General features: G+C 71.4%; 50 protein-coding genes, 1 tRNA gene and 1 pseudogene (1 of these 52 cut by a window edge). 25 read left to right on the top strand and 27 right to left on the bottom strand.

The window, feature by feature from the left end:
- Positions 1-346 carry the start of a lysine--tRNA ligase gene (locus DLJ49_RS15090; protein ID WP_115394386.1) on the bottom strand. 1,235 nt of this gene lie to the left of the window's left edge, so only the first 346 of its 1,581 coding nucleotides appear in the window; the start codon lies at positions 344-346; the stop codon falls past the left edge of the window.
- A gap of 276 nt (positions 347-622) precedes the next feature.
- Entirely contained in the window at positions 623-1,309 is a 687-nt protein-coding gene (locus tag DLJ49_RS15085; RefSeq protein WP_115394385.1) for a response regulator transcription factor, read from the bottom strand.
- 159 nt (positions 1,310-1,468) lie between these two features.
- Between DLJ49_RS15085 and ribA the strand changes: the two genes are divergently transcribed.
- Both ribA and DLJ49_RS15075 read left to right on the top strand, forming a co-directional pair.
- Positions 1,469-2,575, top strand: coding sequence for a GTP cyclohydrolase II (ribA, locus tag DLJ49_RS15080; protein WP_115394384.1), 1,107 nt, complete (start codon positions 1,469-1,471; stop codon positions 2,573-2,575).
- Positions 2,576-2,598: 23 nt separating this feature from the next.
- Positions 2,599-3,078 carry a L,D-transpeptidase family protein gene (locus DLJ49_RS15075; protein WP_115394428.1) on the top strand — a complete coding sequence of 160 codons (480 nt, stop codon included), beginning with the start codon at positions 2,599-2,601 and terminating at the stop codon, positions 3,076-3,078.
- Between the two features lie 67 nt (positions 3,079-3,145).
- On the opposite strand, the gene DLJ49_RS15070 is transcribed toward DLJ49_RS15075, so the two are convergent.
- The 3 genes from DLJ49_RS15070 to DLJ49_RS15060 all read right to left on the bottom strand — a co-directional run bounded on the left by DLJ49_RS15070 (position 3,146) and on the right by DLJ49_RS15060 (position 6,507).
- Entirely contained in the window at positions 3,146-3,799 is a 654-nt protein-coding gene (locus tag DLJ49_RS15070) for a YggS family pyridoxal phosphate-dependent enzyme (protein WP_115394383.1), read from the bottom strand.
- Complete coding sequence (locus DLJ49_RS15065) at positions 3,796-5,298, bottom strand: tetratricopeptide repeat-containing sulfotransferase family protein (protein ID WP_115394382.1); 1,503 nt, start codon at positions 5,296-5,298, stop codon at positions 3,796-3,798. Before DLJ49_RS15065 ends, DLJ49_RS15070 begins: the two co-directional genes overlap by 4 nt.
- A gap of 153 nt (positions 5,299-5,451) precedes the next feature.
- Positions 5,452-6,507: a porin gene (locus DLJ49_RS15060; protein WP_115394381.1), complete on the bottom strand. Its 1,056-nt coding sequence runs from the start codon at positions 6,505-6,507 to the stop codon at positions 5,452-5,454.
- A 257-nt stretch (positions 6,508-6,764) separates the two neighbouring features.
- On the opposite strand from DLJ49_RS15060, the gene DLJ49_RS15055 reads away from it, so the two are divergent.
- From DLJ49_RS15055 to holA, 4 genes are all read left to right on the top strand, one after another.
- On the top strand, positions 6,765-7,283 hold the full coding sequence (locus tag DLJ49_RS15055; RefSeq protein ID WP_115394380.1) for a DUF3576 domain-containing protein: 519 nt from the start codon (positions 6,765-6,767) through the stop codon (positions 7,281-7,283).
- Between the two features lie 108 nt (positions 7,284-7,391).
- Positions 7,392-9,995, top strand: coding sequence for a leucine--tRNA ligase (leuS, locus tag DLJ49_RS15050; RefSeq protein ID WP_115394379.1), 2,604 nt, complete (start codon positions 7,392-7,394; stop codon positions 9,993-9,995).
- A 2-nt stretch (positions 9,996-9,997) separates the two neighbouring features.
- The gene (lptE, locus tag DLJ49_RS15045) at positions 9,998-10,513 is read left to right on the top strand and encodes an LPS assembly lipoprotein LptE (protein ID WP_115394378.1); all 516 of its coding nucleotides are present in this window, start codon (positions 9,998-10,000) and stop codon (positions 10,511-10,513) included.
- Between the two features lie 13 nt (positions 10,514-10,526).
- The gene (holA, locus tag DLJ49_RS15040; RefSeq protein WP_115394377.1) at positions 10,527-11,549 is read left to right on the top strand and encodes a DNA polymerase III subunit delta; all 1,023 of its coding nucleotides are present in this window, start codon (positions 10,527-10,529) and stop codon (positions 11,547-11,549) included.
- 94 nt (positions 11,550-11,643) lie between these two features.
- On the opposite strand, the gene DLJ49_RS15035 is transcribed toward holA, so the two are convergent.
- The 8 genes from DLJ49_RS15035 to DLJ49_RS15000 form a co-directional block, all read right to left on the bottom strand.
- Entirely contained in the window at positions 11,644-12,351 is a 708-nt protein-coding gene (locus tag DLJ49_RS15035; RefSeq protein ID WP_115394376.1) for a hypothetical protein, read from the bottom strand.
- Positions 12,352-12,410: 59 nt separating this feature from the next.
- Positions 12,411-12,608: a hypothetical protein gene (locus tag DLJ49_RS15030; protein ID WP_115394375.1), complete on the bottom strand. Its 198-nt coding sequence runs from the start codon at positions 12,606-12,608 to the stop codon at positions 12,411-12,413.
- Positions 12,609-12,822: 214 nt separating this feature from the next.
- Positions 12,823-14,127 (bottom strand): UDP-glucose dehydrogenase family protein, encoded by a 1,305-nt coding sequence (locus DLJ49_RS15025; protein WP_115394374.1) that lies wholly within the window; start codon positions 14,125-14,127, stop codon positions 12,823-12,825.
- A 96-nt stretch (positions 14,128-14,223) separates the two neighbouring features.
- On the bottom strand, positions 14,224-15,291 hold the full coding sequence (locus DLJ49_RS15020) for an NAD-dependent epimerase/dehydratase family protein (RefSeq protein WP_115394373.1): 1,068 nt from the start codon (positions 15,289-15,291) through the stop codon (positions 14,224-14,226).
- 65 nt (positions 15,292-15,356) lie between these two features.
- Positions 15,357-16,835 (bottom strand): ArnT family glycosyltransferase, encoded by a 1,479-nt coding sequence (locus DLJ49_RS15015; protein ID WP_115394372.1) that lies wholly within the window; start codon positions 16,833-16,835, stop codon positions 15,357-15,359.
- The gene (locus DLJ49_RS15010) at positions 16,807-17,121 is read right to left on the bottom strand and encodes a lipid-A-disaccharide synthase N-terminal domain-containing protein (RefSeq protein ID WP_115394371.1); all 315 of its coding nucleotides are present in this window, start codon (positions 17,119-17,121) and stop codon (positions 16,807-16,809) included. Before DLJ49_RS15010 ends, DLJ49_RS15015 begins: the two co-directional genes overlap by 29 nt.
- The gene (locus DLJ49_RS15005) at positions 17,118-17,945 is read right to left on the bottom strand and encodes a glycosyltransferase family 2 protein (RefSeq protein WP_115394370.1); all 828 of its coding nucleotides are present in this window, start codon (positions 17,943-17,945) and stop codon (positions 17,118-17,120) included. The genes DLJ49_RS15010 and DLJ49_RS15005 overlap by 4 nt, the downstream gene beginning before the upstream one ends.
- 76 nt (positions 17,946-18,021) lie before the next feature.
- Complete coding sequence (locus tag DLJ49_RS15000; RefSeq protein WP_115394369.1) at positions 18,022-19,074, bottom strand: LacI family DNA-binding transcriptional regulator; 1,053 nt, start codon at positions 19,072-19,074, stop codon at positions 18,022-18,024.
- Positions 19,075-19,477: 403 nt separating this feature from the next.
- On the opposite strand from DLJ49_RS15000, the gene DLJ49_RS14995 reads away from it, so the two are divergent.
- The 3 genes and pseudogenes from DLJ49_RS14995 to DLJ49_RS22485 form a co-directional block, all read left to right on the top strand.
- Complete coding sequence (locus DLJ49_RS14995) at positions 19,478-20,218, top strand: hypothetical protein (protein ID WP_147277320.1); 741 nt, start codon at positions 19,478-19,480, stop codon at positions 20,216-20,218.
- A gap of 59 nt (positions 20,219-20,277) precedes the next feature.
- A tRNA-Arg gene (locus tag DLJ49_RS14990) sits at positions 20,278-20,354 on the top strand.
- 92 nt (positions 20,355-20,446) lie between these two features.
- Positions 20,447-20,674 (top strand): annotated as a pseudogene (locus DLJ49_RS22485) (IS256 family transposase); the annotation flags it as partial.
- A 34-nt stretch (positions 20,675-20,708) separates the two neighbouring features.
- Here DLJ49_RS22485 and DLJ49_RS14985 read toward each other — a convergent pair.
- The 8 genes from DLJ49_RS14985 to DLJ49_RS14950 are packed head-to-tail and all read right to left on the bottom strand — an operon-like array spanning position 20,709 to position 27,597.
- Positions 20,709-22,340 carry a complex I subunit 5 family protein gene (locus tag DLJ49_RS14985; RefSeq protein WP_115394367.1) on the bottom strand — a complete coding sequence of 544 codons (1,632 nt, stop codon included), beginning with the start codon at positions 22,338-22,340 and terminating at the stop codon, positions 20,709-20,711.
- Positions 22,337-23,800, bottom strand: coding sequence for a complex I subunit 5 family protein (locus tag DLJ49_RS14980; protein ID WP_115394366.1), 1,464 nt, complete (start codon positions 23,798-23,800; stop codon positions 22,337-22,339). Before DLJ49_RS14980 ends, DLJ49_RS14985 begins: the two co-directional genes overlap by 4 nt.
- The gene (locus DLJ49_RS14975; protein WP_115394365.1) at positions 23,797-25,266 is read right to left on the bottom strand and encodes a complex I subunit 5 family protein; all 1,470 of its coding nucleotides are present in this window, start codon (positions 25,264-25,266) and stop codon (positions 23,797-23,799) included. Before DLJ49_RS14975 ends, DLJ49_RS14980 begins: the two co-directional genes overlap by 4 nt.
- Complete coding sequence (locus DLJ49_RS14970; protein WP_115394364.1) at positions 25,263-25,568, bottom strand: NADH-quinone oxidoreductase subunit K; 306 nt, start codon at positions 25,566-25,568, stop codon at positions 25,263-25,265. Before DLJ49_RS14970 ends, DLJ49_RS14975 begins: the two co-directional genes overlap by 4 nt.
- Positions 25,565-26,497 carry a hydrogenase subunit MbhD domain-containing protein gene (locus DLJ49_RS14965; protein WP_115394363.1) on the bottom strand — a complete coding sequence of 311 codons (933 nt, stop codon included), beginning with the start codon at positions 26,495-26,497 and terminating at the stop codon, positions 25,565-25,567. Before DLJ49_RS14965 ends, DLJ49_RS14970 begins: the two co-directional genes overlap by 4 nt.
- Positions 26,494-26,778: a cation:proton antiporter gene (locus DLJ49_RS14960; RefSeq protein ID WP_115394362.1), complete on the bottom strand. Its 285-nt coding sequence runs from the start codon at positions 26,776-26,778 to the stop codon at positions 26,494-26,496. The genes DLJ49_RS14965 and DLJ49_RS14960 overlap by 4 nt, the downstream gene beginning before the upstream one ends.
- Positions 26,771-27,094, bottom strand: a complete 324-nt coding sequence (locus DLJ49_RS14955; protein ID WP_115394361.1) for an MrpF/PhaF family protein — start codon at positions 27,092-27,094, stop codon at positions 26,771-26,773. The genes DLJ49_RS14960 and DLJ49_RS14955 overlap by 8 nt, the downstream gene beginning before the upstream one ends.
- Positions 27,091-27,597, bottom strand: a complete 507-nt coding sequence (locus tag DLJ49_RS14950; RefSeq protein WP_158547480.1) for a Na+/H+ antiporter subunit E — start codon at positions 27,595-27,597, stop codon at positions 27,091-27,093. The genes DLJ49_RS14955 and DLJ49_RS14950 overlap by 4 nt, the downstream gene beginning before the upstream one ends.
- A gap of 545 nt (positions 27,598-28,142) precedes the next feature.
- Between DLJ49_RS14950 and DLJ49_RS14945 the strand changes: the two genes are divergently transcribed.
- The 4 genes from DLJ49_RS14945 (at position 28,143) to DLJ49_RS14930 (ending at position 35,004) form a co-directional block, all read left to right on the top strand.
- Complete coding sequence (locus DLJ49_RS14945) at positions 28,143-30,068, top strand: glycoside hydrolase family 15 protein (protein WP_115394359.1); 1,926 nt, start codon at positions 28,143-28,145, stop codon at positions 30,066-30,068.
- A 210-nt stretch (positions 30,069-30,278) separates the two neighbouring features.
- On the top strand, positions 30,279-30,569 hold the full coding sequence (locus tag DLJ49_RS14940; RefSeq protein ID WP_115394358.1) for a hypothetical protein: 291 nt from the start codon (positions 30,279-30,281) through the stop codon (positions 30,567-30,569).
- A gap of 459 nt (positions 30,570-31,028) precedes the next feature.
- Entirely contained in the window at positions 31,029-33,734 is a 2,706-nt protein-coding gene (locus tag DLJ49_RS14935) for an AMP-binding protein (RefSeq protein WP_199533383.1), read from the top strand.
- Positions 33,721-35,004: an MFS transporter gene (locus DLJ49_RS14930; RefSeq protein ID WP_199533382.1), complete on the top strand. Its 1,284-nt coding sequence runs from the start codon at positions 33,721-33,723 to the stop codon at positions 35,002-35,004. The genes DLJ49_RS14935 and DLJ49_RS14930 overlap by 14 nt, the downstream gene beginning before the upstream one ends.
- Before the next feature lie 10 nt (positions 35,005-35,014).
- Here the strand turns inward: DLJ49_RS14930 and DLJ49_RS14925 are convergent, their stop codons facing one another.
- Complete coding sequence (locus DLJ49_RS14925; RefSeq protein WP_115394356.1) at positions 35,015-35,902, bottom strand: complex I NDUFA9 subunit family protein; 888 nt, start codon at positions 35,900-35,902, stop codon at positions 35,015-35,017.
- 551 nt (positions 35,903-36,453) lie between these two features.
- Here DLJ49_RS14925 and DLJ49_RS14920 point away from each other — a divergent pair.
- Positions 36,454-37,833 carry an MBL fold metallo-hydrolase gene (locus tag DLJ49_RS14920; protein ID WP_115394355.1) on the top strand — a complete coding sequence of 460 codons (1,380 nt, stop codon included), beginning with the start codon at positions 36,454-36,456 and terminating at the stop codon, positions 37,831-37,833.
- 266 nt (positions 37,834-38,099) lie between these two features.
- Complete coding sequence (locus DLJ49_RS22890) at positions 38,100-38,480, top strand: TRAP transporter large permease subunit (RefSeq protein ID WP_115394354.1); 381 nt, start codon at positions 38,100-38,102, stop codon at positions 38,478-38,480.
- 197 nt (positions 38,481-38,677) lie between these two features.
- Here the strand turns inward: DLJ49_RS22890 and DLJ49_RS14910 are convergent, their stop codons facing one another.
- The 3 genes from DLJ49_RS14910 to DLJ49_RS14900 all read right to left on the bottom strand — a co-directional run bounded on the left by DLJ49_RS14910 (position 38,678) and on the right by DLJ49_RS14900 (position 43,115).
- Entirely contained in the window at positions 38,678-40,714 is a 2,037-nt protein-coding gene (locus DLJ49_RS14910) for an NADH:flavin oxidoreductase (protein WP_115394353.1), read from the bottom strand.
- A gap of 69 nt (positions 40,715-40,783) precedes the next feature.
- The gene (locus DLJ49_RS14905) at positions 40,784-41,803 is read right to left on the bottom strand and encodes an FAD-binding oxidoreductase (RefSeq protein WP_115394426.1); all 1,020 of its coding nucleotides are present in this window, start codon (positions 41,801-41,803) and stop codon (positions 40,784-40,786) included.
- A gap of 70 nt (positions 41,804-41,873) precedes the next feature.
- On the bottom strand, positions 41,874-43,115 hold the full coding sequence (locus DLJ49_RS14900) for an aromatic ring-hydroxylating oxygenase subunit alpha (protein ID WP_115394352.1): 1,242 nt from the start codon (positions 43,113-43,115) through the stop codon (positions 41,874-41,876).
- A 411-nt stretch (positions 43,116-43,526) separates the two neighbouring features.
- Between DLJ49_RS14900 and DLJ49_RS14895 the strand changes: the two genes are divergently transcribed.
- The 10 genes from DLJ49_RS14895 to DLJ49_RS14850 all read left to right on the top strand — a co-directional run bounded on the left by DLJ49_RS14895 (position 43,527) and on the right by DLJ49_RS14850 (position 54,871).
- Entirely contained in the window at positions 43,527-44,846 is a 1,320-nt protein-coding gene (locus tag DLJ49_RS14895) for a KamA family radical SAM protein (RefSeq protein WP_147277319.1), read from the top strand.
- Positions 44,847-45,296: 450 nt separating this feature from the next.
- Positions 45,297-45,764: an NAD(P)H-dependent oxidoreductase subunit E gene (locus tag DLJ49_RS14890; protein ID WP_115394350.1), complete on the top strand. Its 468-nt coding sequence runs from the start codon at positions 45,297-45,299 to the stop codon at positions 45,762-45,764.
- Entirely contained in the window at positions 45,764-47,272 is a 1,509-nt protein-coding gene (locus tag DLJ49_RS14885; RefSeq protein ID WP_115394349.1) for an NADH-ubiquinone oxidoreductase-F iron-sulfur binding region domain-containing protein, read from the top strand. Before DLJ49_RS14890 ends, DLJ49_RS14885 begins: the two co-directional genes overlap by 1 nt.
- Before the next feature lie 123 nt (positions 47,273-47,395).
- Positions 47,396-50,278, top strand: a complete 2,883-nt coding sequence (gene fdhF / locus DLJ49_RS14880) for a formate dehydrogenase subunit alpha (protein ID WP_115394348.1) — start codon at positions 47,396-47,398, stop codon at positions 50,276-50,278.
- A complete protein-coding gene (gene fdhD, locus DLJ49_RS14875; RefSeq protein ID WP_115394347.1) occupies positions 50,278-51,048 on the top strand; it encodes a formate dehydrogenase accessory sulfurtransferase FdhD in 771 nt (256 codons plus the stop codon). The genes fdhF and fdhD overlap by 1 nt, the downstream gene beginning before the upstream one ends.
- Before the next feature lies 1 nt (position 51,049).
- On the top strand, positions 51,050-51,277 hold the full coding sequence (locus DLJ49_RS14870; RefSeq protein WP_115394346.1) for a formate dehydrogenase subunit delta: 228 nt from the start codon (positions 51,050-51,052) through the stop codon (positions 51,275-51,277).
- 221 nt (positions 51,278-51,498) lie between these two features.
- Positions 51,499-52,425, top strand: a complete 927-nt coding sequence (gene argF / locus DLJ49_RS14865; RefSeq protein WP_115394345.1) for an ornithine carbamoyltransferase — start codon at positions 51,499-51,501, stop codon at positions 52,423-52,425.
- A gap of 212 nt (positions 52,426-52,637) precedes the next feature.
- On the top strand, positions 52,638-52,886 hold the full coding sequence (locus tag DLJ49_RS22480) for a thiamine pyrophosphate-binding protein (RefSeq protein WP_233489047.1): 249 nt from the start codon (positions 52,638-52,640) through the stop codon (positions 52,884-52,886).
- A complete protein-coding gene (locus tag DLJ49_RS14855) occupies positions 52,883-53,614 on the top strand; it encodes a tetratricopeptide repeat protein (protein ID WP_158547478.1) in 732 nt (243 codons plus the stop codon). The genes DLJ49_RS22480 and DLJ49_RS14855 overlap by 4 nt, the downstream gene beginning before the upstream one ends.
- Positions 53,615-53,644: 30 nt before the next feature.
- On the top strand, positions 53,645-54,871 hold the full coding sequence (locus DLJ49_RS14850) for an OpgC family protein (RefSeq protein WP_115394342.1): 1,227 nt from the start codon (positions 53,645-53,647) through the stop codon (positions 54,869-54,871).
- 52 nt (positions 54,872-54,923) lie between these two features.
- On the opposite strand, the gene DLJ49_RS14845 is transcribed toward DLJ49_RS14850, so the two are convergent.
- Together DLJ49_RS14845 and DLJ49_RS14840 are read right to left on the bottom strand one after the other, a co-directional pair.
- A complete protein-coding gene (locus tag DLJ49_RS14845) occupies positions 54,924-55,493 on the bottom strand; it encodes a carboxymuconolactone decarboxylase family protein (protein ID WP_115394341.1) in 570 nt (189 codons plus the stop codon).
- A gap of 213 nt (positions 55,494-55,706) precedes the next feature.
- The gene (locus tag DLJ49_RS14840; protein ID WP_115394340.1) at positions 55,707-55,976 is read right to left on the bottom strand and encodes a hypothetical protein; all 270 of its coding nucleotides are present in this window, start codon (positions 55,974-55,976) and stop codon (positions 55,707-55,709) included.
- Positions 55,977-56,164 lie beyond the last annotated feature (188 nt).

Raw genomic sequence — 56,164 nt, 5'->3', positions numbered from 1 at the left:
TGCCGAACGGATCGGGCACGCTGGTCAGCGGCTTCTGAAGGTGCGCGCGCAGCGCATCCGGGTCCGGCACGTTGTCGGGCACCTTCCGCATGCCGTCGAGGTCGTCGGAGAAGCAGATCAGCCGCGTGGGGATGTCGCTGATCGTCTCGAAGGCGCGGCGCACCATCGTCGTGCGCAGCACCTCGCCGAAGGTGCCGATATGTGGCAGGCCGGAGGGGCCGTAGCCCGTCTCGAACAGGACATGCCCCTTCTCGGGCGGGCCGGCTTCGTAGCGTTTGGCCACCGCCCGCGCCACCTCGAAGGGCCAGGCCTTGGACGAGAGCGCGGCGTCGCGGAGATCGGACATCTTGGACTTCCGGAATGGGGGGAGGCAATCAGGCCGCGTATATCGCCCCTCGGCCCGCCTGCGTCAACAAGGCCGCCATGGGCGCAAGCACGCCACGCGCCCGAAAAGAAAATGGCCGGGGCACGCAGGCCCCGGCCCAGTCCAACAGGGAGGGTGCCGCACCATTGCCCCGGCGCGGCGAGGGGATCCAATGTCATCTAGGTAACCCAGACCGGTTAATTTAGAATTGATCCAGATCACCACGCGATGTCGCAGGCCCGGCCGGCGATGCGCCCGTCAGGCCACCAGCCGGTAGCCCCCGCTCTCGGTCACCAGCAGGCGGGCGTTCGAGGGGTCGGGCTCGATCTTCTGTCGCAGGCGGTAGATGTGGGTCTCGAGCGTATGGGTCGTCACGCCGGCATTGTAGCCCCAGACCTCGTGCAGAAGCACGTCGCGCGCCACAACCCCTTCCGTCGCCCGGTAGAGGAACTTGAGGATGTTCGTCTCCTTCTCGGTCAGGCGGATCTTGCGCTCGTTCTCGTCGATCAGCATCTTCATCGCCGGCTTGAACGTGTAGGGCCCGAGCTGGAACACCGCGTCCTCGCTCTGTTCGTGCTGGCGCAGCTGGGCACGGATACGCGCGAGCAGGACCGGAAACTTGAACGGCTTGGTCACGTAGTCGTTGGCACCCGCGTCGAGGCCCAGGATCGTGTCGGCATCGCTGTCGTGGCCGGTAAGGATGAGGATGGGGCACTTCACCCCCTGCTTGCGCATCACCCGGCACAATTCGCGCCCGTCGGTGTCGGGCAGGCCCACGTCGAGGATGACGAGGTCGAAAAAGCCCTCCTTCACCTTCGTCATGGCCTCGTGCCCATCGCCCGCCTCGAACACGTCGAAATCCTCGGTCATCACGAGTTGTTCCGACAGCGCCTCGCGCAGGTCTTCGTCGTCGTCGACGAGCAGGATCTTCTTGAGGTTGGGCATGTTTCGCGTTCCCTTCCTGGTATCCTCACGCAGATGGGAGGGGCTGCGGGGCGGGCAAGGCTTGCTACAGCCTCTCACGGCCATGTGTCGCAGAGGCGGGATATGTTTCAATTCGGCCCGCGCGCGGCTACATCTCGCAGGTCCGCCCGAGGCCCGCCCATGACCGACGCCCCCGCCCCCCCTGCGCTCCACCCCCTCGGCCTGCGTCCCGCCGAGCGGCGGGCCCGTGCCCGCGCCGACCTGCGGCTCGGCCTGCCCGTCGCGATGGTCGCGGGCGGCGAGGCGGCGCTGGTCGCGGCGATCGAGACGGTCTCGCCCGACCGCTTCGCCGCGCTCGCCCCCGGCGCGGCGCTGGCGGTAACCGGGCGGCGGGCCGAGACGCTGAAGGCCCGCGCCTACGATGGCGACATCGCCCGCATCCTGCTGCCGGGCGATGCGAGCCTCGGCTGGGCGCGGGCGGTGGCCGACCCGGCGGGCGATCTCGACACGCCGATGAAGGGGCCGTTTTCGACCCGGCGGGGCGGCGACGCGACGCTCGCGCGCGCCGCGATCCAGCTCGCAAAGGAAGCACAGGTGCTGCCCGCCGTTCTCGTCGCGCCCCTGCCGCGACCGGAGGCGGCGCGCGCCGCCGGCTTCACCGTGCTCGACCTCGCCACCGACGGGCCGCCGAGCGACGGTGCCGCCTATGCCCATGTCGTCGACGCCCGCCTGCCGATGGAGGCCGCGGGCGCTGGCCGCCTGCACGTCTACCGCCCCGACGACGGGGGCGCCGAGCATTACGCCGTGGAAGTGGGCCGGCCCGACCGTGCCGCGCCGGTGCTGACGCGCCTGCATTCGGCCTGTTTCACCGGCGACATCCTCGGCTCGCTGAAATGCGATTGCGGCCCGCAGTTGCGCGGCGCGCTTGCCGCGATGGCCGAGGCGGGCGGCGGCGTGCTGCTCTACCTCAACCAGGAGGGCCGCGGTATCGGGCTGGCCAACAAGATGCGCGCCTATGCGCTGCAGGACCAGGGCTTCGACACGGTCGAGGCCAACCACCGCCTCGGCTTCGAGGACGACGAGCGCGACTTCCGCATCGGCGCGGCCCTGCTGCGGCGGCTCGGCATCGGGCGGGTGCGGCTGATGACGAACAACCCCGCCAAGATCGCGATGATGGAGGCGCAGGGCATCGCCGTCACCGAGCGCGTGCCGCTCAAGGTCGGCCAGACCGCGGAGAATGCCGCCTACATCGCCGCCAAGGTCGCGAAGTCGGGGCACCTGCCGTGACGGCCCCTGTCTCGCCGGCCGACATGGTGCTGACACGCGGCGGCCTGCGCTTCGCCGGCCGGCGCTTCCCCGTGGCGATCGGGCGCGGCGGGCTGACGGCGGACAAGGTCGAGGGCGACGGCGCGACACCGCGCGGGCTGCACCGCGTCACCGGATTGCTCTACCGGGCCGACCGTCTCGCCCCGCCCGCCCCGTGGGCCGTGCCCTTCGGGCCGGGCGACCTCTGGTCGGACGACCCCGCCGACCCCGCCTACAACCGGCCCGTGCGCGCGCCGCACGCCCATTCGCACGAGCGCCTGCGCCGCGCCGACCGGCTCTACGACATGGTGCTGACGACCGACTGGAACGCCGATCCGCCGCTGCCCGGCCGCGGCTCGGCAATCTTCCTGCATGTCTGGCGCGGGCCACGGCACCCCACTGCCGGCTGTCTCGCCTTTCGCCGCGACCACCTCCTCTGGATTGTCGCGCGGATCGCCCCCGGCACGCGGGTGATCGTGCCCTGACGGTGCCGCCGCGCCGTGAATTCTTCTACCGAAATCCGGTTCGATCGTTCGCACGAGCGATCGGGCGTCAGCCGTAGTTGCGTGCCCCGAAGATGGCCGAGCCGACGCGCACGTGCGTCGCGCCCTGCGCGATGGCGCGCTCGTAATCGTCCGACATGCCCATCGACAGCCCTTCGAGCCCGTGGCGCGCCGCGATCTTCGCGAGAAGGGCGAAGTGCAGCGCCGGCTCCTCGTCGACCGGCGGAATGCACATCAGGCCCTTCAGCGGCAGGCCGAGCTCCCGCACCTCCGCCACCAGCGCGTCGGCCTCGGCGGGCAGAACGCCCGCCTTCTGCGGCTCTTCGCCCGTGTTGACCTGCACGAAGAGGTCGGGGCAGCGGCCCGTCTCGTCGGCCAGCCGCGCCAGCGTGCGCGCCAGCTTGGGCCGGTCGACGGTGTGGATCGCGTCGAACAGCTCCATGGCCGCGCGCGCCTTGTTGGTCTGCAGGGGGCCGACGAGGTGCAGCTCCACCCCCTCGAACCGCTCGCGGAAGGCGGGCCACTTGCCTTGCGCCTCCTGCACCTTGTTCTCGCCGAACACGCGGTGGCCCGCGTCCAGCACCGCCTCGATCCGCTCGAGCGGCTGGACCTTGGACACCGCCACCAGCGTGACCGACCCTTCGGGCCGGCCGGCCTTGCGCTCGGCCGCTGCGATCTTCTCCCGGATCTCCGACAGGCTCACGGTAGCTCCACTCCTTCACGCTCCAGCGCCGCGATCATCGGCGCGAGGTCGGCCTCGTGGCGTCGCCAGCCACCCGCCGCGCCGCCGTGGATCGGCTGGCGGACCTGCTGGATCGACAGCGTCGCCACCTGCCGCTCGGTCTGGTGGAAGGACAGGCACGCCGCATCCCAGTCGAGGCCGGCGGCGGCGACCAGCGCGCGGGTCTGCGGCTCCGGGTCGGCGACGAGATCCTCGTAGCGCAACTCGGTGAAGCGGCCCGGCAGCGTCTCGCGCCAGAACGCCATCATGCGCTCGAACGTGGCGACATAGGCGGCGATGTCGGCCTGGTCGTAGGCGTAGAGATGCGTGCCGGGCGCGAAGACGTTGCGGTAGATCGACAGGCCCAGATCGCGCGGGTCGCGCCGCACCACCACGATCCGCGCCTCCGGCAGCGCCCGCGCCACCAGCCCGATCACCAGGTGGGTCTGGATCGACTTGTCGGTGACGGTGGCCGCGTCGGGCACGGCCCGCGCCAGCAGATCGAGATAGGCGCGGGCGAACCCCGCCACCGCCTCGTCGGCCAGATCGGCGAGCCGGGTGAAGCCGCGCCCCGGGTCGCCCATCAGCCGATAGGCCTCTTCCAGCACGAAGCGCATCTCGCCGCCGCCCGTCACCCGTGGATGGCTCGCGAGGATCTGCTCGACCAGCGTGGTGCCGGAGCGCGGCAGGCCCGTGACGAAGATCGGCCGCGGCCCCTCTGGCGCCTCGGCGAGCGGGGTGAAGTCGCCCCCCCTGAACGCCGCGATCAGCCCGTCCACCTCGGCCCGGCGGCGGGCGATGTCGTAGGGCTGCGCGGCGCGCATCGCGGCATTGGCCGGATCGAGGTAGCGGAACACACGGTCGTGCTGGCCGGTATCGGCCATCGCCTTGGCCAGCGCGAACTGGAGCTGCATCCGCGAGCGCCCGGTGACGGCGGGGTCGGCATGGGCGTCGAGCATCTGGCGCAAGAGCGGCTCGCCCTTGCGCACCCGGCGGGTGGTCACGAGCATCCGGTAGAGCTCGCCATCCCTCGGTGCGCGTTTCAGCGCGCGGCGGAACTCCTCTTCGGCCGCCTCGAAGTCGCCCATGCGCTGCAGGAGAAGCGCCTTGTCGGCGCGCGGCTTCACCTCGCGCGGCATGCGGCGGATCAGGTCGTCCCACGCGGCGAGAGCCTCGCGCGTGCGGCCGGCGGCGCCCAGCGCCTCGGCACTGGCGGCGAGGATCGCGGGCTCGTCGGGCTTGAGCCCCCGCGCCTGATCGAGCGCGGCGAGCGCGGCGTCGGCATCGCCGCGGGCCAGCGCGATGCGGCCGAGCTGGAAATGCGGCTCGGCGAGGCCGGGCGCGGCTCGGGCGACCGCCGCGTAGCCCTGCGCCGCCTCGCGCAGGCGGCCCGCCTCGTGCAGCGCGCGCGCCTTGCGATAGGCGGTCTCGATGTCGGACTTGCGCGGGGCGGGGCGCGCGGTGCCATTCTGAGCGGCCATCACCGTCCTCGGCATGGGAAACGTCAGGCCCCTGCTAACACCGGGGCGGGGCCTGCGAAAGACGCTTGCGGGGCGGTGGGGCGGGGGCGCGGGCAAACGAAACGGGGCGAGCCTGCCGGCCCGCCCCGAAATCTTGCCGTCTCTCGCTTCGGATCAGAACGAGAAGGAGAGGCCGAGCGAGTAGTCGTCGATCTGCGCATCGACCTCCGAGCCGTCGACGTCGACGTCCGAGTTGCCGTAGCCGAAGAGCAGCGAGGCGCCGCCGCCGAGGTCGTAGCCGGCCGACAGGCCGAAGCCCGACACGGTCACGTCGTCGCTGTTCCACTGGCCGTAGTTGGCGTGCACCGAGAAGGCGTCGAACGAGTAGCCGGCACCGATGCCGATGTGATCGACGTCGTCGCCGTCGTCCACGTCAAAGTAGGTGTAGGTCAGCGCCGCGTCGAGGCCGTTGTCGAGGCTGACATCGGCGCCAATGGCGGTCGCCGCGACCTCGCCCACGAGGACGGGCACGTTGATCGTCTGGTCGTCGGCATCGCCGCCGACCGAGATCGAGCCGTTGTCGGAGTACTGGTAACCGATGCCGACGCCGGCCGAGCCGCCCGCGAAGTCGAAGTCGTAGCCGAAGCCGATGGCCCAGGTCAGATCGTCATCATCTTCGAGCACGGTGCCGTTGGGGCCCGAGGGCATCTGCTCGACCGAGAGGGCGAAGGTGAAGGCGTCGAACGAGTAGTCGTACCGCACCACCTGGTTGTCGCCGGAGCCGTCGAGCCACGAGCCGAGGTAGCCCAGGTGCGCCGTTTCGGCGTCGTTGATCGAGCCCGGGTTGCCCGCGTTGCCCATGTCGGTCAGCACGAAGTCGACGGCGCCGTCGGTGTCGCCCATCGTCAGGGTGCCGAAGTCGCCCGAGATGAAGATCGCGACGCCCTGGTTGGCGAGCTCGTTGCCGAGGTTGCCGGCCTCGTCGAGGTCGACCGACACGCCGAAGGCGAGGCCGCCATCCGTCTCGCCCGACATCGAGAACGTCACGTCGACGTCGTTGAAGAACTGCATCGGGATCGTTTCGTCGAACTCGTCCCCGGCCGCGTTGGTAATGCTGGCGCTGCCACCAACGACACCCATTTCGGCCGAGCCCGAGATCGCGATTTCCGCGGCGGCGAACGACGCGGAGGTCATCACCAGGGCCGTGGACGTGAGAAGAACCTTTTTCATCGTTTTCCCTCGTATGTTCAAAGGTGGACCGCAACCCGGAGGGCCAGATTGGGTATGCGCCTCTCTTCGCTCCGCACGCCCCGCAAGGCAAGGCGGGCGCGGCGCGGCACCGGTGGCTCCTGCGATTTGGTGCAGCTTTGCCACAGTGTTGCCGAAGGCCCGTATCGGGGCGTGGAACCGGGCCGCCCGGGATTGATCTTGCCGCTGCGGCGGGGCTGCGATACCCAAGCCGCGAAGGCGCGACGACGGGGGGCTTCATGCACGAAAGGGCAAGGCACGGCAGTGGCGGCGCGCGTCGCACGGTCCTGGCGCTCGGTGTCGCGGCCACCGCGCTGACCGCGGGGTGCGAGGGCGGGGGCTTCTCGACGCAGACGACGCGGCCCGTTCCCGACGAGTTCAACCCGCGCTACGACGAGCGCCTCGGCGAAGAGCGCGAGACGATCTGGGATCTGTTCTACAATACCGACGACCCCAACACCGCGCTCGAGGTCAACCGCTACCTGTGGAACGCCTCGCTCGACATCCTCGGCTTCCTGCCGATCGAGACGGTCGATCCCTTCTCGGGCGTGATCGTCACCGGCTATGGCGTGCCGCCCGGTGGCGGGCGGGCCTATCGCGCCACGATCCAGGTGCGCGACCCCGCGCTCGACGCCCGCTCGCTGAAGGTGGCACTGGCCACGCGCGGCGGCCCCGTCGACGCCGACACGGTGCGCGCCGTGGAGGATGCGATCCTCACCCGCGCCCGCCAGCTGCGCGTCCAGGACAGCCGCCTCTGACCGTCTGCCCCGGCCCGCGGGCCCGGAACGCGCCTCCCCGGTCAGGGTTTACCCCTCTCGCCGTCCGCCGTATCTGTCGCCCGTCCGACCAAGGGAGACCGCGCGCCCATGTCCCGCCTGACGCCGTCCGAGATCGAGCCGAAGTGGCAAGCCGCGTGGGAGCGCGCCGGCTGCTTCACCGCCCGGCACGACCCGGACCGCCCGAAATACTACGTGCTCGAGATGTTCCCCTACCCCTCGGGGCGCATCCATATCGGGCATGTCCGCAACTACACGATGGGCGACGTGATCGCGCGCTACAAGCGCGCCCGCGGCTACGCGGTGCTGCACCCGATGGGATGGGACGCCTTCGGCATGCCGGCCGAGAACGCGGCGATGGCCTCGGGCGGCCACCCGAAGGACTGGACCTACGGCAACATCGCCGACATGCGCGACCAGATGAAGCCGATGGGCTTTTCCATCGACTGGTCGCGCGAGTTCGCCACCTGCGACCCCGAGTACTACGCCCAGCAGCAGCGCCTGTTCATCGACATGCTAGAGGCCGGCCTGATCTACCGCAAGGCGGCGGTGGTCAACTGGGATCCGGTCGACATGACCGTGCTCGCCAACGAGCAGGTGATCGACGGCAAGGGCTGGCGCTCGGGCGCCCCGGTCGAGCGGCGCGAACTGGTGCAGTGGTTCTTCCGCATCTCCGACTTCTCGGAGGAATTGCTCGAGGCGCTCGATACGCTCGAGAAGTGGCCCGACAAGGTGCGGCTCATGCAGGCCAACTGGATCGGGCGCTCGCGCGGCCTGCGCCTTGCGTTCGACCTGACGGCCCCGGCGGCCGGGCACGAGCGGATCGAGGTGTTCACCACCCGGCCCGACACGCTGATGGGGGCGAGCTTCGTCGCCGTCTCGCCCGATCACCCGCTGGCGCGCGCGCTGGAAGAGGGCGATGCCGACCTCGCCGCCTTCAGCGCCGAATGCCGGCGCATGGGCACCTCGGAGGAAGAGCTCGAGACCGCCGAGAAGAAGGGCTACGACACCGGCCGCACGGTGCGCCACCCGCTGATCGAGGGGCGCGAGCTGCCCGTCTGGGTCGCCAACTTCATCCTGATGGATTACGGCACCGGCGCGATCTTCGGCTGCCCCGCGCACGACCAGCGCGACCTCGACTTCGCCCGCAAGTATGGCCTGCCGGTGATCGACACGTTCCGGCCCGTGCCGTTCTCGTCCGACGTTGAATCGGCCGAGCAGGAGGGATTCGTCTCGCCCGAGGCTGGCGCTGACGCGGCATTCGTGCCGCAGAAGACCGAGAAGGTGCGCTGGATCGACCACTTCGCCGGGCTGACCGAGGCCACGGGCGAGGAAGCCATCGACGCCTCGATCGCCCATGCCGAGGCGAACGGCTGGGGCGAGGGCGTGGTGCAGTTCCGCCTGCGCGACTGGGGCATCTCGCGCCAGCGCTACTGGGGCTGCCCGATCCCGGTGGTGCATTGCGAGGCGTGCGGCGCGGTGCCGGAGAACCGCGAGAACCTGCCGGTGCGCCTGCCCGACGACGTCAGCTTCGACCAGCCGGGCAACCCGCTCGACCGCCACCCCACATGGCGCGACGTGCCCTGCCCGGAATGCGGCCGGCCGGCGAAGCGCGAGACCGACACCATGGACACGTTCGTCGACTCCTCGTGGTATTTCGCCCGTTTCACCGCGCCCCGCGCCGAGACGCCGACCGACCCCGAGGAAGCCGCCTACTGGATGAACGTCGACCAGTACATCGGCGGCGTCGAGCACGCGATCCTGCACCTGCTCTACTCGCGCTTCTTCGCCCGGGCGATGCACATCACCGGTCACCTGCCGGAAAAATGCCGCGAGCCGTTCGAGGCGCTGTTCACGCAAGGCATGGTCACCCACGCGATCTACCAGACGACCGACGATCGCGGCCGTCCGGTCTACCATACACCCGACGAGGTGGACGTGCGCGAGACGGGCGAGATCGTCGTTCGCGCGACCGGCGAGACGGTCGAGGTGATCCCCTCGCAGAAGATGTCGAAGTCCAAGCGGAATACGGTCGATCCCGCCGCCATCGTGGCGCAGTACGGGGCCGATACCGCGCGCTGGTTCGTCATGTCCGACAGCCCTCCCGAGCGCGATGTGGAGTGGACGGCCGCAGGCGCCGAGGCCGCGTTCCGCCACCTGTCGCGGGTCTACCGCATGGCGGCGGAGAACGACCCCTCGGAGCCTGGCGCCGAGGCGGAGGACGAGCCGCTGCGCCGCGCCACCGCCCGCGCCATCGCCGACGTGACCGAGGGTATCGAACAGTTCGGTTTCAACACGTCGGTCGCCAGGCTCTACGCCTTCACCAACACGATCGCCCGCTCCGCCGCCTCGGGCGCGGCCCGGCGCGAGGCGCTCAAGGTGATGGCGCAGCTCATGCAGCCCATGACGCCCCATCTCGCCGAAGAGATGTGGGAGATGCTGGGCGGCGAGGGGCTGCTGGCCGAGCAGCCGTGGCCCGAGGCCGACCCCGCCCTGCTCGTCGAGGACACGATCACGCTGCCGGTGCAGGTCAACGGCAAGAAGCGCGGCGAGATCACCGTGCCCAAGGACGCTGCGAAGGACGTGATCGAGGCGCTGGCGATGGACGAGCCCGCCGTGCAGCGCGCGCTCGACGGCGGCCGGCCCAAGAAGCTGATCGTCGTGCCGGGCCGCATCGTCAACATCGTGGTCTGAGCATGGGCCGGGGCGCGCCTTCTCGTCGCCGGGCGCTGGCCGCGCTGGCGGCGCTTGCGGCGCTTCCCGCCTGCGGGTTCTCCCCCGCCTACGCGCCCGACGGGCCGGCCACGGCGCTGCGGGGGCAGGTTCTGCCTGACACGCCGGGCGATTCCTACGCCTTCCGATTCGTCAGCCAGATCGAGGAGCGGCTGGGTCGCGCGGGGGAAGGCGCCCCCTTCGCCCTCGGCTACGGCCTGCGGCGCGCCACGGTCGAGACCGCGCAGACCGGATTCGGCAACGTGCTCCGCTTCTCGCTCGACGGCGCTGCCGACTACGCGCTGCGCCGCCGCGCCGACGGGGCCGTGCTGACCAGCGGCCAAGTCACCGGCTTCGTCACCTGGTCCGACGTCGGCACCTCCGTCGCCGTCCGCTCTGCCCGCGCGGACGCCGAGCGGCGCCTCGCCACCCTTCTGGCCGACCGCGTGGCGACCCGGCTCGTCGCCGCCGCCGCCGCCGGCGCAGACTGGGCCGCCTGACGCGGGGGCCCCGATGAAGCTCTCCGCCCGCGATGCCAAGAAATTTCTCGCCCGGCCCGAGCCGCGCCCCGCCGCGCTGATCTACGGCGCCGACCCGATGCGCGTGGCGCTCAAGCGGGCCGACATGCTGGCGGCCCTTCTCGGCCCGGATGCCGAAAAGGAAATGCGGCTCGAGCGGATCGACCCGGGCGAGGCCCGCCGCGCCCCCGGCGCGGTCGCCGACGCGCTCAGGGCGACCGGCTTCTTCCCCGGCCCGCGCGCCGTTCTGATCGAGGAGGCAGGCGACGGGGTCGCACCCGCCGTCGCGGCCGCGCTCGGCGCCTGGGCGCAGGGCGACGCGACGCTCGTCGTCACCGCCGGCGCTCTGCCCGCGCGCTCGAAGCTGCGCAAGCTGGTCGAGGGGCATCCCGCGGCCGTGGCGCTGCCGATCTACGACGATCCGCCGGGCCGCGCCGAGATCGAGGCGGAGCTCGCCCGCGCGGGCCTCTCGAACGTAGAGCGCGCCGCGATGGCCGATCTCGAGGCGCTCGCCCGCGCGCTCGATCCCGGCGATTTCCGCCGCACGCTCGAAAAGATCGCGCTGTACAAGCATGGCGATCCCGCGCCGCTCACGTCGGCAGAGATCGCGCTCAACGCGCCCGCCACGATCGAGGCGGCGCTCGACGATGTGCTGCGCGCGGCGGCCGAGGGCCGGCAGGCCGAGATCGGCCCCCTCATGCACAAGCTCGAGGGGCAGGGCGTGCAGCCCGTCGCCCTCGTCATCGCCGCCTCGCGCCACTTCCGCGCGCTGCACGCCGCCGCCGCCGATCCCGCCGGCCCCGCACAGGCCCTCGGCCGCCAGCGCCCGCCGATCTTCGGCCCCCGCCGCGATGCGATGACCGCACAGGCCCGCGGCTGGGGCCCCCGCAAGCTGGAACAGGCGCTCAGGCTCCTGCTCGACACCGATCTGGCCCTGCGCTCGGCGGGGCAGACGGCGCCCCAGGCGGCGCTCGTGGAGCGCGCCTTCGTCCGCCTCGCGGTCATGGCGCGGCGCTAGCGCGCCGCCCCGTTCCCCCCGGGGCGCACCCCTCGCTTCTTTCTGTTCCAAATACGCAATGGCGCAAGGCCCGACGCCCCGCCCTGAGGCCGGCTCAGGCCCCGGCGGCGCCGCGCCGCCCGGCCCTGGCCATCAGTCGCTGATGCGCCGAGACCGCACGCGCCTCGAAGGCGACGCTGCGCAGGAAGCGGTTGTCGGCAAGATTGATGAGGTGCAGGAGGCGCTCGTCGAGGCCCTCTGCGAACAGACGGTCCTCGAGCAGTTCACGCTCGCTGTCGTCGAGGTCGAGCAGCAGCGGGCGCCCGCCCTCCTGCGCGACCTGCACCGAGACGAGCGTCAGCACCGGGACACGCGCAAGCCCCGACTGCTCGACCACGAGGTGGAGGTCTTCGGTCTCCATGCCCCGCCCCGCCGCGATCCGCGCCAGCACGTCGCGCGCGCGCAGGGTCAGCAGGTCGAGGCCACGCGCCGCATCGGCCTCCGCGATCAGCTTGCGCCGCTTCTCGGGGGTCGAGACCGACAGGAACGTGCTCTCGATCATGAAGACGATGGCAAACATGAGAAGCGGCGCCTGGCTGATCCCCAGCGCCAGGTCGGGGCGGATCAGCATGGCGATGGGAAACGGCGAAAGCGCGAGGATGTAGCGTAGCGGCGCCTGGTCGAACACGATCCGCCAGAAGACGCCACGGAAAAGCGGCCGCCGCGGGATCACCCGCAGGCCCCGCCCAAGCATCTGGCTGCCGACCCGGGTCAGACGCAGCCGACGCGGATCGACCACGGTGGAGGGCGTGACGACGAACATGCGGCAAACGTATCGCACGGCGCGGCCGAATCTAGCCGCGACATCGGCGGCGCGACCGCTCAATCGGGGCCTGTCGCGCTCTTTTTCGCCACCCGTGCCATGAGGCGGGCATGGGCGGTCACCGACTGCGCCTCGAAGGGAACGTGGCGCACATGGCGGGTCTGCGTGCGATTCACGCGGTGCAGCCGCGCTTCGTCGCATTCGCTGTCGAAGAGGCGGCCGTCGAGCATGCGCCGCTCGTCCTCGGTCAGCTCCATCAGTTCGGGAGCGCCATCGACTGCGTCGTGCCGCTGCACCGAGACGAGGGTGAGGACCGGCGCACGCGCCAGCGGCGGCCCCCCACCAGAAAGAGCAACCGCGAATGGTCCATGCCGCCGGCGGCGGCAATGCGGCCGAGAGGCGTCCCCCGGCGCCCTCGAAGGATCCGGAGAAGCGAAAGCCGGGCCTCGGGGCCCCCGTGGGCGCCGGTTGCTAGCGCCCCACGGCCACGTAGTCGCGGAAGCCGGCGGCCAGCGCGTCGCCGCGAGCGTAGACGTTGCGCAGGTCGGCCATGCAGGGCGTCCGCATCGACCCGGCGAGGCGCGCGAGGTCGAGCGCGCGGAACTCGTTCCACTCGGTCAGGATCACCACCGCGTCGGCGCCCTCGGCAGCTACATAGGGGTCGTCGTGCCACTCCACGCCCGGCAACAGCGTCTCGCCCTCGCGCCGCCCCTGCGGATCGACCACGCGCACCGTCGCGCCTCCGCCGACGAGCGACGGCACGATGGTCAGCGACGGCGCCTCGCGCATGTCGTCGGTATTGGGCTTGAAGGTGACGCCGAGCACCAGCAGCGTCCTGCCGTTGACCGAACCGCCGCAGAGATCGAGCACCTTGTCGATCATGCGCCGCTTGATGCCGTCGTTCACGCGGATCACCGTCTCGGTGATCTCGAGGGGGCGCGAATGATCCTGCCCGGTCCGCGCCAGCGCGCGGGTATCCTTGGGGAAGCACGAGCCGCCGAAGCCGGGGCCGGCATGCAGGAACTTGTTGCCGATCCGGCCGTCGAGGCCCATGCCCTTGCTCACCGCCTTGATGTCGGCGCCGACCGCCTCGCAGAGGGCGGCGATCTCGTTGATGAAGGTGATCTTGGTCGCAAGAAAGGCGTTGGCGGCGTACTTGATCATCTCGGCCGATTCGAGATCGGTGTAGACGATGGGAAACTCGCGCAGGAAGAGCGGGCGATAGATGTCGCCCATCACCTCGCGCGCGCGATCCGCCTCCACGCCCACGACCACGCGGTCGGGCCGCATGAAATCGTCGATCGCCGCGCCCTCGCGCAGGAACTCGGGGTTCGAGGCGACATCGAACTGCGCGTCGGGGTTGGCCGCGCGCACCCGCTCGGCGACCTCGCGGTTGGTGCCCACCGGCACGGTCGACTTGGTGACGATCACGGCGTAGCCGGTCAGCGCGCGCCCGATCTCTTCCGCCGCAGAGTAGACGTAGGTCAGGTCGGCATGGCCGTCGCCCCGGCGGGTGGGCGTGCCCACGGCGATGAACACCGCGTCGGCGCCCGCCACGGCCTTGGCCAGATCGCCGGTGAAGGTCAGCCGCCCCGCCTCCACGTTCTTCGCCAGCAGGCGGTCGAGGCCCGGCTCGTAGATCGGGATCTCGCCGCGCTCGAGCATCTCGATCTTGGCGGGGTTCTTGTCGACGCAGACCACATCGTGCCCGAAATCGGAGAAACACACCCCCGAGACGAGCCCGACATAGCCCGTCCCGATCATTGCAATCTTCATCGCCAGCCCCTCGTCTTCTCCCGCCGGACCGGCCGGAACGGCCGCCACGCGGGGTGCGCATGGTCCATCCCTGCCGGGGTGTCAATGTGACGTGTGTCAGGGCCCGCGGCCGGCGGCGAGCGGCTCGTAACGCGCGACGTACCAGTCGACGAATCGCGCGATGCCCTCGGCCAGCGGCGTGGGCGGGATCTCGCCCACCAGCGCGCGGGCGAGCGTCGTGTCTGCCCATGTCGCCGGCACGTCGCCCGGCTGCATCGGCAGGAGGCGCCGCTCTGCCGGCTGCCCCAGCGCGGCCTCGACCGCGTCGATGAAGGCGCCGAGCTCGACCGGGTCGGACGCGCCGAGATTGACGACCCGCCACGGCGCCACCGGCGACAGGCTGTCGCCCGGCACGGCAGACCGGCGTTCGGCTGCGTCCACAGGCGGCGGCGCCACCGGGATCAGGCGCACCAGCGCCTCGACGAGATCGTCGACATAGGTGAAGTCGCGCCGCATGCGCCCGTGGTTGTAGACGTCGATCGGCTCGCCCGCCCGGATCGCCCGCACGAACCGGAACAGCGCCATGTCGGGCCGCCCCCACGGCCCATAGACGGTGAAGAAGCGGAACATCGTCACCGGCAGACCGTGCAGGTGGGCATAGGCATGGGCCATCGCCTCGTTCGCCTTCTTGGTCGCGGCGTAGAACGACAGCTGGGTGTCGGCCTTGTCCGTCTCGGCGTAGGGCATATCGGTATTGGCGCCGTAGACCGACGAGGTCGAGGCCATCAAGAGATGCGCGGGCGGATGGGCGCGCGCCGCATCCAGAAGCTCGAACGTGCCGACGAGATTGGCCTCGACATAGCTGCGGGGCGCCTCGAGCGAGTAGCGCACGCCGGCCTGCGCGGCGAGGTGGATCACGGTGCCCGGTCGCTCCTCGGCCATCAGCGCGGCGAGGCAGCCGGGCTCCTCCAACCGCGCCTCCACCGCGCGGAAGCCCTCGAAGGTGCCGAGCTCGGCCAGCCGGGCGCGCTTCAGCCGCACGTCGTAATAGTCGGTGACGGCATCGAGGCCCACGACCCGCCAGCCCTCGGCGAGCAGGCGCCGGGAGACGTGATAGCCGATGAAGCCGGCCGCGCCGGTGACGAGGGCGGCGCGCGGGGCGGTTTGGCAGGCGGGGTCGCTCATGCCCTTCCCTTGCCCCAGAGCGCCGCGGGCGGCAACGGCGAATGGCCCCCCGGTCGGTCAGACGATCAGGGCGCCGGCGGGCGCAGGCAGTCGGCCGGCAGGCGCCAGGCGCCCATCGGGCGCTCGCGGTAGGCACCGCTGTCGGGGGCGAGCGTGGCGATGGGCGCGATGCTGCCGCAGCGCTCTGGCAGGTCGTCGAGCCGGCCGACATAGAGCACCTCGCCCGTGACGCTATCCGGCATGGCGCGGGTCTGCTCGTAGTGGTTGGCGGGGCGGCCGCGGGGCGGGCGGGCCCAGATCGTCACGCCCGCGTCGCGACCCGTATGGAACAGGTCGGCCAGCAGCGAACGCCCGTCGACCACGACCTCGTCGCCATGCTCCCGCGCCAGCGCGAGGATGTCGCGGCTCATCTCCGACTGCCCGAGATAGCGGGCGAAAAGCAGCCGGTCGCCCGCGCGCCAGTCGGTGCCGAAGGCGAGCGCCAGCGGCAGCGCGGCGGCGAAGGCGGTGTGGAGCGCGAGGCTCCCCCACAGCCAGACGCGTCGCTTGGTCATGAGCCACGGCACCACGGCGAGCAAGCCCGCGAGATAGGCCGCCGCCGCCCAGTTGGCATAGGCCTCTTCCAGCAGGGCCTGCCCGCAGACGACGGCGATGATCGGCAGCGACAGCCACAGCAGGATGCGCCGCTCGACCGAGCCCGCGCCGCCGCGCGCCCCCAGCCACAGAAGCGCGCCGAACAGCACCGGCCCGAAGACGATGAACTGCGCGCCGAAGAACTCGGCGAGGCCGGCGACGTTGAGCCCCGACCGATCTCCCGGCGCGCGCACCCATTCCACGTTGTCGAGCGTGTGCTGCAGCGTGGTCAGCCCGTTGGCGACGTTCCAGCCGACGTTGGGCGCGGCCGCGAGCAGGAAACCCAGCGCGCCCCAGCCCGCCGCGCGCCAGCCCGGACGCGCCGCCGGCACGAAGAGGGCGGCGAGCGCGGCACCCGTCGGCCCGTAGACGGCCGCGTATTTCCCGAGGAACGCCACGCCCGCGGCACACCCCGCCGCGAGGGCAAGCGCCCAGGCCGACCGGCCTGCTGCCCGGCGGTCGAGCGCGGCGAGCCAGAGGCCGAGCGCGGCGGCGAGGAAGGGGAACATGATCGTGTCGGTCGAGATCAGCGCGCTGCCCACGCTCACCATCGGCAGCGTGACGTAGAGCGCCGCGACCCACAGCGCCGCCCCCCGCCCGTAGCGGTGGCCCGCGATCCAGGCGAGGATGAGCGCGGTCGCGGCGTGAAAGAGCGGCGCTGGCAGTCGTACCCAGAACGGCGCGTCCGAGCCGCCGAGCTCAACCGAGGCGCGGATCACCCAGCCGATCAGCGGCGGCTTGGAATAGTAGCCGAAGGCGAGCTTCTGCCCCCAGAACCAGTACTGGCTCTCGTCCATGTAGAGGTCGGTGCGGTTGAGCGCGAGCAGCGCCACCCGCGTCGCGGTGACCGCGAGCACGACGGCCAGCGCCCCCGGCAGCCATTCACTCGGGCGCGCGGCGGCGTTCGGCATGGATGAGGACGAGGTTGCGCAGGTAGATGAACACGCCCATCGACTGGCCGAGGATGAACACCGGGTCGCGCCGGTAGATCGCGTAGGCCAGCAGCACCAGCCCGCCCGCGATCGAGAGATACCAGAACGCGACCGGCACGACCGAGCGCCGCTCGCGCTCGGAGGCGAGCCACTGCACGAGGAAGCGGGCGGTGAACAGAAGCTGACCGCCGAGGCCGAAGACGACCCACCAGAACTCGGTCCAGGTCTGGACGCCGAGCCATCCGAAGGCGGTGGGCTCGGTCATGCGCCCGTCGTCTCCCGCGCCGTTTCGCGCTCCGGTGCCGGGGCGAGGGTCGTGCGGGCGATCCCCACCTCCTCGGGCGCGGCCTTCTTGCGGCGCTTGACCAGCCATGCCACGCCGATCAGGTCGTGCACGCCCGCCACCGCCCGGCGCAGGTTGCTGTATTTCGACCGCCCCGCCATGCGACCCCGGTGGCTGACGTCGACCAGCGCCACCTCCCACCCCTGAGCCCTGAAGAGCGCAGGCAGGTAGCGGTGCATGTGGTCGAAATAGGGAAGCGCGAGGAAGGCGTCGCGACGAAAGCCCTTGAGCCCGCAGCCGGTGTCCCGCGTCCCGTCCTTCAGCAGCCACGCCCGAAGGGTGTTGGCGATGCGCGAGCCGAGGCGCTTCGACAGCGAGTCCTGCCGGCCCACGCGCTGGCCCGCGACAAGGCCGAGCCCGGCGCGGGCCTCGGCCAGAAGCGGGGTGTAGAGCTTCGGAAGTTCCTCGGGCGGGTTCTGACCGTCGCCGTCGAGCGTGCAGACGACCCGCCCCCGCGCGGCGAGCACGCCGGAATGGACGGCCGCGCTCTGCCCGGCGGCCTTCGCGTGGCGCACGAGGCGGATGCGCGGGTCGGCCGCGGCGAGCGTCGTCACCTCGCCCGAGGTGGCGTCGCGCGAGCCGTCGTCGACCGCGATCACCTCGACGGCCGTTCCCTCGCAGGCGGCCAGGATGCCGGCGATCAGGGGGGCGACGTTGGGCGCCTCGTCGTGCATCGGGATGACGACCGACACCTCCGGCGGCGGGCCGTCGGCGGCAGGGCCTTGGGAGGGGGGCGACTGGGTCATCGGCGGCCTCGCGCGGGTCGCTTCCCGTTAACAGGAGGGCGGCGGGGAAGTCCACTCGCCCCGCCGCGCGCGCCCCTCAGCCGCGCACGAGCGTGTCGCCGACATTGATCGTGGGCGTCAGCACGACGCGCTCTCCGCCGCCTTCGGGCGCGTCCTCGGCCGCGGCGCCGCCCTGCGCGGCCGCCTCGGCCCGCGCCGCCACGATGCGCGCAGCCGCCTCGCCGATCTGGCGGCGGCAGGCATCCATCGTCGCCAGCCGCTTGGGCAGCCCGTCGAGCAACTCGATGTTGTTGAAGCCGGCGAGGCCCACCTGCCCGGGCACGTCGATGCCCTGCTCGAGGCACCAGAGCAGCCCCCCGGCCCCGATCATGTCGTTGGAATAGTAGAGAAAATCAAGGTCGGGCCTGCGGTCGAGCATTGCCTTCGTCATCTCGCGCCCCTTCCCGAGGCTGGAGCCGCCCGAGTAGAACTCGCGGTCGGCCACCTCGATCCCGGCCTTGGCAAGACCCTCGGTGAAGCCCTCGAACCGCTTCCGGGCCCGGTGGTCGAGCGGCATCTTCGTGCCCATGAAGCCGATCCGCCGATAGCCCTGCTCGACGATGGCCTGCGCCATCATCAGCCCCGCCCGCCGGTGCGAGATGCCGACAACCGCATCGACGGGCTGGCCGTCGGTATCCATGATCTCGACCACGGGGATGCCGGCGCTGGCCAGCATGGCGCGCGCGGAGTCGGTGCGCTCCAGCCCCGCGATGATGACACCGGAGGGGCGCCACGACAGCATCTCGTAGAGCACCTGCTCCTCCCGCTCGGGGCGGTAATGGGTGACGCCGAGCACCGGCTGAAGGCTCGTCTCCTCGAGTTCGCCCGAGATGCCGTTCATCACCTCGGGAAAGACCATGTTCGACAGCGACGGGATGATGACCGCGACGAGGTTGACCCGGCTCGAGGCGAGCGCGCCGGCGATCTTGTTGGGCACGTAGCCGAGGCGCTTGGCAGCGGCGAGCACGCGCTCGCGCGTGGCCTGGCTGACGTCGCCGCGATTGCGCAGCACCCGGCTGACGGTCATCTCGCTGACGCCGGAGGCTTCGGAGACGTCGCGCAGCGTCAGTGGTCGGCGCATCTCGGTCATCTTGACCTCCTTCTCGCAACGGGCGCGGATCGTTCCCTACCCGACCATTCCGGGATACGCCACTTGCACGTCGCGGGGGCAGCGACCATGCGTCACTTCCCGAAAGGCCCCTGACGCGTCAGGTTGAACTTACGCGGCGTAATTCAACCGGACGGCCGCGAGGAGCATTTCGATGGCATGGGGCGAAGAGAACTACTGGGGCGGAGGCACCATGCCGCCACCTCTCGAAACGATCCCGGACCTGAAGAACCCCTGGGCGAAATGCCTGGCCTGACGCAAGCCGAAGGAACGCGGCAAGCCCGGCTTCGAGATCCCCGACTTCGACGACGAAATGGAGCAGGCACAGGCCGGAGGGGTCGACTGGCTGCAGATCGACCGGGCGACGGCGCTTCTGGGGACATCCATGCTCGCCCTCGAATTGTCTCTTGCGGACGACCGGTTCGCCAATACGGCGAGCGGCATAGCGTGGGACATCATCATCGACATCATCGGGGTCGTCGCAGGTATTCTTGGCTGCACCTCCTCGCTTGGCGCCATGATCGCCGGCCTCGACCCCGTGACGGTCGACTACCGCAGCCGGGTTCGACCGCCTCTTCCGCGCAGGCTCGCGCTGCCGCGCTCCACGCCGCCGGAGGCCGCGGCTCACGTCCTGGCCATGGCCGAGGTCGACCGCCTCTCCACCGCCGAGATCGACATCGTGGACCGCGCCCGAGCCGCGGCGGCGGCCTCGGCAGACGAGCATTACAGACGCCATCTGCAGGATCTGTTCGTGGTCCAGACCCTCCGCGGCGAGGCCCTCGGCGAGGCGACGGCCTCTCTGCGCGGCATGCTGAGGGCGCAGTCCGACCGGTTTGGTCGCGTGACGGCCGAGCCGGGCCGTCCTCTCCGCGAGGTGCTCAACCCGCTGACCAATCTGCGCGCGCCTCTGGAGGCGATCGGGGTCGGGGCAACCGACGTGAACGCGGTGCTGCTGGCGAGCCGTCTGCCGGGGCCGTTATTGTCGGCCCTGCAATCCGGTCGGGCTGCCCTCCTCGACAGGCACGGCGGTGTCGTGGTGCGCGCCCTGCACGACATGGCGGATGTCATCGACGCGCAGGATCCGCTCAGCCGTGCCGCGTTCGAATGGCCTGACCGCGGCCCGTAGCCCGGTGCGCCCTGTCGAATTGACGGCGGCGCAGCTAACCCTGTAAGCCCGGACCACGCGGCCCCGTGGCTCAACTGGATAGAGCAGCCCCCTCCTAAGGGGCAGGTTGCAGGTTCGAATCCTGCCGGGGTCGCCACCTGTTATAGGGTGCTCTCCGCAACGGCCGATGCTTCGGTCAGCTTTGGGTCAGTTGTTCGGTCTCGCGTCGGTCTGACGTTCGGCGAGGGCGCCGGCGAAAGGCTGTTCGTCTTCACGCGGCTCGCCCCCTCGCGATGGCAATCGGCGCGGACAACGACGGCGATGGAACGGCTGTGCGCCGTGGTCCGCCGACGCATCAAGACGCGGCCCTTGCTGCCATGCGCGGACTCCGTTCCGCTGCTGCTCCGGGCGGTGCCCCCGCCGGGTGAGATACAGATGCGCAAGATCGACGGCTGGGAGGCCTTGTCTCAGCCGATCGAGAGGCCACCGTTGGGCGCGCATGCGAAAGGCATCACGGCAGAAGGGCGAACATCAGCAGGACCAGAAGTGGAATCAGGACACCGGTCAGCCTCCACCGGATCAGGATGCCCTCCAGTCTCGCCGAGTTGCGTCGCGCTGCACGGAGGGCACCATCCGCATCGGCGCGAAGCGAAAGCGGAGCGGGAATCCTGACCGCGCGCCCCCGCCACGCCCCCAGGATCAGCAGCAGATCGCCGGGCGGGAGTTGCGGCAGTCGCCACCGAAGAACCGCTGCAGCGGGCGGAAGGGCGATTGCCACGGGCCACAGAGCATCGATCAGGGTGTCCGCCTTGAACAGGTAGTCGGGGCCGTGCCCGGACCAGGCGCTCCACAACAGCCATGGCCCCGTGACGGCAAGGACGCCCAGCGCAGCCGGCAGCGCGAACCGGGCACCCCAGAGCGCCTCGTCGCGGCCCTGCATCTGCCAGAGACGGGCCAGGAACCATATGAGGATCAGGCTCGTCGCGACGGAGCTGAGGCTGAGCGCCAGGGCCGACCAGTCCGCAAGGCCCTGCTTGACGGCCGCCTTGGCCAGCGCGCCGCCGGTCAGCGGAAGCCCGGCGACCGAGGCGGAGACGGCCGCCGCCAGCGCGAGGCACAGCAGGCGCCGGCCCCGGCCCGATGCCGCCATCATCACGCCGACCAGCAGGAACAGCGCGCCCTTGGCCAGTCCGTGATGCAGGGCGAAAAAGGGAACCGTCTCGCGCGCCGCGCCGCCGGCGCCCACCAGCATGATCATGAGGCCCATCTGGCTGATCGTGGAATAGGCGAGCACGGCCTTGGGGTTGGCCTGCGTCAGGCCCCAGAGCGCCGCGCCGAAGGCCCCCACGAGGCCGAGGGGCATCAGCACCGGGCCGAGCGCGCCCTCGGGCACGAAGAGCACCAGCCCGAACAGCCCGGCCTTGACGATCGCTCCCGACAGGACGGCCGAGCCCGGCACCGGCGCCGCCGGATGGGCGAGCGGCAGCCAGACATGGAGCGGCACGAGACCCGCCTTGATCCCGAAGCCGAGGACGAGAAGCGCGATCCCGACCGCGCTCGAGCCGGGGGCGCCGAGCGCCGCGCGGATCTCGCCCACGGCCATGCTCTGCGCCGCGTCGGCCCCGATGATGAGGCCGACGAGCAGCGCCACCTCGCCCGCCAGCGCGATCACGATGTAGACGCGCCCGGCATGCAGCGCCTTTTCGGTGCGCTCGTGCACGATCAGGAACCACGAGGCCAGCGAGACCGCCGCGAAGGACACGTAGAAGGTGACGACATCGAGGGCGAGAAAGACGCCGAGATTCCCCGCCAGCACCAGGCACCAGAACCCCGAGAAGATCGCCGTGTGCGGCCGGCCCGTCATCGGCTGCGCCGCCAGCGCCGCGACGAGCCAGAGCGCCGCCGTCATGCCCAGCAGCAGGCGCCGCGCATCGTCGAGCTCGAGCGTGACGCCGAGCAGAAGGTCGGGCGCGGCCGTCACGCCCTGTCCGCCCGCCAACGCCAGCCAGAGTGCCGGCACGGGCGCCAGGGGCAGAAGCCGCACGGCCACCGGCCGCAGCGGCGGCATCGCCGTGAGCGCCCCCAGCAGCAGCGGCCAGATCAGCGCGGCGAGCGGCAGGAACGGGCCGATCCACGGGGTCATTCGAGGTAGTCCCTTTCGGAGATCAGCGTGGCCCAGCCGAGCGGGCTGATGTCGGAGGCGGCGAGCATGCCCGCGAGGACGGCGGCAAGCGCGGCGGCGACGGCGGGGCCGACGAGCGCGGGCGCTCTCTCGTCCGCCTCGGCATCGGGCGCGATCTCGCGGAACCAGAGCCGGTAGAGCAGCGGCACGAAATACGCGGCGTTGAGAAGGGTCGACGCGCCCAGAACCGCCAGCACCCACGGCGCCTCGGCCTGCAATCCGCCGATGCCGAGATAGATCTTGCTGACGAAGCCGGCGATCGGCGGCAGCCCGATCATCCCCAGCGCGCCGATCGAGAAGCAGGTCGAGGTCCAGGGCATGCGGCGGCCGAGCCCGTCGAGCCCCTCGATCGACCGGACCCCGGCGCGCTCGTCGTAGATCCCGGCGCAGAAGAACAGCGTGATCTTCATCAGGCCCTGATGCACCAGATGCGCCAGACCGCCGATGACGGCGAAGGGGCTCGCCAAAGCGACACCGAGAATGATGTAGCTGACCTGGCTGACGGTCGAATAGGCGAGCCGCTTCTTGATCTCGGTCTGCTGGAGTGCCCGAAGCGATCCCCAGATGATCGTGAAAGACGCCAGCGCGGCGAGCGGGGTGCCCACCCCCAGCTCGGCCACGCGCTCGATGCCGAACACGTCGTAGATGACGCGGATCACGCCGAACGCCCCGGCCTTGACCACCGCCACGGCGTGAAGCAGCGCCGAGACCGGCGCCGGCGCGACCATCGCGGCGGGCAGCCAGCCATGCAGCGGAATGATGGCCGCCTTCATGCCCACGCCGACGATGAAAAGGGCGAAGATGACCCTGAGGCTCGCCGGGTCGACGCCCGAAAGGTCGGGCGGATCGGTGAACAGGATCGGGCCGGTGGCGCTTTCCAGCCAGACGATCGCGACGAGCAGGATCGTGCTGCACGGCAGGGCGTAGAGCAGGTAGCCGCGCGCGGCCCGGAGCGAGGCCGCATCCTGCTTGTGGGCTACCAGCGGCCAGGTGCTGAGCGTCAGGAGCTCGAAGAAGATGAAGAACGAGATCAGCGACCCCGAGAGCGCGATGCCGGTCGTCGCGAAGACGCAGAGGCTGAAGAAGCCGAAGAAGCGCGATTGCTCCGGCTTCTCGCCGAGGTAGGAGATCGCGTAGATCGTCGTCAGCAGCCACAGTGTCGCCGAGAGCGAGACGAACAAGAGCGCCAGCGCGTCGATCCGCAACAGCAGGACAAGCCCGGGCGCGAGCGGTATCGCCGTCTCGAAGGATGCGCCGCCCGCGACCGCGACCAGCATCGCCACGATCAGCGCCCCCTTCACGACCGCCCCGCCGAGGTTGAGCGCGTTGCGCAGGCGATAGCTTTCCTGGCGCAGGAAAAAGGTGATCGCCGCCGGCACGAGCGACGTCAGCAGGATGAAGATGGGCAGGAGTCCGGTCACAGGCCCTCTCCTGCCGCTTGCGGGCGCCCGGTGGACAGCAGATCGAACGGCGCCGCCGACGCGATCCCGAGAGCGACGGCTGCGCCCGCGAGGATCAGCGGGACGACCTGCCGGCCCCGCGACGGGAGCGGCGAGTCAGGCACCTCGGCGCGCGCGAAGATCACCGCCACCGGCCGGTAGAGATAGGCGGCCGCCAGCAATCCGCCGCCGGCCATGACCAGCGCCCAGCCCCATTGCCCGGCGGCAAAGGCAGATGTCATGATCAGGTATTTCGCCGTGAACCCGCCCGAGGGCGGCAGGCCGACGAGGGTGATCGACGACAGGGCGAAGGCGAAGGCGGTCATCGGCATCGCCGTGGCGATGCCGCGCAGATCCTCGAGGCGGTCGCCGCCCCGCGCCGCCATCCACTGCCCGACCGCAAGAAACATCGCCGCCTTGGCCAGGCCGTGGCTCAGGGCGAGAAAGACCGCCCCGTTCCATGCCCCCGCCGCCCACGGCATCTCGGCAGACGCCCCGCCGGCAAGCGGGAAGACGAGGAACAGGTAGCCGATCTGCGCCACCGTCGAATAGGCGACGATCAGCTTGAGACGTTCCTGGACGAGCGCCGCGAGGCCGCCCCAGATGACGGCCGCCGTCCCGAGCGCCGCCATCAGCGCCAGCGCCCCCTCGGTCGCCTGGTCGGGCATCACGTCGAACCAGAGCCGGAGCAGGATCACGAAGGAGGCCTTGGGCACCAGCGCCGACAGCATGGCCGAGGCCGGCGCCGGGGCACCGCCATGGGCGGGCGGCAGCCAGACGTGGAAGGGGAAAAGGGCGGTCTTGGCCATCAGGCCCACCGTCATCAGCGCGAGCGCGAGCCCGTCCGTCCGTGCCGGGGTGCGGTCGGTCAGAAGGCCCGCGTCGAGGGCGCCGTGGGCGGCATAGACCAGCACGACGCCCGCGAGGTAGAGCAGCGACCCCGCCAACGCGAAGATCATGTAGCGCATCGCCGCGGCGAGCGCGGCGGCCTTGCCCTCGATGGCGACCAGCCCGATGGCGGCGAGGCTCAGAAGCTCGATCCCCACATAGAGGTTGAAGAGGTCGCGCGAGACGAACACCGCGTTCAGCGCGGCCCAGAGCAGCAGCATGAGCGGCCAGAAGCCGAAGGCCGCGCGCGCCCCTGCGGCGCCGGGCGCCAGCATGTGGCGCGCGGACAGGCCCGCGGCGGCCATCACCGTCGCCGTCATCACGATCATCGCGGCGGCCAGCCCGTCGGCCTCGACGGCGATGCCGACGGGTGGCGCCCAGCCTCCGATCTCGAGCCGGGGCACACCCCGCGCGGCGACCCAGGCGGCCAGCGCCAGGGCAGCGGCCAGCGTCGCGGCGATCGCCGTGGACGCCGCGATGCGCGCCGCGCGGCCCGGCAGCGCGACCGTCGCGAGCGCGCCGGCGAGCGGCAGCACGAGCACTGCGACGAGGGCGCTCACGCCTCCTCGTCTTCCTCGGGAAGCGCAGGGCGCCCCGACGCCCGCGCATGGGCCACGACCAGCCCGACGGCCAGCGCGCTCGCCGAAAGGGCCACGACGATTCCGGTGATGATCAGCGCCTGCGGCAGGGGGTCGGCCGCGCCGCCTCGCGCCCCCGCCGCGCCGAGAAAGACGAACAGCCCCGAGCCGATCAGGTTGAAGGCAACGACCCGGCGCAGGAGGTGCCGCGCCGAGATCAGCCCGAAGACGCCGATGCCGACGAGCGCCGCCCCTGTCAGCGCGTAGAGCGTCGGGCCGGTCATCGCCTGTGCCCCCGCTCCGGCGGGCCGATGACGAGGAAGGCGAGCGTCACCGCGATCGACGATGCCAGCGCGATCTCGATGGCGAAGATCGCGCCGCCCGCGATCGGCTCCGGCAGGGTGAGGAAGCCCGCGCCCAGCGCGGCTCCAGCGACGCCGGCGGCGAGGAACACCAGCGGCCCGACGACCATCGCCGCCCGCCAGAGATGCCCGGTGACACGCGGCGTGCGGATCAATCCCGCCAGGGCGGCGACCAGGCCGACGGCGGCCAGCACCGTTCCGCCCTGGAAGGCCCCGCCGGGCCGGTCCGCGCCGATGTAGACCAGGTAGATCCCCACGAGAACGCCCACCGGGGGCAGGAGGCGGCCGAAGCTCTCCATCACTCCGCCGGGTCGCACGTGCTGCGGCAGGCCGAGCCGGTCGTGCCAGTCCTCGTCGCGGGCCAGCAGCCACAGTCCGACGAGGGCGGCGAGCAGCACGATGCTCTCCAGAAGCGTATCCCAGGCGCGGAAGTTGAGAAGGACGGCCGTGACCGGGTTCTCGACCCCCGCCCGCGGAAGCGCGGCTGCCAGGTCGGACCCCGGCCGCTCCGGCTCGGGCAGGGCGAACCAGGCCCAGGCCAGCGCCCCGGTCAGCCCCGCACAGGCGAGCGCCGCGGGCAGGTGGGGGCGGCCGGGCGCCGGCTCGGCCTCTGCCCCGGTGCGCGCGAGCTTGCCGACGGCCGCCAGAAAGAGCACCCCGGTCAGGCCCGCACCGATCGCCGCTTCGGCCAGGGCCACGTCGACCGCGCCGAGGCGGACCCAGGCCACCGACAGAAGCAGCCCGTAGACGATGAAGAAGACGATCGCCCGGAACACGCCCCGTCCAAGGACCGTCGCCAGCGCCACCGCGACGATCAGGCCGCAAAGCGTCGCGTCGAGGGCCAGCGTCATTCCCCGTCCCGCTCACGCAGGGCGTCGCGGGCGATGAGCTGCGAGACCGTTGCGGCGGCGAGAAGCATCAGCCCCCATATCAGCGCGAGCAGCGCCACGTCGCGCCAGCTTCCGGCCTGGAAGGAGGTGCCGAGGGCGATGAAGCCGAGGCCGAGATTGTCCGCCTTGGTCAGCGCGTGGAGCCGGCTGAACACATCGGGAAAACGCAACAGGCCGGCCGACCCGGCGGCGAAGAAGACCAGGCCGATGCCGGTGAAGGCGTAGGTGGCGAGATCACCCATCCGAGGCCCCGCCCGCGGGTGGCGGCTCGACGATCCCTTCGTCGTCCTCTTCAGGGTCGCCGCCGCCATCCGCGCTCACCGCCTTGACGAAGCCGACCGCCGCGAGCGCCCCGAAGAGCGAGAGCGTGAGGGCCACGTCGAGCGCCGCCCAGCCTTCGACCGGCGCGAGCAGCATCAGAACGGCGACGCCGGATGTCCCGGCGAGCTGCGCGCCCATCATCCGGTCCGCGCGCCCCGGCCCGCGCCAGACGCGCAGCAGCGCCGCGCCGAGGCTCGCCAGAACGCCGACGGCCACGAAGCTCAGCCACGCCGTCATGGCGCGCCCCCCGCGGCAGTGGATGACGGGCCGGCCTCGACGATCATCGCCGCGATCGCGGCCTCCTCGCGCGGGATGGCGCGCTCGAATCCCGCTTCCGTGTCGAGCAGATGCACGAGCAGACGGTCGTCGCGCACACCTGCCGCGAGCGTTCCCGGCATCAAAGACAGCTCTGCCCCCATGGCCACGCGCCCCCCGTCGCGCAATCGCGCCGGCACTTCGACCCAGCCGGGCGAGAGCGGCATCCGCGGCGACAGGGCGCGGCGCGCCACGTCGAGGCCGCCGATCAGCGAGCCGCCCGCAAAGGCCGGGAAGTGCCTGACGAGGCGCCCCAGAACAAGGTGCTGCCGCTGCGGCAGAAGGCGCAGGCCGAGCCATGTCGCAAAGGGCACGGCGACCGCCCCGACGGCGAGCGCCTTGACGTCGGTGCCGCTCAGCACGACCCAGACCCCGCTCGTGAACAGCAGCCGGTGAATGAACGCCGTCCGGACCGTCCTCTCCATGCCGGAAGGACACTCCATCCGCCGTTCCCATGCAAGGGCACGGCTCGAGTATGCGCTGCCCGTGGCGCGCGAGCCGGGGCATCCGCCAGCCGCCGGCACCGGTCGGCGAAGGCCCCGGCGCGGCGACGGATGGCGCCGAGCGGGGCGCGGCGCGCCACCCCGGGCAGGGCGTGCCGGGCGTCATGCAGCGCGGCCCGGTCGGCCACAGGCCCGCATGCGGTCGTTACCCAGCCGCTCGCGATCCACTCCGGCCGGCGGCCGAGAGCACGCGCGCCGGCCGGTGACGGGCCGCCCGCCAGCGTCACCACCGGCGTGCCCCGGCACAGCGCATGGCAGGTCGCGGCGGCGCCAGCGCAGGCCGGCGGATCGAGGGCGCGCATCGCCTGCGCGAACGGCTGCGGGCCCCTCGGAAACCAGCCGGTCGGGCGCGATCGCCGCGTCAAACCGGCGGCCGGCCTCGCCCGATCTTGTGAACTCGGCCCGGCTTTCCGGAAGGCTCCTCGGTGTGAGAGGACTCGCAGAGCGATGAGAGCAAGGGGGCACATGTGACCGACGCCAGACGACAGCCCCCGATCGAGGATTACGCGCTGATCGGCGATTGCCACGGCGCCGCGCTCGTCTCGAGCGCGGGCAGCATCGACTGGGCCACCCCGCTGCGCTTCGACAGCGACCCGGTATTCTTCCGTCTGCTCGACGCCGGAAGCGGCGGCTTCTGGAGTGTGGAGCCGGAAAACACGACCCGGGTCTCGCGCGGATACATCGAGCGGACGAACATCCTTCGCACCCTGTTCGAGACGGAGACCGGCACGCTCGAACTCGTCGACTTCATGCCGGTGGGGCGCAAGCGCGGCGCCGGGGTCCACGATTACGTGACCTTGAGCGCGCCCGGCTGGGTGGTGCGGCGGATGCGCTGCATCTCCGGCCGTGTCAGGCTCACGACCCGCTTCCGGCCCCGCGGCCACGAATTCTCGACGGTCCCGCTGGACATGGAGATCGGCGAGGGTCGGATCGACTGCGAAGGCGGCCTGACGTTGTGGTGCGACGGCGAGGCGCGGCGCGAGGACGACGGCGCCTCCCTCCGGCTCGATCTCGGCGAGGGCGAGACGCGGACCTGCGTGCTGACGAGCGTCGAGCCGCTCTTCGACCCGCGCCAGCAGGCCGAGCGGCTCTATGACGTCACCCATGCCTTCTGGCGGGAATGGACCGAGTATTCGCGCTACCGCGGCCCCTACCAGGATGCCGTGCAGCGCAGCGCCCTGGCGCTGAAGCTGCTGACCTACGCCCCGAGCGGCGCGATCGTGGCGGCGCCGACGACCTCGCTGCCCGAGGACATCGGCGGGGCGCGCAACTGGGACTATCGCTTCTGCTGGATCCGCGACGCCACCTTCGCCCTGTTCGCCCTCTCGGTGCTCGGCTACAGCGCCGAGGCCGCCCGCTTCTCCGACTTCCTCTCCCGGCAATGCCTGCGCGAGGGCTCGACCCTCAGGATCATGTACGGCATCGACGGCGAGCCGTTTCTGCGCGAGCACTGCCACGACCACCTCTCGGGCTACCACGACAGCCGGCCGGTGCGGGTCGGCAACGAGGCGGCAGAACAGCGCCAGCTCGACGTCTTCGGCGAGCTGCTCGACTGGGCGGAGCTGCGCGCCGCACTCGGCTCCCGGCTCAACGCCGACGAGAAGGCGCTCCTGCGCGGGGTCGCCGACCATGTCTGCGAGACATGGCACGTGCCTGACCAGGGCATCTGGGAGATGCGGTGCGCGCCGCGGCACTTCACCCAGGGCAAGGCGATGGCGTATGTCACCCTCGACCGGGCGATTCGCCTCTTTGGCGAGACGCCGCTCTGGCGCGACACGCGCGAGGAAATCCTGCACGAGATGCTGGAGAAGGGTTGCGCCGGCGAGCCGCCATACCTCGCGCAGTCCTACGGGTCGGAGGCGACCGACGCCGCGCTCCTGCAGATCCCGCTGCTGGGCCTGCCGCTCGACAGCGCGCTTCTGGAGCGCACCGTCCGCGCGGTCGAGCGCGATCTGCGCTCGGGCGACCTCGTACACCGCTATCGCGGCGCCGACGGCCTCGACGGCGACGAGGGCGCGTTCTTCATCACCAGCTTCTGGCTCGTCGAGGCGCTGCTTACTACGGGGCGTGCCGACGAGGCGCGCGCGCTCTTCGAGCGGCTCCTGTCGCGCGCCAACGATGTCGGGCTTTACGCCGAGGAGGTCGATCCGCGCACCGGCGCCTTCCTCGGCAATTTCCCGCAGGCCTTCACCCATCTCGCGCTGATCTCGAGCGCCGCGCTGCTGCACCTGCACGATCGCAAGGGGACGAAGGCCCTGAAGGGCACCAACGCCGACCGGGCCAGGCGCATCGCTGGCGCGACCGACGGCCTCAAGGCCCTGATTCACGCGCTGCTCCGCAACCGGCGCGTCCGGCTTCGATCGTCGAAGGCCTCGGTGCTCTCGCTGACCTGAGCGGCCCGCGATCGGGAACGGAGGTATGTACCAGTCGAGCCGGCGCATGATGGCCCACTCGACTGCCTGCACCGCCGTCCGGGGCAGACGCCGCTTGACACCTCGGCCTGGAAGAGCCCGATCGCGCTCTCCGCCGGGGCGTTATCGGACGAGCTACCCACGCTGCCGACGGATGGAGCGACATCCGCGTCTGCGAGCGTTGCGCGCCTCATGGCAATGACGATCCCGGTCGCCTTTCCGGAAGCCGAGGCGACAGGGGCCGAGCGGGCGGCCGAGGCGGCCGCCGCAGAGCTCGACCGCCTCGAGGCGGAGGCGGGGCGGATCGCCCGAAAGCGCAGGGCGGCGCTTGCCGGAACGGCCGGCGACATCGCGCTCGGCGATGGATCCTATGCGCGCCAGCGCCGTGACGAGCTCGCCATCCGGAGGGCCGACCTGGCATCCCGGGCCGAGCTCGCACAGTCGCGTGCGAAGATGGCGACGTGGCCGAAGCGCTCGCCCTAGAGAGCTGAGACGCAGGTTGCCGCAGCACAGCTCTGAGCAAGGGCAAGATGCGCCCGGTAATCCGCCCGTCGGCCCGCGGCGCACATCGGCCCGCGGCGCCCTGAGGAACCTTTCGGCCGCAATCGGTCTGCGGGCGCATAGGCTCGCGGGGCGGCGGGAGCACTTGGCCGAAGGTCCTGTTGACCGCCTGCAGAATGGCAAGGGCATGTGGGCCCCCGGTTCCCGACCGGTCTTGTCGGCCTGGAAAGGCCTGCCGGCGGCCGCGGCGGCGGCCGAGATCGACGTCGGCCTCGCGTTGCGGTCGGGTGGGCGGTGCGAAACCCCGGGGAACGATGCGCGGCCCGTCCGGGTTGCCGTTGAGACAAGTTGACCCCGGGCAGCGGTTGTCCGGCACCATCCGCATGGAGGCTCACCATGCCGTGGGGGCGGCCGATCGGGTCCGCAGCGAAGGCAGAAGGGGTGTCCATCGCACCGAAGGCAGACCAAGACGAGGCGGCGGCGGCACGATTGACGGACGTCGTGGGCGCGCTGGCGGAGCACGGCGAGGCGCCGGCGGTCATCGACTTCGCGGACGGGGGCGACGCATCGCTGACCTATGCCCGCCTCGCGGCCTCGGTCGATCGGTTCGCCGCCGAGCTTCGGGCCGACGACATCGGCCGCGGCGCGCGTGTGGCGATCCTCGCCCGCAACGGAGCCCCCTGGATCTGCGCCTGCCTGGGCGTGGTGCAGGCCGGCGCCGTGCCGGTGCCCGTGGATGCCCGCCTCGACGACGACGCGCTCGCGCATGTGCTGTCGGATGCCGCGCCGCGCGTGATCGTGACCGACGAGGGCAGCCGCGAGCGCGTGGAGCGGTTGGCGCCCGGGGGGGCGGGGCTCCGGCCCCTGCCGCCTGCACGCGCCGAGCCTTGCGACACGGCTTCGCCCCTGCCCGAGGCTGCGGCCGAGGACACGGCGCTGCTGTTCTACACCTCCGGCACGACGGGGCCGCCCAAGGGCGTGCCGCTCTCACATGCCAACGTGATGTTCGAGCTCGCCCGCTTGCGCGAGCTGGGGATCGTCGAGCCGGGCGAGCGGCTGCTCCTGCCGCTGCCGCTGCATCACGTCTATCCATTCGTGGTGGGGATGCTCACGGCGCTCTCCTACGGGATCGCCATCGTTTTCCCGCGCGCGCTGACAGGCCCGGAGATGCAGACGGCTTTGCGCGAGGGGCGGGCCACGGTGATGCTCGGCGTCCCGCGCCTCTTCGAGACGATGCTGGCGGGGATCGACCGCCGCGCCGAAGAGGGCGGGCTGCTCGCCCGCGGCGCGTGGCGCGCCGTCGACGCGGTCTCGACCGGGGCGCGCGCGCGGCTCGGCCTGCCGCTCGGCCGAGTGCTCGCCCGCCCCGTGCGGCGCCGGATCGCGCCCGATCTGCGGCTGCTCGTCTCGGGCGGCGCGGCTCTCGACCCGGGCCTCGCCCGGCGGCTCGACGGCCTCGGCTGGACGGTCGCCACCGGCTACGGGCTGACGGAGACCGCGCCGATGCTCACGATCCTTCCGCCGGGCGACCGGCATTTCGACAGCGCCGGCCGGCCGGTGAAGGGCGTCGATCTGCGCATCGCCGACGACGCGGGCGAAGACGGAGCGGGCGAAAACGGCGCGGGCGGGATCGAGGCGCGGGGGCCGAACGTCTTCGGCGGCTACCTGGGCCTGCCGGAGAAGACGGCGGAGGCGTTCACCGAGGACGGCTGGTACCGCACCGAAGACCGCGGCTACCTCGACGGCGAGGGCTACCTGCACGTGCTCGGCCGCTCGAAGCTCTTTGCCGTGACCGAGGCGGGCGAGAACGTCTCGCTCGAGGAGGTGGAGGCGCTGCATGCCCGCCACCCTGCCATTGCGGAAATCGGCGTCTTCATGCGCGAGGGCCGCCTTTCGGCCGTGGCCGTGCCCGACCGCGCCGCGATCCGCGAGACGGGCGACGACCCGCAGGAGGCCGTGCGGGCCGCGATCCGCGAGGCCGGGCGGGGCCTGCCCGGCTACAAGCGGGTGCAGGATCTCGCTGTGGGCGGCGAGGCGCTCGATCGGACGCAGATGGGCAAGATCCGGCGCGATCGGCTGGAGCAGCGCTTCGACGCCCTGCGCGCGGGGCGTGGCGAGGCCGAGACCGGCCCGATGCCGGCCGAGCAGATGTCGGCAGACGACCGCACCCTCCTGGATGCTCCGGCGGCGGGCGCTGTCTGGGCGCGGCTGGCCGAGCGCTTCGGGGATGTCCGGCTCTCTCCCGACAGCGATCTGCGAACCGATCTCGGCATCGATTCGATGGCCTGGGTCGACCTGACGCTCGACATCCGCGACGCGGCCGGGGTCGAACTGCGCGAGGAACAGACCGCCCGGCTGGAGACGGTGCGCGACCTGCTGGAGGCTGTGCGCGACGCCGAGGACGCCGGGTGCGAGGGGCCGGCCGGCGCCGCCCCCTCCGACGTCACGGAGGCGCCGGAGCGCTTCCTCTCGGAGAACGAGCGGCGCTGGCTGCGCCCCCTGTCGCCGGCAGAACTGGCGCTGGCGCACGGCGCCTACTGGGTCAACCGCGGGCTGATGCGCGCGCTCTTCCGTCTGCGGGTCGAGGGGCTCGAGGATGTGCCGCGGGACGCGCAGGTGGTGATCCTTCCCAATCATGCGAGCTTTCTCGACGGTTTCCTGATCGTCGCCGCGCTGCCCTTCGACATGCTGCGGCAGACGGTGATCGCGGGCTCGGCCGACCTTGCCTTCCGCACCCGCGTGCACCGGGCCGCCATGCGGCTGGCCCGCGCGCTCCCGATCCGCAGCGACCGCGCGGCCTTCTCCAGCCTCGCCCTGCCGCTGGTGAAGCTGCGCGAGGGGGCGAACCTCGTCTGGTTCCCCGAGGGCCGCCGGACGCCCGACGGTCGTCTGCTAAAGGTGCGGCCGGGGATCGGCCTGCTGCTCGACGCCCACCCCGCGACGGCGGTACCGGTGATCCTCGACGGCGCCTTCGAGGCCATGCCGATCGGCCGCGCGCTGCCTCGACCGCGCCGGATCACCGTGCGCTTCGGCCAGCCGGTGCGCGCGGAAGACCTGGCCGAACACGGCGAGGGGGAGCAGCCGCGCGCACGCATCGCCGATGCGATCGGCCGCCGGATGGCCGAGCTCAAGCGTGGCGACGCCTGACGACATGCGGCAGGCGTCGACAGCGGGGGGCCGCGCGGCGCGCTGGGGCTGGGCGCTCTACGACTGGGCGGCCGACGGCTTCTCCGCGGTCATCATCGCCTTCGTCTTCAGCGCATGGTTCACCCGCACGCTCGCCGAAGGCCCCGAAACGGGCACGACGCAATGGGGCGCGGCGCTTGCGGTCGCCGGCGTCGCCGCCGCGCTCTGCGCCCCGCCCGCGGGCGCGGTGGCGGACCGGGTGGGGCCGCTGAAGCCCTGGCTCGCGGCGGCGACCGGGCTGACCGCCGCCGCCACGGCCGCCCTGTGGTTCGTGCAGCCGGGCGCGGGTGCCGTGGCCCTTGCCCTGGTGCTTGTCGGGCTCGGCAGCTTCGGCTCGGAGCTTTCGAAGGTGTTCTACAATGCGATGCTGCCGCGCCTTGCCGGCCCGGGCCGGCGCGGCCGCCTGTCGGGACACGGCTGGGCGCTCGGTTATGCCGGGGGGCTCGCCTGCCTCGCGCTGGTCTTCCTCGCCGTGCTCGGCGGCCGCACCGGCGGCGCGGGCGTCGATGCCGCGATGCGCTGGGTCGGTCCGGTCGTGGCGGGCTGGCTGATCGTCTTCTCCATCCCGCTTTTCCTGCTCGTGCCCGACCGTCAGCCGAGCGGCGCCCGCCCGCGTCGGGCGCTGCGCGACGGGCTCGGCAGCCTGCGTCGCACCCTCGGGCAGATCCGGCGGCACCGCGATCTCCTGCGGTTCCTCGTGGCCCGGCTTGTCTACACCGACGGCACCGGCACCCTCTTCGCCTTCGGCGGTGTCTACGCGGCGGGCACCTTCGGCCTGGAGGTGCGCGAGGTGCTGGCCTTCGGCGTCGCGCTCAACGTGGCGGGCGGCCTCGGGGCGCTCGCCGGCGGCCGGCTCGACGACCGGATCGGGCCGCGACGTACCATTCTGGGCGCGCTCGCCGGCGTCGTCGCCTTCGGAACGCCGCTCCTGTTCGTCGAGGGCGCCGGGCTGCTTTGGGCTTTCGGTCTTCCGCTCGGGCTCTGCCTCGGCCCGATCCAGCCCGCGAGCCGCACGCTGCTGGCCCGGCTCACCCCGGATGGGCTCGAGGCGCAGATGTTCGGCTTCTTCGCCACGTCCGGAAAGATCACCGCCTTCGTCGGCCCCGCGCTGGTCGCCGCGCTCACGGCGCTCTTCGGGACCCAGCGCGCCGGCATGGCGGCGGTCGTGCTCTTCTTCGTCGCCGGCGTGCTCCTGCTGCTGCCCGTCGACGACCGGCGGAGACACGGGTAGCGCAACGCGCCTACGTCCGGCCTGTCATCTCCCGCAACGTCTCGGTCACGCCGCGGGGCACGACGCCAAGCTCCGGCAGACCCGGAAGGCCCGGGTCAACCACCTTGTCGCTCTCCATCAGCGCGATCTGGTGGCGGGTCAGGGGCGCTCCCGGCAGCCGCTCGGACACCCCGGCCAGCGCGCGCCAGACGGCGAACGGAACCGGCACGGCATGCACGCGCGATCCGGCCGCCCGCGCCGCCGCCTCGACGATGGCGCGGTAGCTCCACCGGTCGGCGCCGCCGAATTCCGCGAGGAGCGGCGGGTGCGGATGCGTGGCGAGCCGGGCGAGTCCCTGCGCCGCATCCGCGACGTGAACGGGCTGGAGGCGAACGCTTCCACTGCCGAACAGCGGATGCAGCGATGTCCGGCGCAGGAGCGAAAGGATCGTGCTTAGGAAGCCGTCGCCCGGCCCCATCAGCACCGAGGGCCGGGCGATCGCCGCCTCGGACGCTGCGTCGCGCACCGCGGCCTCGCCGCGGCCGCGCGCCCGGATGTAGGCGTCGCGCGCATGTGGATCGGCGCCGATCCCCGAGACCTGCACGATGCGATCCACCCCGCGCGCCCGGGCCTCTCGCGCCAGCCGCGCCGCGCCCTCGACATGCACGTCCTCGAAGCTGAGCGCGCGGGTTTCGACGTAGAGACTCACGGCGTTGACGACCCCGTCGGCGCCGTCGAGGGTCCGTGCCACGCTGCCGGGATCGAGCAGGTCGGCCCGCACGGCCTCGACCCCGGCCTGCCCCCCGCATTCCGGCGGCCGGCGCGCGGCGACGCGCACATGGTGTCCGTCCGCCGCGAGATGCCTCACGACCTGGCGGCCGAGAAAGCCCGTCCCGCCGAACACCGTCACCCGCGCCATGCGATCCCGCCTGTCACGGCCGGGTCTCCGGCCCCCTTTCCGCAGGAAACGCCGGGTCGTGCGCGGCACGCCGCGCCGTTTCGCCGAGGGCGTGCAAAGGGCCGTGCAGTGCCGGCGCGCCTTGCTGTCATCGCAGAGGGCCGATGCGGCGCTGCCTGGCCTCCGCTCCAGGCCGCGCAACAGGCGGCACATGTCTTGTCGATCACCATGGCAGGCCCTCTTCGATCCATCCACGGAAAACCGTGCCGGCCGGGGAGGGTTCCGGCCCTGCGCCGCTGTCTGCCGGCGGTCTGCCGGGTCCGCTTCAGCGAGGTCATCCCCCTCGATGCCGGACGGGTGCCGAACGAGACGCAGCATGCCACGCGCCCTGACGTGTCGGCGGCCGGCGGGCGCAGCTCCTGCGCCGACCTGTCCGTTCCGACCGCCGAGGACTCGACGCCGCGGACCGCGACCTGTTCTGTTACGCCGAGACCTCCGACACGATATCGGGGGATATCGAGCGGAGGCACGCCCGCGCCGGGCAGCCGCCGCCACGCCGATGGAGGGGCGTCATGCATATCGAGTTTCACGGCGCGGCGGGGGGCGTGACTGGCTCGTGCCACCTCGTCGAGGCAGGTGGTCGGCGCATCCTCGTGGATTGCGGGATGTTCCAGGGCGGGCGCGAACTGCACGAAGAGAACGCAGCAGATTTCGGCTTCGACCCCGCGCATATCGACGTCATGCTGCTCACCCACGCCCATCTCGACCATTGCGGGCGCATTCCGCTGCTCGTGAAGCGCGGCTTCCGGGGCGAGATCGTCTCTACCGCCGCCACGCGCGACCTGACGCGCCTGATATTGCTCGACAGCGCGCACCTGCATGAAGAGGAGGCACGCCGCCGCCGCCATCACGGCGCCGAGGGCGAGGCCCGGTCGCCCCTCTACGACACGATCGACGCGCTCGACGCGATGGAGCTGTTCGGGCGTGCCGCCGCCTACGGGCAGACTGTCGATCTCGGCCACGGCGCGCGGGCGACCTTCCACGACGCCGGCCACATCCTCGGCTCGGCCAGCATCCTGCTGGAGGTGACGGAGGACGGACGCACCCGCCGCATCCTGTTCTCGGGCGATATCGGCCCGGTCGAGCGTCCGCTGCTGAACCCGCCCCACCCGCCGGCGGGAGCGGATGTCGTGGTGATGGAGAGCACCTACGGCGACCGCGACCACCGCGACCTGAAGAGTTCGGTCGACGAGTTCCACGCCGCCATCCGGGCCGCCGACGCGCGGGGCGGCAACGTCATCATCCCCACCTTCGCCCTCGAGCGGGCGCAGGAGCTGCTCTTTTCCCTGCGCGAGGGGGTGCAGTCCGGCGCGCTCCCGAAGGGGCTGAGTATCTTCCTCGACTCGCCCATGGCGATCACGGCCACGCGCATCTTCGGCCGGCACCCCGACGCGATGAAGCCCGAGATCGCCGCGATGATCCGCGGCGGAACCGACCCGTTCCACCTGCCCGACCTGCACATGACGCGCGATGCCTCCGAGTCGATGGCGCTCAACCGCATCCGCGCGGGCGCGGTCATCATGGCCGGGTCGGGGATGTGCACGGGCGGCCGCGTCCGCCACCACCTGCGCCATAACCTCGCGCATCGCGACTGCTCGGTGATCTTCGTGGGCTTCGCCGCCAAGGGGACGCTGGCGCGGATCATCGTCGACGGCGCCACGAGCGTGAAGCTCTTCGGCGATCAGATCCCCGTGCGGGCCCACATTCACACGATCAACGGCTTCTCCGCCCATGCCGGCCAGAGCGACCTCGTCGACTGGCACCGCCGTACGGGAAAGCCCGAGATCACCTTTCTCGTCCACGGCGAGGACGGCCCGCGCGAGACGCTGGCGCGGCACCTGTCAGGCACGCGCACGGTACGGCCCGACCTGCATGAACGCCACGAACTCTGATGGAACGCCTTCTCGAGATCCTCGACCGCGGCCACGGCAACGTCATCGGCACCCGGCCCACCCGCAAGCTGCACGACGCCGACACCGACTCCGGGGGGGACAGGCGGGCGGCATGGGACGCCGCCGCCTTCCGGTCTGCCGATGCCGGCGATTTCGCCCCCTCGCGCTCGTCGCCGCGCCGGACTGGTGGGGTGGCGCGTGCGCGCGAACGCCCTCCCGATGAAGGGCGAGGTCCGCCTGTTCCCCGCCGACGCGACCGATGACGCCTGGGACCGGGTGAAGGACAGCCCTGCACAGCGAGCCGTGGTCGAAGCCGAGCGACTGCGTCGCCCTTCCTGCTCCTGGCGACCCTGCTGCTCTTCGTGGTCGGACTGTTCATGGAAACGTTCGCAGCGGTCATCATTCACGGCCCGGTGCGCGCGCCCGTCGCGCTGGCGCTCGGGATCGATCTGCGCAGCTCTCGGGAAAGCAGACCGACGAGCAGCCCGCCGCGATCCGCGGGGCGGCTCCGCGGGCGCGCGTCGCGGGCATCGAGGCACACGACGCGGCGACCGAGGCCGGGCTGGAGACGATGGCCGAGCCGGGCACCACCATCCACGAGCCGGATCTGGGGCCCCGTTGATCGCGACCCCGGCATGAACTCCTGAAAAGCCCGGGCCTCTCCGAAGGCCGGCCCTCCTGCACATGCCCCCGTGCGATACCGAATCCCGGTCTCCGGGCGGAGAGGGTGGGCCAGACCCACTTCTTCAAGAGGTGCATGCATCTGGCCCTGTCTTCGCGAGGCCGGGGTGCTCCTTCTTTCCATTGCATGACCGTGCAGCCGTCGGTGAGCGCGTGCCCCGTATCATGCCGACTTCACGAGGCGCAGCGCGTCGTAGATCGCGGCGTGGGTATTGCGGGCCGCCACCGCGTCACCGATGCGGAAGAGCTGGTAGGCGCCCGCGGGGTTCCGCACGACGGACTGGGGGCGGCCGTCGATCAGCGCCCCGTGGTCTACCTCGCCACGGTTGATGGCGCCCTCCCGCAACTCGAAGTAGAGCTCGTCGAGCGGCCGGGTGCCGGCGTTGACCACCACCTGGTCGACGCGGCGCTCGCGGCGAACCCCGCCGTAATCGCTGCCCAGCACGGCGACGAGTTCGTTTCCGTCGCGCCGTACGGCGTCGAGCGTCCATGTCACGGTGAAGGTCACGTCGCGCCCCTGCAGCTCGCGCAGGGCGGGCGTCAGCGACATGCCCATAACCTCGGGCGCGAAGGCGCGGTCGCGCGTCACGATCTCGACCGCCGCCCCGGTCGCGGCGATCGCCTCGGCGGCCTGAAGCGCGGGGTAGTCGCCGGCGTCGTCGTAGATCAGGACATTGGCGCCGGGGCGCGCGTCGCCCGACAGGATATCCCACGCCGACACGACGAGATCGGCGCCCTCGGACACAACCTCGGTGTGGGGCAGGCCGCCGGTGGCGACGATCACGACGTCTGGCGCCTCGGCCAGCACCGTCTCGGCATCGGCATAGCTGTTGAAGCGGAAGGTCACGCCCATCCGCTCGCACTCGGCCACGCGCCACTGGATGAGCTGCATCATCTCGGCCCGGCGGGGCGTCTGCGCGGTCAGGCGCACCTGCCCGCCGGGGTCGTTGGCGGCTTCGTGCACGATCACCTCGTGCCCGCGCTCGGCCGCCACGCGCGCCGCCTCGAGGCCCGCCGGCCCGGCGCCGACGACGACCACGCGGCGCCGCGCCTCGGCCCGCGACACGAGATGCGGCTCGGTCTGCTCGCGCCCCGTGGCCGGGTTGTGCAGGCAGAGCGCCATGCCGCCCATGTAGATGCGGTCGAGGCAGTAGTTGGCACCGACACAGGGGCGGATGCGCTCTTCCTCGCCGCGCAGGATCTTGGCCATGATGTGGGGGTCGGCGATGTGGGCGCGCGTCATCCCCACCATGTCGAGCTTGCCGCTGGCGATGGCGTGGCGCGCGGTCGCCACGTCCTGGATCTTGGCGGCGTGGAAGGTGGGGAACCGCGTCGCCGCCCGGATCTCGCCCGCGAAGTCGAGATGCGGGTTCGACCGCATCCCCTGCACCGGGATCACGTCGGTCAGGGCCGCGTCGGTCTCGATATGGCCCCGGATCACGTTGAGAAAGTCGACGAGGCCGCTGTCCTTCAGCCGCCGCGTGATCTCGATGCCCTCTTCCCTGCCGATGCCGCCCGGCATGGCCTCGTCGGCGGTATAGCGGATGCCGACGATGAAATCGGGGCCGACCCGCTCGCGCACGGCGCGCAGCACGTCCATCGACAGGCGCATCCGGTTCTCGAGGCTGCCGCCGTGGGCGCCCTCCATCTCGTTGGTCGCCGGCGACCAGAACTGGTCGAGCAGATGCCCGTAGGCCTGCAGCTCGATCCCGTCGAGGCCGGCCGCCTGCATGCGCTCGGCGGCGTCGGCGTAGTCGGCGACGATGCGCTCGATGTCCCAGTCCTCGGCCTTCTTGGGAAAGGCGCGGTGCGCCGGCTCGCGCTGGTGCGAGGCCGAGATGGTGGGCAGCCAGTCGGCCTTGTCCCACCGCGTGCGGCGGCCGAGATGGGTGAGCTGGATCATCACCGCGCAGCCGTGGTCGTGGCACTCGTCGGCGAGCCTGCGCAGCCAGCCCACCACCTCGTCCTTCCAGACGATGACGTTGTTGAAGACCGGCGGGCTGTCGCGCGAAACCGAGGCCGAGCCGGCCGTCATCGTCAGGGCCACGCCGGCGCGCGCCCGCTCGACGTGGTAGGCGCGGTAGCGGTCCTTCGGCATCCCGTCTTCGGGATAGGCGGGCTCGTGCGCGGTAATCATCACGCGGTTCTTCAGCCGCAGGTGCTTGAGATCGTAGGGCTGGAGCAGCGGATCGCTCGACATGGGGTCTCCGGGCGTCGGGTGGGGTTGCCTCGCGAGGACATGGAGGGGCGGGCGGCGGCGCCCCCCCCTTTAGGCGTCGATCTCGATCGCGCCGATGGGCTTGGAGCAGCAGGCCAGGATGTAGCCGTCCTCGACGTCGTCGTCCGAGATGCCGCCGTTATGGACCATGTGCACCTCCCCCGCGGTCTTCTTCACCTTGCAGGTGCCGCAGACGCCGAAGGTGCAGCCCGAAGGGATGACGATCCCCGCGCCCCGCGCCACCGCGAGCACGGTGTCGGTCTCGCTGCACTCGGCGGTCACCCCGGACCGGGCGAAGCCGACGCTCGCCGCCGCGCTCTCGTCGGGCACGAGGTCGTCGAGGTCGGGCAGTTGCGCCTCTGTCTTGACCGGGGCGGCGAAGCTCTCCTGGTGGTAGCCCTCCATGTCGTAGCCGAGCGCGATCAGCATCTCGCGCACCGCGTCCATGAAGGGCTCCGGCCCGCAGCAATACACCTCGCGCTCGAGGTAGTCGCCCGCGATCAGGCCGATCATCAGCTGGTTGAGCTGCCCGCGCAGGCCGGTCCAGACGCGGTAGGGGTCGTCTTCCTCGACGATGAAGAACAGCTTGAGCGACGGCACGCGGCTCGCCATCTGCTCCAGCCGCTGGCGGGCGATGATGTCCTGCGGGCGGCGGGCGCAGTTGACGAACACCACGTCGATATCGGTGCCGCGATCGTAGAGATAGGTCGTCATCGACAGCGACGGCGTGATGCCCGACCCGGCGGAGATGAAGAGATACTTCTTCTTCTCCCGCCGCGGCAGGGTGAAGATGCCCGCCGGGCCGGTGGCCTTGATCCGCATGCCCGGCTTCAGGTGGTCGAGCATCCAGCGCGTGCCCACGCTGCCCGGCTGCGCCTTGACCGTGACCGACAGCGTCAGCGGCCGCGAGGGCGACGACGAGATCGTGTAGGTCTTCCACACGGTGCCGCCGGGCACCGGCAGCTCGAGCGTGAGGAACTGCCCCGGCTCGTAGCGGAACTGCGCGCCCGAAGGGGAAACGAAGCTGAACGTCGCCACGTTCGGCGCCTCGGGCACCACGGCACAGCACATCAGCGGCTCGGCGTCTGTCCAGATGCCGGCGTCGGCCGAGGCGGTCAGATCGGCATGCAGGCCCACGCGCTCACTCCGCCGCGATGGTGGCCGGCCCGCCGGTGATGGCGCGGATCAGCGTGGTTGCGTACCAGTCGACGAACTGGATGTTGCCGCCCTCGTGGGTGGGCGAATAGGGCCCCGGCTCGTAGGCCGGCGAGAGGATGCCGCGCTGGTTGTTCTCGACCACCTCGCGATCCTCGTCGTTGGTGGCCAGCCACACCTCGGTCAGCCGCGTGAGGTCGTAGTCGACGCCCTCGACCGCGTCCTTGTGCACGAGCCACTTGGTCGACACCTCCGTCTCCATCGGGCCGATCGGAGTGACACGGAAGACGATGGCGTGGTCGGACAGGAAATGGTTCCAGCAGCCCGGATAGCTGAACTTCAACAGCGATCCCGCGTCGCGGAAGGGGATCGACGAGTTGGGCCTCGTCACCGCCACCTTGCCGTCCATCGTGTAGCTCTCGCCCTTGTCGAGGAGCGGCGTGCGCACGAAGCGCCAGTCGCCCCGCGCCGAGATGCGGTAGGCCGAGGGCGCGCCCGCCGCCTCGCACCGGGCCACGTGGGCCGCCGCAATGTCGGACAGCTCGCCCGAGTTGTCGGAGCCGATGTAGCGCGGGTCTTCGGGGAAGGTGCGGCAGAGCGAGGGGTGGTTGCCCGCGCAATGGTAGCACTCGCGGTTGTTCTCCCACACGAGCTTCCAGTTGCCGTGCTCGACGATGGTGCTCTCGTGGGCGACCTTCGAGTTCGCCAGGTCGTGGGGCGCCAGGTAGTGCGCGGCTTCCGAGGCGAACTCGTCGATCGGCGGGGCAGCCTCGGCGAGGCAGATGTAGACGAGACCCGAGACATCGCGGCAATGCACCGGTTTCAACCCGTGCTGCGCGGGGTCGAAGCCCGGCCCCATGTCGCGCGCCCACAGAAGCCGCCCGTCGAGCTCGTAGGTCCACTGGTGGTAGGGGCAGACGAGCCTCGGGTTCGACCCCTTCTTCGCCCTGCACAAGACCGAGCCGCGGTGACGACAGGTGTTGTGGAAGGCGCGGATCTCGCCGTCGCTCCCGCGCACGATCACCACCGAGTAGGCGCCCACCTCGTGCACCACGTAGTTGCCTGGCCTGGGGATCTCGCAGGCGGGGATCGCGAACAGCCACTCGCGGTACCAGATCCGCTCTAGGTCGACGCGGAACACGCCCGCGTCGCAGTAAAGCGCCTGCTGCAGCGACCAGCCGGGCGTGCGGCGCATCAAGGTGGACAGGACGTCGGACTCGCTCAGCATCGGTATCTCCTGACCGGCGCTCCGGCGCGCATCCGGTCGGCATGACGGTTCTGCAAGGCGGGCACGCAGGTGTGCGGCCACGTGATTCTGCGGTGCGGAATCGCATGCCGCGCGCATGGCGAGCCGAAAGTTTGCGACCTGCGGCAACGAGTTTGCGACGAGCCCGACGGGCATCAGGCGCGCGGCCACCCCCACCGCGCACCCCGCGGCTGCCGGTGCGCCGTTTCCCTGGTCGCTTCAATGGCTCCGCCTGAGCGGATTTAATTCGATTTCGAGGGGTCCGGGGCGAAATGAGTCGCCTCGCCCTCCCTCTCGCCGCACTCTCCACCGCGGGTGGGGTCCGGGGTAACGCGCCAGTTCGTCGAGACGGGCGCTCCCGGCATGACGATCGCAGCGAGCGCGGAGCCGGACATGACCATTCAGGATCGCAACACACTGGCGGGGCGCCCGGCCGTGGCGAAGTTCCGGGCCTATTCGCCCGCCGGCTTTCGCAGGACGCCCTACTGGGAGCGGCTCTCGCCCGACTATCGTGCGCTGTTCGACAGCGTGACCGAGGTGCTGCCGTTTCGCGTCAACGATTTCACCCTGGAACATCTGATCGACTGGAGCGCCCCCGACGCCGACCCGATGTTCCGCCTGATGTTCCCGCAGGAGGGCATGCTGACGGGGGCGCAGGTCGCCGCGGTCGCCCGCGCGAAGGCCGAGGGGCGAGAGCCGCTGCGTGCCGTGGTGCGCGACATCCGCGAGAGCCTCAACCCGCACCCGGCCGGCCAGCAGACCGACAATCGCGCCTGGCTCGACGGGGAGCCGGTCGACGGTCTCCAGCACAAGTATGCCGAAACGGTGCTGTTCTTCCCCTCTGCCGGGCAGACCTGTCACGCCTATTGCAGCTTCTGCTTTCGCTGGGCGCAGTTCGTCGGCGAGCCCGACTGGAAGATCCAGGCGCGCGAGGCGGCGCAGGCGGCCGCCTACCTGCGGGCGCACCCCGAGGTCACCGACATCCTCATCACCGGGGGCGACCCGGCGATCATGCCGACCCGCGTGCTGGCACGCTACATCGAGCCGTTTCTCGAGGTGGAGAGCCTGCGCACCATCCGCATCGGCACGAAGGCGCTCAGCTACTGGCCCGGCCGCTTCACCACCGACGGCGATGCCGACGACCTGATGCGGCTGTTCGAGCGGGTGGTCGCCTCGGGCCGGCACCTCGCGGTGATGGCGCATCTCAACCACTGGCGCGAGCTCGAGCCGGCGCCGGTGCAGGATGCCGTCGCCCGGCTGCGCGCGGCGGGCGCCGTCCTGCGGACGCAGGCGCCGATCCTTGCGCAGATCAACGACGACGCCGGGACATGGGCGCGGCTCTGGGAGCGGTCGGTCGCGCTGGGCATGGTGCCCTACTACATGTTCATGGAGCGCGACACGGGGCCGGCCGACTATTTCCGCGTGCCGCTCCTGCGCGCGTGGGAGATCCATACCGACGCGCAGCGGCGCGTCTCCGGCCTCGCCCGCTCCGCCCGCGGGCCGGTCATGTCGGCACATCCCGGCAAGGTCGTGCTCGACGGGCCGGTGGAGACGGGGGCGGGCAAGGCGCTGTCGCTGCGCTTCCTGCAGGCGCGCGATGCCGCGCTGACGGGGCGGCCCTTCCTCGCCGAGCACGACGACCGGGCGGGCTGGCTCGACGATCTGCGCCCGCTCCCCGGCACCGCGTTTCCGCACCAACGACCCGCGGAGTGACGCCGCGCGGGGCGCGCGCGCGCCCTGCGGGAAGCCCAGCCGGCGCAGCCCGTCGACGCGGGCGCAACCGGGGCCGATCTCGTGGGTGGCGCCGGCATGGGGCATGGCACCCGCCGCGAGGATCGTTCCACGACACGCGGCCGCGGCGCGGGTGGGCCGCGCCGGCGCCGTCGCAGCAGATCGCCTGCCCGAATGTCGGGACAAGCCCATGCCGCCGCTGCTGCCGTGGGTCAGGCGCATCCGGGTCGTCCCGCTGCCGGTCTTCAGGAGCGCGTTACACCACGGCAGCAAGCGAGGGCGCACCTGCCTTCGAGGCGTCTGCACCATGTCATGGCCGATAGACACCTCCTATCAAGTGACGAGTTTCCGATATTGAACTCCGCTGCATACCGCGGCACGCGGAACAGGTAGCCAGCCTGCCAGCCAAGGATCGCGCCACGGAGCCTGCCCATGCCGCTCGACACGTCCACCGAGGAGATCGCGGCGGAGGCGCGCGCCATAGCGGAACGGCTGATGCCGCTCGAGGGGCCGCTGCTGCCGATCCTGCACGCGGTGCACGAGAGGTTCGGCCATCTGCCCGACGCCGCGCTGCCTGCCATCGCCGACGTGCTCAACCTGACCCGGGCCGAGGTGCACGGGGTGGCCTCGTTCTACCACGACTTCCGGTCGGAGCCGGCAGGCCGCGTCACCGTGCGCGTCTGCCGCTCGGAGGCCTGCAAGAGCGTCGGCGCCGACCGTCTGCTGGCCGATCTGGAGGCGGCGCTGGGCGTCACGGCGGGCGAAACGGCACCTGACGGGTCGGTGACGCTCGAGCCGGTCTATTGCCTCGGCCTGTGCGCCTGCGGACCCGCGGCGCAGGTCGGCGGCCGGCTGCTCGGCCGGGCGACGGCCGAGCGGATCGCGGGGGAGGTGGGCTGATGCGCGTCTTTCTCAGCCGGGATGCGGCGGCCAAGGCGCTCGGGGCCGAGGCGGTCGCGGCGGTGCTGGCCGAGGCCGGAGTGACGCCCGTGCGCGTCGGCTCGCGCGGGATGGTCTGGCTCGAGCCGCTGCTGGAGATCGAGATCGGCGGCATGCGGCACGCCTTTGGCCCGGTCGCGCCCGACGACGTGCCGGGCATCCTCGCCGACCCGACGGGCCATCCCAAGGGGCTGGGGCCGACCGAGGAGATCCCGTTTTTCGCCGCCCAGCAGCGGCTGACCTTCGCGCGCTGCGGGCGGATCGACCCGCTGTCGCTGGCCGACTACGAGGCCGAGGGCGGCCTTGTCGGCCTGCGCCGCGCGCTGGGAATGTCGGCCGAGGCGATCGTCGAAGAGGTGAAGGCGTCCGGCCTGCGGGGGCGCGGCGGTGCGGGCTTTCCCACCGGCATCAAGTGGGACACGGTGCGCAAGGCGGCGGGCGGGCGGAAATACATCGTCTGCAACGCCGACGAGGGCGATTCGGGCACCTTCGCCGACCGGATGCTGATGGAGGGAGACCCCTTCTCGCTGATCGAGGGAATGGCGATCGCCGGCCTCGGCACGGGGGCCACGCAGGGCTACGTCTACCTGCGCTCGGAATACCCCGACGCCATCGAGGCGATGTCGGAGGCGATCCGGCGGGCGCGCGGGGCGGGCGTGCTGGGCGCGTCGGTGCTGGGCTCGGGCCACGCCTTCGACATGGAGGTGCGGGTCGGCGCGGGGGCCTATGTCTGCGGCGAGGAAACGTCGCTCCTGAACTCGCTCGAGGGCAAGCGCGGCGTGGTGCGCGCGAAGCCCCCGCTGCCCGCGATCGAGGGGTTCCTCGGGCGGCCGACAGTGGTCAACAACGTGCTGTCGCTCGCCACCGTGCCGGTGATCCTCGAGAAGGGGGCGGAGCACTACGCCGGATTCGGGCTGGGCCGCTCGCGCGGGACGATCCCGGTGCAGATCGCGGGCAACGTCAGGCATGGCGGGCTGTTCGAGACGGCCTTCGGGATGCCGCTGGGGCGTCTGGTGGAGGAGATCGGCGGCGGCACGGCCTCGGGCCGGCCGGTGAAGGCGGTGCAGGTGGGCGGGCCGCTCGGCGCCTATTTTGCGCCGCACCAGTTCGACACGCCGTTCGGCTACGAGGAGTTCGACGGCCAGGGCGGGCTGATCGGGCACGCCGGGGTCGTGGTGTTCGACGACACGGTGGACATGGCCGAGATGGCGCGCTTCGCCTTCGAGTTCTGCGCCATCGAGAGTTGCGGCAAGTGCACGCCCTGCCGCATCGGCGCGGTGAGGGGCATGGAGGTGATGGAGCAGGTGATCGCGGGAGACGCGCGCCGGATCGACCTGCTGACCGACCTCTGCGAGACGATGAAGGACGGCTCGCTCTGCGCGCTGGGAGGCTTCACGCCCTACCCGGTGCTCTCGGCGCTGAAGCATTTCCCCGACGATTTCTTCCCGGTGCGGGAGGCGGCGGAATGAGCGGCCGGGCGCTGGTGGCGCGGGCGGACGGGGGGCCAGCCCCCCGAGCCCCCCGGAGTATTTGTGCCAAGATGATGGGCAGGACGATGGCCCGGGGCGGCGCCCCGGCGAAAGGGTGAGCCGATGAAGGACTTCGTCATTCCGTGGGAGAGCCGCGACATGGGCACGCCGGCGCGCGAAGGGGCGCCGGTGCGGCTGACCATCGACGGCTTCGAGGTGACGGTGCCGGAGGGCACCTCCGTCATGCGGGCGGCGGCGGAACTGGGGATGCAGATCCCGAAGCTGTGCGCGACGGATTCGCTGGAGGCCTTCGGCTCGTGCCGGCTCTGCGTGGTGGAGATCGAGGGGCGGCGGGGAACGCCGGCCTCGTGCACGACACCGGTGACCGAGGGCATGGTCGTGCGCACCCAGTCGGAAAAGGTGAAGAAGATCCGCAAGGGCGTGATGGAGCTCTACATCTCCGACCACCCGCTCGACTGCCTGACCTGCGCGGCGAACGGCGATTGCGAGTTGCAGGACATGGCCGGCGCCGTCGGCTTGCGCGACGTGCGCTACGGCTATGAGGGCGAGAACCACGTCGTCGCCCGGCAGAACGGGGAGGCGAACCCCAACTGGCTGCCGAAGGACGATTCGAACCCGTATTTCTCCTACGACCCCTCGAAATGCATCGTCTGCTCGCGCTGCGTGCGCGCCTGCGAGGAGGTGCAGGGCACCTTCGCGCTGACCATAGAGGGGCGCGGCTTCGACAGCCGGGTGTCGGCGGGGATGGCGGGCGACGATTTCCTGTCGTCGGATTGCGTGAGTTGCGGGGCCTGCGTGCAGGCCTGCCCGACCGCCACCCTGCAGGAGAAGTCGGTCGCCGAGATCGGCACGCCGGACCGGTCGGTGGTGACGACCTGCGCCTATTGCGGGGTGGGCTGCTCGTTCGAGGCGCAGATGCGCGGCGACGAACTGGTGCGGATGGTGCCCTACAAGCACGGCAAGGCGAACCGGGGGCACAGCTGCGTCAAGGGCCGCTTCGCCTGGGGCTACGCCAACCATGCCGACCGGGTGCTGAACCCGATGATCCGCGAGAGCATCGACGAGCCGTGGCGCGAGGTGACCTGGGAGGAGGCGTTCGCCCACACGGCGGCCAAGCTGCGCGGCATCCAGGAGCGGCACGGCGTGGGAGCGATCGGGGGCATCACCTCGAGCCGCTGCACCAACGAGGAGACGTTCCTCGTGCAGAAGCTGATCCGGAGCGTCTTCGGCAACAACAACGTCGATACCTGCGCGCGGGTCTGCCACTCGCCCACCGGCTACGGGCTCAAGACGACCTTCGGCACTTCGGCCGGCACGCAGGATTTCGATAGCGTCGAGCACACCGACGTCGTGATCGTGATCGGCGCCAACCCGACCGACGGTCACCCCGTCTTCGGCTCGCGGCTGAAGAAGCGGCTGCGGGCCGGCGCGAAGCTGATCGTGATCGACCCGCGGCGGATCGACCTCGTGCGCACCCCGCATGTGGAGGCCGCGCATCACCTCGCCCTCAGGCCCGGCACGAACGTGGCGGTGCTGACGGCGATGGCGCACGTGATCGTCACCGAGGGGCTCGTGGACGAGGCATTCGTGCGCGAGCGCTGCGACTGGGACGCCTTCGAGGACTGGGCGCGCTTTGTGGCCGATGAGCGCCATGCGCCCGAGGCGGTGGAGCAGGTGACGGGCGTGCCGGCCGCCGAGTTGCGCGCCGCGGCCCGGCTCTATGCCACCGGCGGCAACGGGGCGATCTACTACGGGCTGGGCGTGACCGAGCACAGCCAGGGCTCGACCACCGTCATGGCGATTGCCAACCTCGCCATGGCCACCGGCAATGTCGGCCGCAAGGGCGTGGGCGTGAACCCGCTGCGCGGCCAGAACAACGTGCAGGGCTCGTGCGACATGGGTAGCTTCCCGCACGAGCTGCCGGGCTATCGCCACGTGCATGACGGCGACGCCCGCGACGTGTTCGAGGCCATCTGGGGCACACCGATCCGCGACGAGCCGGGGCTGCGCATCCCCAACATGCTGGATGCGGCGACCGAGGGCACGTTCCGCGGCATCTACATCCAGGGCGAGGACATCCTGCAGTCGGACCCCGACACGCGGCATGTGCGCGACGGGCTGGCGGCAATGGAATGCGTCATCGTCCACGACCTGTTCCTGAACGAGACGGCGAACTACGCCCATGTCTTCCTGCCGGGCTCAACCTTCCTCGAGAAAGACGGGACGTTCACCAACGCCGAGCGGCGGATCAACCGCGTGCGCCGCGTGATGGCGCCGAAGACCGGGCTGGCCGACTGGGAGGTGACGCTGGGGCTGGCCCGCGCGATGGGCGCGGAATGGGCCTATACCCACCCCAGCCAGATCATGGACGAGATCGCGGCCACGACCCCCTCCTTCGCCGGCGTGTCCTACGGGACGCTCGAGACGGAGGGCTCGGTGCAATGGCCGTGCAACGCGGCCGCGCCGCAGGGCACGCCGGTGATGCACGAGGCCGGCTTCGTGCGGGGCAAGGGCCTGTTCGTGGTGACGGAATACGTGGCCACCGACGAGCGGACCGGCCCGCGCTTCCCGCTGCTGCTGACGACGGGGCGGGTGCTGTCGCAGTACAACGTGGGCGCCCAGACGCGGCGGACGGCGAACACCGTCTGGCACGCAGAGGACGTGCTGGAGATCCACCCGCACGACGCCGAGAATCGCGGCGTCTCCGACGGCGCATGGGTGAAGCTCGCCTCTCGCAAGGGCGAGACGTCGCTCCGGGCGCACATCACCGACCGGGTGGCGCCGGGCGTGGTCTATACGACCTTCCACCATCCCGACACGCAGGCCAACGTCATCACCACCGACTATTCCGACTGGGCGACGAACTGCCCGGAATACAAGGTGACGGCGGTGCAGGTGTCGCTCTCGAACGGGCCGACCGAGTGGCAGCGCGACTACGCCGCGCAGGCCGAGCGCGCACGCCGGGTGCTGAAGGCGGCCGAGTGATGGGGCAGGCGCGCGCCATCCTGTACGACGCGCCCCCCCGGCCGCTTGCCGAGGAGGTGCCGGTCGCGCTCGTCTACAACGGCACGACGCAGGCGGTGATGATGGCGACGCCCGCCGACCTCGAGGATTTCGCGGTCGGCTTCACCCTGACCGAGGGGATCGCTGCTGCGGGCGAGATCCTCGAACTCGAGATCGTCGATCACGGGGCGGGGCGCGAGGCGCGCATGTGGCTGCCAGACGGCGCCGCGGAGCGGCTGGCGCGGCGGCGCCGGGCGATGGCCGGGCCGGTGGGCTGCGGCCTGTGCGGGATCGACTCGATCGATCAGGCCCTGGCGCCGGCCGCGCAGGTGGAAACCTGCGACCTGCGGCTGCGGGCGGCCGACCTGCGCCACGCCCCCGAGATGCTGCGCCGCCGCCAGCCGCTGCACGATGCGACCCATGCGGCCCACGCCGCCGGCCTCTGGCGGCCGGGCACCGGGCTGGTGGTCGCGCGCGAGGACGTGGGCCGGCACAACGCGCTCGACAAGCTGGCAGGCGCCGTGGCGCGCGCGCGCGAGGACACCGCGGGAACGGCTGTCGTGCTGACCAGCCGCGTCTCCGTCGAGATGGTGCAGAAGGCGGCGGCGATGGGGGCAGAGGCGATCCTCGCGGCCTCGGCGGCCACCGCGCTCGCCGCCCGGATGGCCGACGCAGCGGGGCTGACCCTGGTGGCGGGGCTGAAGGGCGGGCCCGCTGCACCGCTGACCCACCCCCACCGGATGGAGGGCTGAGATGACCGACGACAAGCTCGCCTACATGGCCAACCAGATCGCCACCGCCTTTCGCGCGCAGCCGCGCGAGGCGGCGGCGGACGCCGTGGCCGACCACATCAACAAGTTCTGGGAGCCGCGGATGCGGGCGCAGCTTCTCGCGCGGCTGGATGCGGGCGGCGCCGGGCTCGACGCCACGGTGATCGCCGCCGGGCCCGCGATCCGACGACCGGCCGCGGCCGACGCCTGACACGGCGCCGCTCCGGTGCGCGGCACCGGGGGGCTCCCGCCCTCCCTCGCGCCCGTGCGGGCGCTCCTCCGGTTGGGCCCGGCGCCCGCGCACGCGGGCGCGGCGCCGCGCGGGGCGCCACCGTGGCGCGCAGGTCAGGGAGGCCGTGCGCGGGGTCATCGGGGCTTGCGCTCCGACCCGCTTCGGGGTGACTTCGGGGCTCCGCCCAGGAGGAGCGCCGCATGCCCGACTTTCTCGACATCGACCGTCTGCCCGCCGACGACCTGCGTGCGATCCTCGACGCGGCGCGCCGGATGAAGGACGCGCGGGCGGGCCGGCCAAAGGGCGCGGCAGACGACGAGGCCGCGCTCGCGGGGCGGGTCGTGGCGCTGGTCTTCGAGAAGCCGTCGACGCGGACGCGGGTGTCGTTCGACGTGGGCGTGCGGCAGATGGGCGGGCAGACGCTGGTGCTGTCGGGCGCCGAGATGCAGCTCGGCGCCGGCGAGAGCGTCGCCGATACCGCCCGCGTGCTGTCGCGCTTCGTCGATCTCGTCATGATCCGCACCTTCGACCCGGCGGCGCTGGAGGAGCTGGCGCATCACGCCACGGTGCCGGTGATCAACGGACTGACCGACCGCTCGCATCCCTGCCAGATCATGGCCGACGTGATGACCTACGAGGAGCATCGCGGGCCCATCGCCGGGCGCAAGGTGGTGTGGTGCGGCGACGGCAACAACGTCTTCGCCTCGTTCGCCCACGGCGCGGCGCGCTTCGGCTATTCCCTCGTCTTCGCCGGACCCGAGGCGCTCGACCCCGACCCCGAGATCGTGGCGGAGATGCGGGCCGAGGGAGCCGAGATCGCGGTGGAGCGTGATGCGGCCCGCGCGGTGGAGGGGGCCGACCTCGTGGTGACAGACACCTGGGTGAGCATGCACGACGCGCCCGAGACGAAGGAAGAGCGCCACAGCCTGCTCGCGCCCTACCGCGTCGACGAGGCGCTGATGGCGCGGGCGGCGCCCGACGCGCTGTTCATGCACTGCCTGCCGGCCCATCGCGGCGAAGAGGCGACCGACGCGGTGCTCGACGGCCCGGCCTCGGTCATCTTCGATGAAGCCGAGAACCGACTGCACGCCCAGAAGGCCATCCTGCGCTGGTGCCTCGGCGTCTGATCCAAACCCGGCATCGACATGGGTGATCGGCACGTCGTCCTCGCTCGGCCTCGCGCGGCTCCATGCCGCCGAGGCAGGGCACGCCACCCTGCCGGAAGGGCGGGCCGCGCGGGGAGGGACGCGCCATTCCCGGCAGGGCGTGGCCGGGTCGCCGTGACGGCCTAAGCACGCGGACAAGGGGCTCCATCGCGCGTGGTGGCCATGCCTCCGCCGTGGCCGGGCCCGCGTCCTCTGGCCTGACGACGGTCGGGCCCGGTGCGCTCAATGCCGTCAACGTGGTCGAGAACGCGCGCGAGGATCGTGTTCCGATGATCGTGTTCACGGTCTGCCTCGATGCGGAGACGGCCGCGCGGTATACCCACCAGCTCGCCGACCAGCGCGCCGTGTTCGCCGCGTTGGCGAAGGGGCACTTCACCATGACGCCTGGGGGCTGCACGCGGTGGCGCCTGTTCACGACATGATGCACCGGCCGGAGGCCGGTATCGCCCTTCCCGAGCGGAACGAGGGGGCATGGAGCCACTGCAACAATTTCCGCTTCCATGTCTGGTGGCACAAGGCGCTGCTGCACCTCGATCTGGGAGGCCACGACAGGGCCCTGTCGCTCTACGATACCCGCATCCGGACGGACAAGACCGACGACTACCGCGATCTCGCAAATGCCGCCTCGCTCCTCGTCCGGCTGGAGCTCGACGGGGTCGATGTCGGCCAGCGCTGGGGCGAACTGGCGGACATCGCGGAAAACAGGGCGGACGACGGCTGTCTGGTCCTTGCCGATCTGCACTACATGCTCGCCCTGACGGGCGCCACGCGCCGCGAATCCGCGGGGCGTCTCGTGGCACAGGTGGCCGCCTCCGGGGCCGCCCCGACCGAGCAGGGGCGCGGGGCGGCCCATCCCGGCCTTGCCGCGGCCGAAGGGCTCGCGGCCTTCGGCGAGGGCCGCCATGCGCGCGCCTTCGACCGGCTCAGCGCCGCGCGAGCTCACATGCCGACGATTGGCAGCCATGCGCAGCGCGACGTCTTCGAGCGCATCACGGTCGACGCCGGCATCCGCGCCGGGCGGCTCGAGGCGGCCTCGGCGATCCTCGATGCGCGCACGGCGCTTCGCGGGGGCCATGCCGACACGTTTGCCCGCACGCGGCGAACCCGCATTGCCGATGCCCCTCTCGCGTCGGATCATGGGGCAGAATAGCCGCCCCCTTCCAGAGCGAGTGCCTGCCCGATGAGCCTGACCGACACCACGCCCGGCTCGCAGCCGAAGGGCAGCGCGGTTTCCCGAACGGCCGCCACGGACACGGCCACGCTGCGCGATCCGAGGCTCGATTTCTTCCGCGGTATCGCGATGTTCATCATCCTGATCGCCCATGTGCCAAGCAACTGGATGACGCAGTGGATTCCGGCGCGGTTCGGCTTCTCCGACGCCACCGAGATCTTCGTGTTCTGCTCGGGCATGGCCTCGGCCATCGCGTTCGGCAAGGTCTTCCGCGACCGCGGGTGGGCCATGGGGACGGCCCGGGTCGCATACCGCTGCTGGCAGGTCTACTGGGCGCATGTCTGCCTGTTTCTCGACATCGCCGCGACCATGGTCGCCCTGACCGCCTCCGACCTGCTCCTGCGCGACTACGTCGGTCAGCTGAACCTGCATCCGTTCTTCAACGATCCCGCGACGAACCTTCTGGGGCTGGTCACGCTGACCTACGTGCCGAACTATTTCGACATCCTGCCGATGTATCTGGTCATCCTGATGATGCTGCCCGCGGTCATGGCGCTGGCACGTGTCCACCTCTGGGCGGCCTTCGGCGCGGTGATCAGTGTCTGGGCACTCGCCCAGGCGAGTGTGCTCGCCCTGCCCGCAGAGCCGTGGTCCGAGCGCGAGTGGTTCTTCAACCCGTTCGGCTGGCAGCTTGTCTTCTTCACGGGGTTCGCCCTGATGTCGGGCTGGCTGCCCGCCCCGCCCGTCGACCGCAGGCTGGTGATCGGTGCCGCAGCGATCGTTCTGGCGATCGTGCCGTTGGCGCACGGGCCGACCTACCGGGACGTGGCGCAGCTGTCGGAGGCACGGGCGGCGCTGGCCCCCCTGATCGGCAAGTCCGACTTCGGGGGGCTTCGCTACCTCCACTTTCTCGCGCTCGCCTACCTTGCCTGGGTCGCCGTGGGCCCGCGCGGAGACAGGCTCGCGCCACCCGACGGCGACGGGCCGCTGGCGCGGACATGGCGCACCGGACTCGTCGTGATCCTGAAAGTCGGCCAGCAATCGCTCGCGGTGTTCATCGCGTCGATGTATCTTGCGCGGCTCCTCGGAGTGGCGCTCGACGTCCTCGGGCGCACGCCGCTGAACGCGGCGCTGGTCAACCTCGTCGGTATGGCGGTGCTGGTGGCCGTGGCCCATGGCACAGGCTGGTTCAAGTCGGCGCCGTGGCGGTTGACCGGCCGACGGCCGCGGACGTGACCGGCCCGGCGGCACCTGCTTCCGCGTCAGCCTGCCGTTTTCGGGCTGAGCCTCAGCCGAGGCGGTATTCGGGGTCGATCCGCGTCCGGTCGAGATTGGCCGAGAAGGTGGCCACCGTGTACTCCCCGATCACGCCGATGATCTCGAGGATCTGCGCGAAGGACAGGCCCCGCTCGCGGTAGCGGGCCAGCTCCGCCCGGCCGAGCTTGCCGCGGCTGGCCAGCAGCGCCCGCGTCGCCCCGATCACGAGATCGAGCCGCGCCTCGCCCGGCAGCGCGCCCTTCGCCGCGGCATCGACGACCGCGTCGGGCACGCCGAGGTCGTGCACGCTGTAATGGCTGAGCGCGACGATGCAGTAGCTGCACTCGCAGTAATTGGCCACCTCGAGCGCCACCAGGCAGCGCTCGGCCTCGGTGAGCTCGCCGCCGGCGAGACACTCCTTCATCGCGACGAGCCCGGCCATGACCCGCGGGTTGCGCAGCATCATCCGGTAGATGTTCGGCACACCATTGGGGAAGATCGCCCGGAGCCGGGCGTGCAGCGCCGCCTCGTCGGGGCGCGTCCCGTCCAGGGGCGGCCGGACATCGGTATGGGCACTGGACTCGGGCTCGTCGGAGGACATCTCGGGCTCCCGGATCGGTGGTGGTCTGGTGGCGACGATACGCGACGCCCGACACGCACGCATCCTCCTCTCACGCCGTGTTGACGCGCTGACAGCGCAGGTGTCGGGGCCGGGGCGGCTCGACGATCGGCACCGGAGCACCCCCCATGGCGAAAGGGGCCGCCAGTCGGCAGCCCCTCAGGTGCGCGCGCGGCGCGCCGGGTCGCGGGCGCGTCAGCCCGCAGCGCGCTCGAGAATCAGCTCGATGCGCTGACGCTCGCTGTTGCCCATGTCGCCGGTCAGGAGGTTCCGGATCTGGGCGATCTCCGACAGCGAGAGGTCGTTGATGTTCGAGGTGTCGAACCCCTGCGCGCTGAGGGCATTGTAGACCGCCCCCGTCAGCATGTTGAACCCCTGGCCCATCGCGGGGTCCTCCTGCGCATGGGCGGCGACGCCGAGCGTCAGGGCGGTCAGGGCGGCGGCGGTGATGATGCGGGCCTTCATGGGATTATCCTCCTATCGATCTGACTTTTCCGATCCCGGTTTCTGTTTTCGGGACATCACACCGAAGTTCGACAGTTGATCCGATAAGCGATTGATATTGTTGGCGGGGAGTTCGCGTTTTTGTGACGACAAGGTGCGTCAGGCGGGTTTCGGCAGGCTCAATGCTTCGAACAGGTCGAGTTGCTCCG

Source organism: Rhodovulum sp. 12E13, from assembly GCF_003340565.1.
Lineage (GTDB): Bacteria > Pseudomonadota > Alphaproteobacteria > Rhodobacterales > Rhodobacteraceae > HLUCCA09.
The sequence above is the reverse complement of the archived record's forward strand: the minus strand, read 5'-3'. Positions and strand labels throughout refer to the sequence as shown.

Excerpts from the sequence above, each read along its gene's own strand:
- DLJ49_RS15085 (WP_115394385.1), bottom strand. The coding sequence starts at position 1,309 with ATGCCCAACCTCAAGAAGATCCTGCTCGTCGACGACGACGAAGACCTG.
- ribA (WP_115394384.1), top strand. The coding sequence starts at position 1,469 with ATGACCGACGCCCCCGCCCCCCCTGCGCTCCACCCCCTCGGCCTGCGT.
- DLJ49_RS15075 (WP_115394428.1), top strand. The coding sequence starts at position 2,599 with ATGGTGCTGACACGCGGCGGCCTGCGCTTCGCCGGCCGGCGCTTCCCC.
- DLJ49_RS15065 (WP_115394382.1), bottom strand. The coding sequence starts at position 5,298 with ATGGCCGCTCAGAATGGCACCGCGCGCCCCGCCCCGCGCAAGTCCGAC.
- DLJ49_RS15060 (WP_115394381.1), bottom strand. The coding sequence starts at position 6,507 with ATGAAAAAGGTTCTTCTCACGTCCACGGCCCTGGTGATGACCTCCGCG.
- DLJ49_RS15055 (WP_115394380.1), top strand. The coding sequence starts at position 6,765 with ATGCACGAAAGGGCAAGGCACGGCAGTGGCGGCGCGCGTCGCACGGTC.
- leuS (WP_115394379.1), top strand. The coding sequence starts at position 7,392 with ATGTCCCGCCTGACGCCGTCCGAGATCGAGCCGAAGTGGCAAGCCGCG.
- lptE (WP_115394378.1), top strand. The coding sequence starts at position 9,998 with ATGGGCCGGGGCGCGCCTTCTCGTCGCCGGGCGCTGGCCGCGCTGGCG.
- holA (WP_115394377.1), top strand. The coding sequence starts at position 10,527 with ATGAAGCTCTCCGCCCGCGATGCCAAGAAATTTCTCGCCCGGCCCGAG.
- DLJ49_RS15035 (WP_115394376.1), bottom strand. The coding sequence starts at position 12,351 with ATGTTCGTCGTCACGCCCTCCACCGTGGTCGATCCGCGTCGGCTGCGT.
- DLJ49_RS15030 (WP_115394375.1), bottom strand. The coding sequence starts at position 12,608 with ATGGAGCTGACCGAGGACGAGCGGCGCATGCTCGACGGCCGCCTCTTC.
- DLJ49_RS15025 (WP_115394374.1), bottom strand. The coding sequence starts at position 14,127 with ATGAAGATTGCAATGATCGGGACGGGCTATGTCGGGCTCGTCTCGGGG.
- DLJ49_RS15020 (WP_115394373.1), bottom strand. The coding sequence starts at position 15,291 with ATGAGCGACCCCGCCTGCCAAACCGCCCCGCGCGCCGCCCTCGTCACC.
- DLJ49_RS15015 (WP_115394372.1), bottom strand. The coding sequence starts at position 16,835 with ATGCCGAACGCCGCCGCGCGCCCGAGTGAATGGCTGCCGGGGGCGCTG.
- DLJ49_RS15010 (WP_115394371.1), bottom strand. The coding sequence starts at position 17,121 with ATGACCGAGCCCACCGCCTTCGGATGGCTCGGCGTCCAGACCTGGACC.
- DLJ49_RS15005 (WP_115394370.1), bottom strand. The coding sequence starts at position 17,945 with ATGACCCAGTCGCCCCCCTCCCAAGGCCCTGCCGCCGACGGCCCGCCG.
- DLJ49_RS15000 (WP_115394369.1), bottom strand. The coding sequence starts at position 19,074 with ATGACCGAGATGCGCCGACCACTGACGCTGCGCGACGTCTCCGAAGCC.
- DLJ49_RS14995 (WP_147277320.1), top strand. The coding sequence starts at position 19,478 with ATGCTCGCCCTCGAATTGTCTCTTGCGGACGACCGGTTCGCCAATACG.
- DLJ49_RS14985 (WP_115394367.1), bottom strand. The coding sequence starts at position 22,340 with ATGACCCCGTGGATCGGCCCGTTCCTGCCGCTCGCCGCGCTGATCTGG.
- DLJ49_RS14970 (WP_115394364.1), bottom strand. The coding sequence starts at position 25,568 with ATGACCGGCCCGACGCTCTACGCGCTGACAGGGGCGGCGCTCGTCGGC.
- DLJ49_RS14965 (WP_115394363.1), bottom strand. The coding sequence starts at position 26,497 with ATGACGCTGGCCCTCGACGCGACGCTTTGCGGCCTGATCGTCGCGGTG.
- DLJ49_RS14960 (WP_115394362.1), bottom strand. The coding sequence starts at position 26,778 with ATGGGTGATCTCGCCACCTACGCCTTCACCGGCATCGGCCTGGTCTTC.
- DLJ49_RS14955 (WP_115394361.1), bottom strand. The coding sequence starts at position 27,094 with ATGACGGCGTGGCTGAGCTTCGTGGCCGTCGGCGTTCTGGCGAGCCTC.
- DLJ49_RS14950 (WP_158547480.1), bottom strand. The coding sequence starts at position 27,597 with ATGGAGAGGACGGTCCGGACGGCGTTCATTCACCGGCTGCTGTTCACG.
- DLJ49_RS14940 (WP_115394358.1), top strand. The coding sequence starts at position 30,279 with ATGGCAATGACGATCCCGGTCGCCTTTCCGGAAGCCGAGGCGACAGGG.
- DLJ49_RS14925 (WP_115394356.1), bottom strand. The coding sequence starts at position 35,902 with ATGGCGCGGGTGACGGTGTTCGGCGGGACGGGCTTTCTCGGCCGCCAG.
- DLJ49_RS14920 (WP_115394355.1), top strand. The coding sequence starts at position 36,454 with ATGCATATCGAGTTTCACGGCGCGGCGGGGGGCGTGACTGGCTCGTGC.
- DLJ49_RS14910 (WP_115394353.1), bottom strand. The coding sequence starts at position 40,714 with ATGTCGAGCGATCCGCTGCTCCAGCCCTACGATCTCAAGCACCTGCGG.
- DLJ49_RS14905 (WP_115394426.1), bottom strand. The coding sequence starts at position 41,803 with ATGTGCTGTGCCGTGGTGCCCGAGGCGCCGAACGTGGCGACGTTCAGC.
- DLJ49_RS14900 (WP_115394352.1), bottom strand. The coding sequence starts at position 43,115 with ATGCTGAGCGAGTCCGACGTCCTGTCCACCTTGATGCGCCGCACGCCC.
- DLJ49_RS14895 (WP_147277319.1), top strand. The coding sequence starts at position 43,527 with ATGACCATTCAGGATCGCAACACACTGGCGGGGCGCCCGGCCGTGGCG.
- DLJ49_RS14890 (WP_115394350.1), top strand. The coding sequence starts at position 45,297 with ATGCCGCTCGACACGTCCACCGAGGAGATCGCGGCGGAGGCGCGCGCC.
- DLJ49_RS14885 (WP_115394349.1), top strand. The coding sequence starts at position 45,764 with ATGCGCGTCTTTCTCAGCCGGGATGCGGCGGCCAAGGCGCTCGGGGCC.
- fdhF (WP_115394348.1), top strand. The coding sequence starts at position 47,396 with ATGAAGGACTTCGTCATTCCGTGGGAGAGCCGCGACATGGGCACGCCG.
- fdhD (WP_115394347.1), top strand. The coding sequence starts at position 50,278 with ATGGGGCAGGCGCGCGCCATCCTGTACGACGCGCCCCCCCGGCCGCTT.
- DLJ49_RS14870 (WP_115394346.1), top strand. The coding sequence starts at position 51,050 with ATGACCGACGACAAGCTCGCCTACATGGCCAACCAGATCGCCACCGCC.
- argF (WP_115394345.1), top strand. The coding sequence starts at position 51,499 with ATGCCCGACTTTCTCGACATCGACCGTCTGCCCGCCGACGACCTGCGT.
- DLJ49_RS14855 (WP_158547478.1), top strand. The coding sequence starts at position 52,883 with ATGATGCACCGGCCGGAGGCCGGTATCGCCCTTCCCGAGCGGAACGAG.
- DLJ49_RS14850 (WP_115394342.1), top strand. The coding sequence starts at position 53,645 with ATGAGCCTGACCGACACCACGCCCGGCTCGCAGCCGAAGGGCAGCGCG.
- DLJ49_RS14845 (WP_115394341.1), bottom strand. The coding sequence starts at position 55,493 with ATGTCCTCCGACGAGCCCGAGTCCAGTGCCCATACCGATGTCCGGCCG.
- DLJ49_RS14840 (WP_115394340.1), bottom strand. The coding sequence starts at position 55,976 with ATGAAGGCCCGCATCATCACCGCCGCCGCCCTGACCGCCCTGACGCTC.